This window comes from Halomonas sp. EF61 (assembly GCF_040147045.1).
Classification (GTDB): Bacteria; Pseudomonadota; Gammaproteobacteria; order Pseudomonadales; family Halomonadaceae; genus Halomonas; species Halomonas litopenaei.
Map to the genome: position 1 here is coordinate 683874 of NZ_JAMSHM010000003.1, position 57671 is coordinate 741544.

The window sequence follows — 57671 nt, forward strand, 5'->3', positions numbered from 1 at the left end:
CGCGGCAGTTGGCGAAGTCCTGTTCCAGCATGGTCTCCACCTCCAGGGCGAACGCCTGATGTGGCACCAGGGCGGTGATCTCGAAGTTCAATCGGAAGGAGCGGTTGTCCAGATTGACGGTACCGACACTGGCGGCGCTGTCATCGATCAGCATGACCTTCTGATGGAGAAACCCCGGCTGATAGCGATAGACCTTGACTCCGGCGCGGATCATGTCCGGCAGGAAGGCGAAGGCCGACAGGAACACCAGCAGATGGTCGGGACGTTCCGGCATCATGATGCGCACATCCACCCCGCGCATGGCGGCCAGGCGCAGTGCATCCTGGACGCCTTCATCGGGAACGAAGTACGGACTGGTCACCCACAGACGCTGATGGGCGCTGTGGATCAGGTGCTGGACCAGCAGGCTCGCGGTCTCCTGGGGATCCGCCGGGCCCGAGGGGACGATCACCACATGGCGCCCGTTGCCTTCATCGACCGTGGGCTGATCCACCTGGGGCGCCCAGGAAAGACTCAGCATAGTGCCGGTGGCCCAGTGCCAGTCCTCCCAGAAGGCCTCCTGCAGCCCCAGCACACTGGGCCCGACCAGCTTCAGATGGGTATCGCGCCAGGGTCCGTGGCGAGGATCCTGTCCCAGATACTCCACCCCCACGTTGAAACCACCGAGCCAGCCTTCGCGACCGTCCACTACCAGGATCTTGCGATGATTGCGGAAATTGAGCTGAAAACGGTGACGCCATCCGCGCGAGGAGTGAAAGGCGCTGACGTGGATGCCCGCCTCGCGCAGCTCGCCCAGATAGCCGTCGCCAAGCTGCCGGCTACCGATCTCGTCGTACAGGAAGTAGACCCGCACCTGACGCCGTGCCGCCCGCACCAGATGTTCCTGCAGCCGACGACCAAGTTCATCATTACGCACGATGAAGAACTGAATGAGGATATAAGAGCGAGCCGCATCGATACCGGCAAACAGGCTGTCGAAGGTCTGATCGCCATCGACCAGCAGCTCCGTCGAGTTGGCGCGGGTCAGCGGCATCATGGCAAGCTTTTCGACCGCCTTGACGTCAGCGTCGGTGGCCCCCACCAGATAGGAATCGAAGCGATCTCGATAGCGCAACAACACGCGCCGCAGCAGCGTATCGCGCTGGCCGCGCGCCGACACATAGCCGTAGAAGCGTGGTCGGCCGAAGACCCAGTAGGCCGGCAACGCCAGATACGGCATGGCGACCAGCGAAATGATCCAGGCGATCGCCCCCTGAGAGGTTCGACTCGACATCAGCGCGAGCACGGCGGAGATGGCCCCGCCCAGGTGAATCAGAAAGATGGCCAGGCCAAGCAGCCATGAGGTCATCGAAGGTCTCCATCCGTGTGACACCGCACCACATCGAGCGCTGAGCGTCGGGGCGCACTAGCTAGCGTTATTGCGGACTTCAGCATACCCGTAACGCAGGCGGCCCCGCCAGATGACGGGGCCGCCTATCGTGTCTCGCCGTGCACCGGGGCGAGACATGGCATGGGGAGATCAGACGCTCTCGGCGATGATTTCCTTCCACTTGGCCGGACCGGTCTGGTGCACCGATGAACCCTGGCTGTCCACCGCCACGGTCACCGGCATGTCCTCCACCTCGAACTCGTAGATGGCTTCCATGCCCAGGTCCTCGAAACCGACAACCCTGGAGGCCTTGATCGCCTGGGACACAAGGTAGGCCGCACCACCCACCGCCATCAGGTACACCGCCTGGTTGTCACGGATGGCCTCGATCGCGATCTGACCACGCTCGGCCTTGCCGACCATGCCCAACAGTCCGGTCTGCTCGAGCATGGTGCGGGTGAACTTGTCCATGCGCGTGGCGGTGGTCGGTCCAGCCGGCCCCACTACTTCGTCACCGACCGGATCGACCGGCCCCACGTAGTAGATGAAGCGCCCTTTCAGATCCACCGGCAGCGACTCGCCCTTGGCCAGCATGTCGACCATGCGCTTGTGCGCCGCGTCGCGCCCGGTCAACAGCTTGCCGTTGAGCAACAGGGTATCGCCCGGCTGCCAGGTCTTCACCTCTTCCGGGGTGATCTCATCGAGATTGACGCGCTTGACGTTGCCACCGGCTTCACGGGTGATCTCCGGCCAATCCTCGAGCTTGGGCGCCTTGAGCGCCGCCGGGCCACTGCCGTCCAGGGTAAAGTGGGCATGCCGGGTCGCCGCGCAGTTGGGGATGATCGCCACCGGCTTGTTGGCGGCGTGGGTCGGGTAATCCTTGACCTTGATGTCGAGCACCGTGGTCAGGCCACCCAGCCCCTGGGCACCGATGCCGCTGCGGTTGACCTTGTCGAACAGCTCCAGGCGCAGCTCCTCGGCGCGGTTGGCAGCGCCCCTGGCCTGGAGGTCCTGGATGTCGATCGGATCGAGCAGGGCTTCCTTGGCCAGTTCCATGGCCTTCTCGGCGGTTCCGCCGATGCCGATGCCGAGCATGCCGGGCGGACACCAGCCAGCGCCCATCTTCGGCAGCTGTTCCATGACCCAGTCGACCACCGAGTCGGAGGGATTGAGCATGGCGAACTTGGACTTGGCCTCGCTGCCGCCGCCCTTGGCCGCCACGTGAACCTCGACGGTGTCGCCAGGCACCAGCTTGTGGTGGATCACCGCCGGAGTGTTGTCCTTTGTGTTCTGACGCTTGCCGTCGGGGTCGGCCAGCACCGAGGCGCGCAGCACATTGTCCGGGAAGTTGTAGGCCCGGCGCACCCCTTCGTTGATCATGTCATCGAGGCTCATGTCGGCCTCGAAGCGCACGTTCATGCCCACATGGACGAAGACCGTGACGATGCCGGTATCCTGGCAGATGGGACGATGGCCGGTGGCACACATCCGCGAATTGATCAGGATCTGGGCGATGGCATCCTTCGCCGCCGGATTCTCCTCCCGCTCGTAGGCGGCCGCCATGGCGTCGATAAAGTCCTTGGGGTGGTAGTAGGAGATGTACTGCAGGGCATCGGCGACACTCGTGATGAGGTCGTCCTGGCGGATCACGGTCATGGCAGACTCCTTGGCTGGGTCGATACGCCCGCTCTCTTGGCGTCCCGTAGGCGACATGGCGGGCTTGCGAGGGCCCGTAGTGTAGCGCATTACGCCACGGCTCGGCAGCCGTCTGTGCCGGTTCGTTTAACGCGCTACTGACCCGGCGTTTGCTTGCCGGCTGGCGGAGATCCCACCTCACTCTGGAGAACGAGCCTGCGCTGCGCCCATTGAACAAGATTCGCCAGCCAGGGCAGCCAGGCGGAACATCAGGTCAATCGGGCAAGATAACGGTATAAAATTCTAATAAAGGCACCAGGAGCGTGGTCACGGCAGGACGGACTGCCAGGTTCGCCCGCCCCGCTTTCGCTGCCTCCTTTATACCGCCCCGAGCGCCAGCTGACGCTCTCTGAGCCCATGCAGGCGATCGCGCAGGCGCGCCGCTTCTTCGAACTCCAGATTGGCGGCAGCCTCGCTCATGGCGTCCTCGAGCCGTGTCATCTCCTTGCGCAGCTCTTCCGGCGACAGGCTGGCGGGATCGTAGACCGCTTCCGGTTCGGCCACCTTGCGCTCGCCCTTGCGTCCACGAGTCTTGCGGCTTCCCGGTGCCTGGGCAGCTTCGAGGATATCCGCCACCGAGCGGGTCACCGTCTGCGGCGTGATGCCGTGTTCCTCGTTGTGTGCCGTCTGCTTGGCGCGGCGCCGCTCGGTCTCGTCGATGGTCTTGCGCATCGAGTCGGTGATGCGGTCGCCGTAGAGGATCGCCTTGCCGTTGGCGTTACGCGCGGCCCGCCCCACCGTCTGAATCAGCGAACGTTCGGCGCGCAGGAAGCCTTCCTTGTCGGCGTCGAGGATCGCCACCAGCGACACCTCGGGGATATCCAGGCCCTCGCGCAGCAGGTTGATACCGACCAGCACGTCGAACTTGCCCAGGCGCAGGTCGCGGATGATCTCGACCCGCTCCACCGTGTCGATATCCGAGTGCAGGTAGCGCACCTTGACGTCGTGTTCGTCGAGATACTCGGTCAAGTCTTCCGCCATCCGCTTGGTCAGGGTGGTGACCAGCACCCGCTCGCCCACGGCGGTGCGCAAACGGATCTCCGACAGCAGGTCGTCCACCTGGGTCGAGGCCGGACGCACCTCGATCTCGGGATCCAGCAGGCCGGTGGGACGTACCACTTGCTCCACCACCTGGCCGGCGTGCTCGGCCTCGTAGGGACCCGGCGTGGCCGAGACGAAGATGGTCTGGGGTGAAATCCGCTCCCACTCCTCGAACTTCATCGGACGGTTGTCCAGGGCCGACGGCAGGCGGAAACCGTACTCGACCAGGGTCTCCTTGCGCGAGCGGTCGCCGCGGTACATGCCGCCCACCTGGGGCACACTGACGTGGGACTCGTCGATGAACAGCAGCGCATCGGCGGGCAGGTAGTCGAAGAAGGTGGGGGGCGGCTCGCCGGGGTTGCGTCCGGACAGGTAGCGCGAGTAGTTCTCGATGCCGTTGCAGTAGCCCAGCTCCATCATCATTTCGATGTCGTAGAGGGTACGCTGCTCCAGGCGCTGGGCCTCGACCAGGCGATCTTCCTTGCGCAGGAAGGTCAGTCGTTCGGCCAGCTCCTCCTTGATCCGATCCACCGCCGCCAGAATGGTCTCCCGCGGGGTCACGTAGTGGCTCTTGGGGTAGATGGTCATGCGCGGCACCTTGCCACGTACCTCGCCGGTCAGCGGATCGAACAGGCTGATGGTGTCGATCTCGTCGTCGAACAGCTCCACCCTGACCGCCTCGTCCTCGGCGTCGGCCGGAAAGATATCGATGACGTCGCCACGTACCCGATAGGTACCGCGCTTGAAGTCCATGTCGTTGCGGGTGTACTGCAGTTCCGCCAGACGACGCAGAAAGCCGCGCTGATCGATCAGCTCGCCGCGGGTGAAGTGCAGGCGCATCTTCAGATACTGGTCCGGATCACCCAGACCGTAGATCGCCGACACCGACACCACGATCAGCGCATCGCGACGCTCCAGCAGGGCCTTGGTCGCCGACAGTCGCATCTGCTCGATATGGTCATTGATCGAGGCGTCCTTCTCGATGAAGGTGTCCGACGAGGGCACATAGGCCTCGGGCTGGTAGTAGTCGTAGTAGGATACGAAGTACTCCACGGCGTTGTCCGGGAAGAACGCCTTGAACTCCCCGTACAACTGGGCCGCCAGGGTCTTGTTCGGCGCCATGACGATGGTCGGCCGCTGCAGCCGCTCGACGATGTTGGCCATGGTGAAGGTCTTGCCCGAACCGGTCACCCCGAGCAGGGTCTGGTGGGCCAGACCCGAATCGAGCCCCCCGACCAGGCTTTCGATAGCGCTCGGCTGGTCACCGGCAGGCTGGAACTTCGACGACAGACGAAAGGACTTGCTCATCATGACTCCTGCTGGGGGACACCACCCAGATCGGGGCGGCTGACGCCGACTTCAAGTCTCGCGCACGCTCGCCGACGTCAGGTTTGGGCCGTTGGCGCCAGCGTTCGCGTGGTGATTTCCACCGTGGAAGTGGTCATCAAGCGGTGGATCGGGCACTTGTGGCTGATCTCCTCCAGCCGTGCCAGCCGCTCGGGATCCTCGATGCCGTGGAAGGTCATCGCCACATCGAGCCGATAGACGCCCTTGCGCTCGTCGCGCTCGTCTCTGGTGACCGTGACGCTGACGCCTTCCAGCGGCCACTCCTTGCGCTGCGCGTACATGCGCGAGGTGATCGCCTTGCACGCCCCCAGCGACAGATCGAAGTAGTCGTGGGGGTCCGGCGCCAGGCCATCGCCACCGAAGGCGGTGGGCACATCGACCAGCAGGTCGTCGAAGCTTTCGATGCTGACCCGCTGGCGCAGCTTGCCATCCTTCTCGGTAGTAATCTCGATACTCATCATTTCACCTCGATGCCGAGCTTGAGTCGCTTGATCGCCTCGATCAGGGCCTCGCGACGCGCGCGCCCTTCCACCTCGGCGCCATGGCGGCCGACCTCCACGCTGTCGACGCCGTCAAGCATCATCAAGGCGGTGGTGATCTGATTGACCTGGTCGGCGTTGTCGACGCCCTGGAAGGTCAGGGATTGCTGGGACATGAGGCGCGCCTCCTTGGCGGGTAAAGCGGAAGGACCGAAGATCGTAACGCAAGCTTGAAACTGGTGGAAAAGCTTAGCACGACACCCCGTGCGGGTTCTTCTGCCCGTACCTTGCAAAAGGGGCGTCTCACCCTCACATTGCTGACAGGCGCAAACTTCACCTTTTTCGATACGCGCGACAGGATTGCTCATGACGGATTGGATCACCGCCCACGGCGGCCGCTTGACCGGCTCGGACCAGGTCGACTTCGACACCCCCGACGCGGCCCGCCTCGCCCTGGACAGCACCGTGGCCACCCCGCTGGTCCATCTCGGCGCGCTGGACGTGGTCGGCCCCGACGCTGAGCGCTTTCTGCAGGGCCAGACCAGTGCCCAGCTCGCCCACGCCAATGGCCACTTCGCCCCGCTGACCTGCTTCTGCACCCCCAAGGGCCGCATGCTGGCCAACGGCCAGCTGATGAAGGTCGACGACGAACGCTTCAGGATCGTGCTGCATCGCAGTCTGGTGGCTCCGCTGGCCCAGCACCTGGGCAAGTTCGCCGCCTTCTACAAGGCCGAGCTGACGGCTCGGGATGACCTGGCGCTGATCGGCCTGATCGGCCAGGAAGCACCCGCCCTGACCGAGGTCGACTGCGACCTGACACCGCCCGATCCCTGGCGCCAGGCGAGCCACGGCGACACCCTGGTGCTCGGCCAGCCTGGCCCTCGCCCCCGCTACCTGATCATGCTGCCAGAAGACCAGGCAGAGGCCTTGTTCTCGCGCCTGATCGAGCAGTGTCAGCCGGTGGGCAACCAGGTATGGCGGTTGGCGGATATCCAGGCGGGGCTGTGTTTCATCGATGCCGATCAGCAGGATGCCTACCTGCCCCAGATGCTCAACTGGGAGGCGCTGGCAGGCATCAGTTTCAAGAAAGGCTGCTACACCGGGCAGGAAGTGGTGGCCCGCGCCCACTTCCGCGGCCAGGTCAAGAAGCGCCTGTATCGCGCCCAGCTAGAGGGGACTCGACTGCCACCGCTGGGCAGCGAGGTGAATGACGAAAGCGGCAAGCGCCAGGGCGAGGTGGTGGCAAGCGCCCTCGATGCCTATGGGCAGGCCGAGGTACTGGCGGTGCTGAATACCCGCGCCGATGAGGCCGCCCTCAGCTGCGAGGATCAACGTCTGAAGCTGCTGCACCTGCCCTACGCCATCGATCGCCTCGACCCAGAGAGTCTGGTCTGACACCGATGACGCCTGGGTAATTCGATCCGGGCGATATTCCTGCCGGCGCCCTTGTCAGGACGGCGGCAGGCCGAACAGCCGGCGGGCGTTGTCACTGGAGTGCAGCGCCACGGTTTGCGGTGCCTGACCTCTGATCTCGGCCACGTGGCGACACACCTCGGCCACCAGGGCAGGTTCATTGCGCTCGCCCTGGTGGCCCGACAACGGCATGTCAGGGCTATCCGTCTCCAGCACGTAGGCGTCATCGGGCAGCGACGCCACCGCCCGGCGCACCCTCCTGGCCCGGGGATAGGTCACCGCCCCACCGAGCCCCAGCGTAAACCCCAGATCGACAAAGCGCCTCGCCTGCTCCGGAGAGCCGGCGAAGGCATGGATGAGGCCCCCTGCGGGAAGCCCGAACTGGGCCAGACGCTTGGCGACGTCGTCGTTGGCACGCACACAGTGAATGACCACCGGCAGGCGCAGATCCCGCGCCAGCCTGAGCTGGGCATCGAACAAGTGCCATTGGCGATCGAGGGTGTCGCCAAAACGCGCATCGATCCCGCACTCCCCCAGGGCGACGCAGCGAGGGTGGGCCTCCAGCGCCTGGCCCAGCGCGCTGACGTCGTCATCCTCGCCATCCAGCCGATGATGCTCCAGAAACACCGGATGCAGACCGAGACAGGCGTGCAACCCCGTCTGCTCGGCCAGCTCCAGGGTGCCCTGCCAGGCGTCACGGTGGGTACCCGCGACCACCAGCTGTTCGACGCCCGCCCGCCTGGCCCTGGACAGGACCGCGTCGCGATCGGCGTCGAAGTCGGCAAAGTCGAGGTGGCAGTGGGCGTCGATCAGCATCAGAGCTCCTCTTTCCACGGAGGCGCCGTAAAAACGTCGCGTGCGATTCGAGCGCAGCAGTTTTTCCGGTGTCTCCTCAGTGCTCGCGGGTCTCCCTGAACCGTATATCCGGCCAGCGCTCCTGGGTCATCTGCAGATTGACCCGGGTCGGGGCGATATAGGTCAGGTAGCCACCGCCGTCGATGGCCAGGTTGGTGCTGGCCTTGCGCTTGAACTCCTCGAGCATCTTCGGATCGTCGCAGTAGATCCAGCGGGCGGTATTGACGTTCACCCCTTCATACATGCAGTCGACCTTGTACTCTTCCTTGAGGCGATGGGCGACCACATCGAACTGCAGGGTACCGACGGCGCCAAGGATCAGGTCGTTGTTGTCCAACGGCATGAATACCTGGGTGGCGCCCTCCTCCGAAAGCTGCTGCAGGCCCTTCTGCAAGGCCTTCATCTTCAGCGGGTCCTTGAGCCTGACCCGCTTGAACAGCTCCGGGGCGAAGTGGGGAATGCCGGTGAATCGCATGTCCTCGCCCTGGGTGAAGGTGTCACCGATCTGGATGGTGCCATGGTTGTGCAGGCCGATGATGTCACCGGGCCAGGCTTCTTCCACGTGGGCACGATCGGAGGCCATGAAGGTCAGGGCGTCGGCGATCTTGACGTCCTTGTTGATGCGCACATGGCGCATCTTCATGTTCTTCTGGTACTTGCCCGAGCACACCCGCAGGAAGGCGATGCGGTCACGGTGATTGGGATCCATGTTGGCCTGGATCTTGAATACGAAGCCGGTGAAGCGCTCGTCCTCGGCCGGCACCTCGCGCACGTCGGTTTCCCGCGCCTGGGGCGGCGGCGCATACTCGACGAAGCCATCGAGCATCTCGCGCACGCCGAAGTTGCCCATGGCGGTACCGAAGTACACCGGCGTCAGCTCGCCACGGCGATAGGCCTCGAGGTCGAAGCTGTGGGAGGCACCGCGCACCAGCTCGACCTCCATGCGCAGCTCCTCGGCCAGATCCTCGCCGAGCACCTCGTCCACCTCGGGGCTATCGAGGCCTTCGATGCGCTTGTCTTCCGGAATCCGGTTGCCCTGCCCCTGGGTGTACAGGTGGATGACGTCATTGTAGAGGTGGTAGACGCCCTTGAACTGACGCCCCATGCCGATCGGCCAGGTCATCGGCGCACACTTGATATTGAGCACCGTCTCGACCTCATCCATCACCTCGATGGGGTCGCGGATGTCGCGGTCCATCTTGTTGACGAAGGTGAGGATCGGCGTGGTGCGCAGGCGGCAGACCTCCATCAGCTTGATGGTGCGGTCCTCGACGCCCTTGGCGCCGTCGATCACCATCAGCGCAGAGTCCACCGCGGTCAGGGTGCGGTAGGTATCCTCGGAGAAGTCCTCGTGGCCCGGCGTATCGAGCAGGTTGACCATGCGACCGCCGTAGGGGAACTGCATCACCGAGGTGGTCACGGAGATACCGCGCTCCTGCTCCATCTTCATCCAGTCCGAGGTGGCGTGGCGATCGTCACGCTTGCTCTTTACCGAACCGGCCAGCTGGATGGCGTTTCCGAACAACAGCATCTTTTCGGTGATGGTGGTCTTGCCCGCGTCCGGGTGGCTGATGATGGCAAAGGTGCGCCGAAGCCCGGTTTCCTGGGCCTGCTTGGGGTTGGACATGGAGACGGTTGCCTGCTTGCTCGTAAAAAAGTGGGGCACGGGGACAGGGCCCCCATGCGCAAGGGCGCCATGATACCGCGACAGGGGCCCTGGCTGCATCTGACTATACTGGCACCATCATCTTCTCTACCCAGGCCCCTCGCGTTTCGTTGCGGCTCTGCGGTTCATTGCGCTTCGCATTAATGCAATAGATCCGCGATCAAGCTGTCATCGACGGCCGCAATGCTAGGCGACTGGCCGCGCCCGCCCCCGTGAAGGGCGACGCGCCACCCCGCCAAGACCACCGGACGCAACGACAAGGAGAGCCCCATGCAACCCACCCGACGCCAGTTTCTTGGACTCGGTCTCAAGGCCGGTGCCGGCCTCGGCCTGATCACCGCCGCCCCCGGCATCGTGCTGGCCGAATCCCGTCGGCCCGTGATCACCTCCGGGGTAATGAGCGGCGACGTCGGCACCGACCGCGCCATCATCTGGTCGCGTGCCGACCGCCCCTCGCGGATGCTGCTGGACATCGCCGACAACGCTGCCTTCAACAACGCCCGTACCCTGCAGGGACCCACCGCCCTGCCGGCCAGCGGGCTGACCGCCAAGCTCGACGTCACCGGCCTGGCCGACCTGCCGGAGGTGTTCTACCGCGTGCGCTTCGCCGCCCTCGGCGACGATCGCGCCGTCAGTGAGCCGGTCATCGGCCGGCTGGTCATGCCGGGACGCTCACGCCGTTCGGTACGTTTCGTGTGGTCCGGCGATACCGTTGGCCAGGGCTGGGGCATCGACGAATCCCGCGGCGGCATGCGCATCTACGACACCATGCTCAAGCAGTCGCCCGACTTCTTCCTGCACTCCGGCGACACCATCTACGCCGATGGCCCGCTCGAAGAAAGCGTGAACCTGGAGGACGGCAGCGTCTGGCGCAACCGCATGACCGACGCCAAGAGCAAGGTGGCCGAGACCCTGGACGAGTATCGCGGCCAGTACCTCTACAACCTGCTGGACGACAACCTCAAGCGCTTCAACGCCGAGGTGCCGATGTACGCCCAGTGGGACGACCACGAGACCGTCAACAACTGGTACCCCGGCGAGATCCTCGATGATCCGCGCTACACCGAGAAGAACGTCTCGCTGCTGGCGGCGCGTGCCCGCCGCGCCTTCCTCGAGTCGATGCCGATCCGTCAGCGCCCCGAGGCCCCCGAGATGATTCGCCGTCGTTTCACCTACGGTCCCGAACTCGAGGTGTTCATGCTCGACATGCGCACCTATCGCGCGGCCAACAGCACCAATACCCAGGGCGCCGACGACCCGGCCTCAAGCCTGATGGGGGCTCGCCAGGTGGACGACTTGATCGCGGCGCTGAAGGCCTCGACGGCCACCTGGAAGATCATCGCCTCCGACATGCCGGTGGGCCTGGTGGTCGCCGACGGCGAGCACTTCGAAGCGGTGGCCAATGGCGAGGGTGGCGCCCCTTCCGGGCGCGAGCACGAGATCGCCCGACTGCTCAAGGCGATCCACGACAACGCCATCGCCAACGTGGTGTGGCTGACCGCCGATGTCCACTACACGGCCGCCCATCACTATGCGCCGGAACGTGCCAGTTTCAAGCAGTTCACGCCCTTCTGGGAATTCGTCAGCGGCCCGCTGCACGCCGGCACCTTCGGCCCCAATACCCTGGACGCCACCTTTGGCCCGGAGGTGGTGTTCCAGAAGGCCCCCGCCGATGGTCGAGCCAACCTGCCGCCCAGCGAAGGCTTTCAGTTCTTCGGCCAGGTGGACCTGGATGGCGACAGCCTGGCGCTCACCGTCACCCTCAAGGACATCGAGGGTAACAGCCTGCACCAGCAGATATTGACGCCTCAGCAGGCCAGCTAATACAGGTATAAGATAGACAGGACAATCCCACCGAATGACCGCCACGAGCGACAGCGCCGCCCACCGGGCGGCGCTGCCTTTTATGCATCGACCACAGCGGCCGGACACGATGGGCCGGCCCCTCTGCCCCACCATCACGGCCTAGCCCTCAGACGTGGTGTGACGTGATGTCCGTGAGGCCAGCGCGGCCTTGAGGTGTTCCAGGTAGCTCAGCAGCACCGGGATCACCGCCAGCACCAGCAGGGTCGAGACACCGAGGCCGAAGGCGATGGTCACCGCCATGGGGATCAGGAACTGGGCCTGCAGCGAGGTCTCGAACAGCAGTGGGGTCAGTCCACCGATGGTCGTCAGAGAGGTCAGGAACATGGCCCTGACCCGCTGCACCACCGCCTCGTTGAGAGCCGCGTCGATATCCCGCCCGGCGTCACGCTCGTGACGATAGAAGGTCACCAGGATGATCGCATTGTTGACCACGATCCCGGACAGCCCGAACAGCCCGAACATCGACAGGATGGTGAGATCCAGCCCCATCACCCAATGGCCCAGCAAAGCCCCCACCAGCGCCAGCGGAATGGTCGCCATCACGATCAGCGGCAGGCTCCAGGAGGCAAATACCCAGGCCAGCACCACATACATCAGGCCCAGCCCGATGATCAGGCCGGTACGCATGTCGGCGAAGGTATCACGCTGGTCCGCCGCCTGGCCCTCGAAGGTGTAGCTCAGGTGGTAGCGCTCGGTCAGCGCCGGCAGCACCTCGGCTTGCAGCGCCTCGACCACCGTGGCGGTGTTGGTCACTTCGGTGTCGAGGTCGGCGCTGACCTCGACGGCCAGACGGCCATCGGCGTGACGCAGCGCCTCGAAGCCCTGGCGGTGATCCAGCGCCATCACCTGGTCCAATGGCACCAGGCGGCCATCGTCCACTCGCACCATCAGCCGCGGCAGGGTCGCCAGGTGCTCACGCTGGTCCTTCGGTAACAGCACCCTCACCTCGATCTCGTCGGCACCGTCCTGATAGGTCTGCACCAGCACGCCATCGAAGGCCGCCCGCAGCTGGCGCCCGAGTTCCCGGGTGGTCAGGCCCAGCGCCTGACCATAGGCGTTGACCGAGTAGATCAGCTGTTCGCGCCCCCAGGGCATGTCGTCCTCGGGCTCCAGCACCCCGGGCAACTGTCCGAGGCTGCGGGTCAGTGATTCCGCCGCCCGCTTCAGCGACTCGGCGGACTCGCCGACCAGGCGCACGTTGACGTCACGCCCCGGTGGCCCGCCGCTGCGCTCGACGATGGACAGGGTGTCGAGTCCCGGGACCTCGGACAGACGCTCTCGCCAGGCACGGATAAACGGCAGGTTGCGCACCGAGCGCCGGTCTGACGGCACCAGCTCGACCATGATCGAGCCGACATTGTCACCGGTCCGTCCGCTGGCGTCGGCGGACAGGGTACCGCCCACGCGCACCACGGCGCTGCGCACCAGATCCCCGCCGAGGGCCTCTTCGGTGTCATCGAGGGCCTTTTGCATGGTGGCCAGATAGTCCTCGACCCTATCTCGAGAGGTGCCGGTGACGAAGCTCAGATTGGCGTAGAGGATATTCGGCTCCGGCGTGGGGAAGAAATTGAACGCCAGACGTCCGCCCGCCAGGAGCCCCACCGTCACCAGCACCAGCGCCAGCGCCGCGCTCAAGGTCAGCGCCCGATGGCGCAAGGTGCTGGCGGAGAAGCGTCGGAAGGGCCCCTGGCGAAAACGATCGAAGCCGCTGTCGAAGGCACCTCGCAGACGCCCCAGCGGCCCCGGGCGGCGCTCGCCGCCGGCGCGAGGTGAGAAGGCGTTGCGCAGGTGGGCCGGCAGCACCACGAAGCACTCCAGCAAGGAGGCTACCAGCACGCAGATCATCACCACCGGAATATCGCGCAGGATGTTGCCGATGATTCCCCCCACCATCAACAGCGGCATGAAGGCCGCCACGGTGGTCAAGGACGACGCCACCACCGGCCACAGCATCCTGCGGGCCGCACCCGCCGAGGCCAGGCGTGCCGCCTCGCCTGCTCGAAAGTGGGCATCGGCGTCCTCGCCGACGACGATGGCGTCATCGACGATCACCCCCAACGCCATGATCAAGGCAAACAGCGAGATCATGTTGACCGAGCCGCCGATGCCCCAAAACACCGCCAGTGCGCCGAGAAAGGCGGTGGGAATACCGATGGCCACCCACAGCGCCACCCGCGCCGGCAGGAACAGATACAACAGCGCCAGTACCAGCACCAGGCCGCCCAGGCCATTGTTGATCAGCAGACCGATGCGATCGGCGATCAGCTGCCAGGTCTCGTCGTGGACCTCCAGCGTGATGCTCTCCGGCAGCTCCGCGCGGGTTTGCTCCAGCCAGCCATTGAGCACCTCGGCGGCGGCCAGTGAGTTGCCGCTCTCCGAGCGCTGCAGCATCAGCTCCACCGCCGGCTGTCCATGGTGGAGCACCTCCACCTGTCGCGGACGGTTCTCCTGGCGGATCACCGCGATGTCACCGAGCGCCAGACGCACCCGCTGGCCCCCGCGCACCGCTATATCGGCGAACTCCTCGGCGCTGCGGCGCTGTTCCACCGCGCGCAGCTCGCGCTCGCCGTCCTGACTGCCAAGCAGCCCCGCGGGCAGGTCCAGCGACAGTCCCTCGATGCGCTCGGCGATCTCCGGCAGGCTCAGGTCCAGCTCGCCAAGCCGCTCCACCGGCACCTCCACGCTGATCTGCTGCTCCGGCAGCCCGACCAGCTCGACCCGATCGATCCCGGCCGACAACAGCTCGTCCTCGAAGCGACGGGCCAGCCGACGCAGCGCCTCGCGATCGACGTCACCGGACAGTATCAGGCGGGCCACCGGCTCGAAGTTCTGGGCCCGCGAAACGCGCGGCTCCTCGGCGTCCCCGGGCAGATTGGTGAAGCCATCGACCTGCTCGCGCACATCATCCAGCGCTAGCACCGGGTCGGTACCCTCGTAGAACTCCAGGGTAATGCTCGACACCCCCTGGGCCGAAGTCGAGGTCATCCGCGTCAGGCCATCGAGATTGCGCAGGCGCTGCTCCAGCGGGATGGTGATGCCCTGCTCCACGTCTTCCGCCGAGGCGCCGCTGTAGACGGTCTGCACCGAGACGATGTCCAGCGCAAAATCGGGGAAGAACTGAATGTTCATCCGCGACAGGCCCAGGGCGCCGCCGATCAGCATCACCAGCATTACCAGGTTGGCCGCGACCCGGTGGCGGACAAAGAAGCCGATCGGGCCTCTGGGGGCATTCGGTTGGGTATCTTCGCTCACGGGCCGGCCTCCGCCCGCACATCGTCGCCCGCGGACGGTGAGCTCACGGGCTCACCAGACCTCTGGCCAGCCGGCGCCTGGGTTGCGCTGATATCGGCGGGCCCGCTGCCCCGGGACAGGTCCACCACCCGCAGTCCTTCGATGGCGTTGGGCAGATGGGTGATGGCCAGGCGCTGGCCGTCGGCCAGACCCTCACCGCTGACGATCACCCAGGAGCCCCCGTCAGGCCCGCTGGTCTCGCCGTGACGCCTGACCTCAATCGGCCGCAGGCGCCCCTGTTCGATGACGTAGATCCGATCGGCACCGTACAGGGCGCTGAAGGGTATCGCCGCACTGTCGGCCACCTCGGGACGGGCCAGCGACAGCGATACCAGCGAACCAGGCCGCAGACGGGCCGGTGAGGACACCACCTCGAGGATGGCCTCGGTGCCGGCGGGGTCCCCCTGGCCCGACAGTGCCCTCAGCCGATAGCGCCCGCCCTCGTCGTCGACGGCCTCAGGGCGAGCGCCATCGGCCAGGCTCGACACCAGTTCGGACTGCACGCCCCTGGGCACCCGGGCACGTACCTCGAGACCATCGAGCGGGATCAGATCGAGCAGGGCGTCACCCTCGCGCACCCGGTCGCCCGGCGCGACTTCCACAGCGGTGACGATACCGGCAAAAGGCGCTTCGGCCCGGGCCCTTCGCGCATCGCGACGGGCTTCGGCCAGCGACGCCTCGGCCTGGCGCCGCTGGGCCTCGAGACTGGTCAGCCTGGCGGGGTGCCCGTCGAGTTCGCCCTGGCGACTGACCAGCGTCACCTGGGCTCGGGCGATTTCGTTCTCGTCGGCGTCAAGCTCGGCCCGGGAGGCCAGATTACGCCGCACCAGCGAGCGCATACGCTCGAGCTGACTGCGGGCGTTGTCGAGCAGCGACTGTTCCCGAGCCAGCGCCTGTCGATCGCTCTCGAAGCGAATCTTTTCCGCCTCGATCTCGGCCTCCAGCCGTGCCACCTCCGCCTCGGCCCGCGTCACCACCGGCACCACGTCTTCCTCGGCCAGGGCTACCAGCAGGTCGCCCTCTTCGACCCGGTCACCATCACGTACCGGGCGCTGCCCGACGTGGCCATCCAGCGACGCCACCAGCCTCAGGCGATCCGGCGCCAGCACCTCGCCGTAGAGCGCCAGGGTCGGTGCGTGGCGGCCCAGCGACAGCGTCATGGCGGCGACCGGCCACTCGCGCTCTTCCACCGTTACCGGAGGCGGCGCCGGCCGCGTCACCTTCAACAGCCAGAACCCACCCACGCCGATCGCCAGAACCAAGATCGGTAGCAGTCGCTTCAGCATTCCATCCATTCCCTTGTTCAGACCGCGCCCTTTGCCGATGAAGCGCTGTGTCAACGCATGCCGATAAAGCCACTTGGTAGTGTGCTCAAGCCGACAGTCACGTCGAAGACACCACCTGGCGTCTTCGCTGCACAGGCTCCTGCCACTGTTGCCCAGCCGAGGGCACGACGCAATCGCTCGCCGCCAACGACTTTATCCCTGGTGCGCATGCCCCTGGGAGCGGAGCCACCGATCCGGGCGCCGTGCCTGTAGCGCGCGCCCCACGACGGCCGGGCCTGCGATGCGCTATCATGCCGCCACTTATCGAGGGAGAGATCATGCCTGCCGCCCTTCCATTGCCACTGTCGACGCCCAACCGCAATCTGATCCGCCTGACCTTTGTACGCGGCATCACCTGGACCGGCTTCCTGGTCGCCATCATCGTCGGCATCGAGCTCCTGGACTTCGCCCTCGATGTTCCTGCGGTGATCGCGGTGATCGTCGCCATGGGCCTGATCAATATCGCCACCTGGTGGCGCCTGGGCCGGCCCAGGGATGTCAGCCATCACGAGTACCTGATCCACCTGCTGCTGGACGTGGCCGGGCTGACCCTGCTGTTCTACTTTACCGGCGGTGCTACCAACCCCTTCATCACCTACTATCTGGTGCCGGTGACCATCGCCGCCGCCACCCTGCCCTGGCGTCACGCCTGGATCCTGGCACTCACCGCCATGGCCGCCTACAGCGCCCTGATGGTGGTCTACCATCCGGTGCCACAGCTGGGCTCCCACTACGCCTCCAGCGTCAACCTTCACGTGCTGGGCATGTGGCTCAACTTCTTCCTGTCGGCAGGGCTGGTGACCTTCTTCATCTACAAGATGGCCCACGCCCTGCGCCATCGCGACCAGACCCTGGCTCGGACTCGCGAGGCGGCGCTACGCTCGGAGCAGGTCCTGGCGGTGGCGACCCAGGCCGCCGGCACCGCCCACGAACTCGGCACGCCGCTGTCGACCATGGCGGTAGTGCTGTCCGAACTCAAGAACGAACACCACGACGACCCCAGGCTGGTGGAAGATATCGACCTTTTGCGCCAGCAGGTTGACACCTGCAAGGCGCGCCTGCGCAACCTGGTCGAAAGCGCCGACCTCCGGCGCAAGGACGAGCCGGAGACCCGCGACGCCCAGAGCTGGCTCGATGGCGTGATCGACCGCTGGCTGGTGCTGCGCCCGGACGTTACCCATCGCCTTGAGGTCGCACGCCGACGCGGCCAGCCATCGATCGCAGTGGATACCACCCTGGACCAGGCGCTAACCAACCTGCTGAACAACGCCGCCGACGCCCAGCCAGACGATATCGAGATCCAGCTCGACTGGACCGCCGACAAGGTGATCATCGATATCCGCGATCATGGGCCAGGCATCCCCATGTCGATCGCCGACCAGCTCGGCGAGACCTTCGTGTCGACCAAGAGCAAGGGACTGGGAATCGGCCTGTTCCTGACCCATGCCACCATCAATCGCTTCGGCGGGGGCGTCAGTCTGTATAATCATCACGACGGCGGCACCCTGACCGAGGTCACCCTGCCCCGCGTCGGCTGAGTCTCCATTCACGAGGACATCATGCAAGACACCGCACACCGGCTACTGATCATCGATGACGATGAGGTCTTTTGCCACGTACTCGAACGCGCCATGCAGCGCCGCGGCCACGAGGTCGAGGTGGCCCATGACGCCACCCAGGCGCTGGAACTGGCGCGTCGCCACCAGCCTGAGGTCGCCACCCTGGACCTCAAGCTTGACCAGGACTCGGGGTTGAAGCTGTTGCCCGAACTGCTGGAGGTGGTTCCCGACTGCCGCATCGTGGTGCTGACCGGCTACTCCAGCATCGCCACGGCGGTGGAGGCGATCAAGCTCGGCGCGGTCAACTACCTGTGCAAGCCAGTGGACGCCGACGAGGTACTCAGCGCCCTGGAACAGCGTGAGGGAAATCCCGAAACCGAGGTGGCAGACAACCCGCCGTCCATCAACCGCCTGACCTGGGAGCATATCCAGAAGGTGCTGCAGGAACACGACGGCAACATCTCGGCCACCGCCAGGGCGCTCGGCATGCACCGTCGCACCCTGCAGCGCAAGCTGCAGAAGCGTCCTGTCCGGCGTTGATGACACCATCGTACGCTGCCGGTGACAGCCTCCCCCCGATACAGCGGACACTCGATACAAAAGAGACGCAGCCCAGGGGCTGCGTCTCTTGTTTGAGCTCAACACGCTAGGCGCTGTCCAACGTCGGGTGTCTCTCCGTCCTTCTCTACCGTCCTTCTCTGCGCCAGGCGCCTCTAGATCAGAGGTCTTTGCGCCCGTGCATTTTACCCCCAGACTCTCTACACGAAGGGCCAAGCGCCAGAGGGTCTGCAACGGAGGCTCTGCAACGGAGGGTCTGAAACAGAGGCTCTGCAACAAAGGGTCCGCAACAGAAGGCGCTGCAACAGCGTGCTTTACTGGGCGGTCCAGCCCAGATCGATATTCCAGCTGGCGCCGGTGACTGCACCGGCCGCATCCGAGGCAAGATACCCGACCAGGCTCGCCACCTCGGAGGGGTCGATCAAGCGCTTCACGGCGGCATTCTTGAGCATGATCTGCTCGATCACCTCCTGCTCCTCCATCCCATGGAGTCTGGCCTGGTCGGCGATCTGATTGTCCACCAGTGGCGTCTTGACGTAGGCCGGACACAGGGCGTTGGCGGTGATGCCCTGGGCGCCGCCTTCCAGCGCAGCCGTCTTGGTCAGCCCGATCATGCCATGCTTGGCGCTGATGTAGGCGGCCTTGCCGGGCGAGGCCACCTGGGCATGGACCGAGGCGATATTGACGATGCGCCCCCAACCATTCTCGCGCATCGACGGCCAGGCCGCCTGGGTCAGCAGGAAGGGCGCGGTCAGCATCAGATCGATGATCTGACGCCATTTTTCCTGGGGGAACTCCTCGATGGGAGCGACGTGCTGGATGCCGGCGTTGTTGACCAGAATATCCAGCCGCCCGAAACGCCTCAGGGCTTCATCGACGGCGCCGCGACAGGCCTCGGCCTGGGTCAGATCGGCCTCGTGGAAGACCGCACCCTCGGCCTCGGCCACCTCCCGTCCGGCCGGGTTGAAGTCGACCGCCAGGACTTGATGCCCCTGAGCACGCAGATGGGCGACGACCGCCGCACCGATGCCGCTGCTGGTGCCGGTCACCAGGGCAACTCTGGGAGTGGAATGATCGCTCACTATGGCTCTCCTCTGGGTCTGGAACACATCACCCGTCGAACGGGTGGCGTCTCTGATGACGATGCCTGCCAATGCCTACATCAGCATCCCAGCATATGCCAGTGCTGCATTGCAGCGCCAGCCGGACAAAGGTCTCGATCGCTCACTCGGGGGCCGTCATCACCTTGTCCATCAGCCGCTGTGCCAAGCGACAGGATTCCTGGCCACAGGCAGACGACAGTACATGGTCGGCAGACCTGCCTGAAACTCAATATGTATATTTAGCTGAGCACAACATATATGCAGCCGTGCGCTGCTATTGATCCACATCATATCAACGCATAAGTATTTGTTGACCTGACAACATCGGGACAACACGATCCCCCCACGACCCTTGTCGCATGCAGGAGATACCTCTTTTATTTCCACGGTGGGGAAGTTGTCTTTCAAGAGTATAAAATTTGCGCGTAAACCATAAACAGGGAGCGGGATATGGACAGAATGTATTTACGCCACACCCCTTCCATTAAATATTCTGACCCTACCGACAACACAAACCTTTTATCAAACAACACTTACCAACACTGTCCAAGGAAATCATCAATTCCATCCAACCAGACGAGAACACATTCGCCATGTTGATAGCGATGCAAAAAATAGATCAGGAAATCGATAGAATGACTGGATACCTGATTCTTATTGCAATGATCATCCTATTCCTGCTGATCACTTTTGGAGCAGTTTACCGACTTTTCTTCAATACAATCAACTATCCATTTGGACTCGTTGATTTGCTCACAATCTGTGTCGTGCTTCCAGGAGCAACAATGGCTCATCGACGGGGGTGCTATTTCGCCCTTACATACATCGCGAACACGCTCCCCGATAGTGCAAGGAACAAGATCATGATTCTCGCTCAATTAGCGACAATGAAGATCATGATCATACTAACCTACCTTTTCCATGAAAACCTTCAGCTTGCAAACATAGAACACATATTTCATGAGGGAAATCTCCGCACCTTGGGCCAGATAATGCTACCTATCATGTTTATGATGATGAGCTACACCTCCTTGATTGCATTTTCACGAGCATGGTTTACCACACCACCAACTGAGGCGATCACTCAATGACCCCCTTGAGTCTGGTGTTTGCTGTCCTGGCAGAACTTCTAGTGCTTGGAGTTCCCGTCATCTTCGTGATAGGAATAGTGGGCGTTGGTCTAATCGAGACGCAAGACCTCCCTTATAAACTAGTCACTTTTCAGTTCTTGCACAATATGCAGAGTCTGCAGTTGGAAGCCATCCCTTTACTCATCGTAACCGGAGATCTCATCACTCATGGAAGAGTCAGTGCCAGCTTGAAGAGTCTCACCTTTGGCGTCTTCGGCATCGTGAAAGACGCTACCCCTCTGTCGCAGACGGTTTCAGACACGACATCCGAACCAGACACTGCAAGTAGTCATGGGCCTGTCACGCAATTGTTATCAGGCACGTCAAACAACCTTGGCCACGCACCGCAATACCGAACCAATAGAGCTGTCCCGACAATTGTGAGTGCATTTACAGCGCTATCGGTTCTTGCTGCCGTTTTTATATCAGTCTCTTACATGCTAGCCAGTGACGTGTATCCAAAGCTGGTTCCAGCAATACTCGTGCTATCCGCTATTCTGACCATCATCTGTACATATCAGAACACTCATTCACGCTCATACCATGATGGAAACCTCCGTTCGCCCTCTTTTCTGTTTTCAGTATTTTCTGCCATATGGGATCTAGCGATACCCTTGATTGTGATTGGTGGGGTAAGCTCCTACATATTCCGTTTTTCGGAAGCAGCGATGCTGGCTGTCATCCATGCTTTACTCGGAGCATTATTTATCCATAGAACCTTAGCGCTACGCGACATACGCAGAATCTTGATTCAATCATCAATAACCTCATCTGTGATAATAGTAACAATTGGATTTTCCGGATTACTCAACGCGAGTCTTCAGCACTCTGGAATTTCGGACCGCATTATCGAAACAGCGCTTTCCCTTGACAGCACCACCTACTCCACACTACTTATCGTTGCTACTGCGGTGGTGGTGACAGCCTGTTTGACAAGAGCCGTCGCTGCACTGATCATCTTGACACCGCTAGTCTATCCCTTGACCGACCAGCTTGGTATAGACGAATTCCAGCTTGGTTTTTTCATGATTTCCCTGACCAGTATCGGGGCCCTCTTTGCACAGCTCTTGGTCGAACTCTACAAGCGTCCAACAAGCGAACAAGGCACACCATCGCGATGTCACAGCCTTGCATCAGGCTATCTCCTCATAGTCTCTATTTCAATATTTATTGTAGTAAGCTGTACATTGAGCCAATAAATAAAAATATATCAATCAACCATTACCAGGAATTCACTGATAAAAACGATATAAAGTCACGACCAAGACAGCACTTTTATCAATAATGTAACAAAGCCACCCACAGCCATGCCCCCGGACAGTGACTGCTATCATGTCGACTCACTCGGGGGCCGTCATCACCTTGTCCATCAGCCGCTGTGCCAGGCGACAGGCCTCGCCCATGTCGTCGACATCGCCAAGGTCGTTCAATAGCAGGCAGCGCCACAATATGTCCCCGGCCATGATTTCCGGCTCCAGCTCGAATTCCCCCCTTGGCAGCTCCAGCACCTGAGGCCCAGCCGTGTCCGTATCGCACGCCTCGGCGGATTCCCGCACCAGCGCCAGCGACAGGTCGCAGGGCGTCAGCCAGGCGCCAACCAGCCATCCAGGCCGGCCAGGACAGGGCGCAAAACACAAGGCATCCACCGCAAGCCGGGGGTGAAACTCCGGACGCGCCTTGAACGCTCGCAGGTGACGATCACTGAATTCCCTGGCAAGACGTTCCAGCCGCCGGTACTGCTCCATCGATAACGCAGACATCACACCTTCCTGTCACTGTTGAACCCTTGATACCCCGTTACTGTCCTCGACACCCACAGGCACGCGCCGAACGGGAATGTTAGACTTCAGCCAAAATCCCTCCCCCTGCAAGGAGTCGCCCATGACCCTCGAGGAACGTCTGGAAGCCACCATCGACATCGCCACGGCGGCTGGCAAGATGATCCGCGATGCCCGCGAAGGTGACGACCTCAAGCATCACTTCAAGGAAGGCCAGGAGCTGGTCACCGATACCGACGTGGCGGTGGACACCATGATCACCGAACGCCTGGAATCGGCCTTCCCCGGCGAGGACCGCCTCAGCGAGGAGCTGGCCCCCGACAAGGATGCCGTGGAAGAAGATGGCGCCCTGTGGGTGGTCGATCCCATCGATGGTACCGTCAATTTTGCCCACGGACTTTTCCATGTGGCGGTGTCCATCGCCTACGTCAAGGATGGCGTCACCCAATTGGGCGTGGTCCATGCCCCCTTCCTCGGCGAGACCTTCACCGCGATACGCGACAAGGGTGCCTGGCGCAATGGACAGTCGATCAGCGCAAGCCAGAGCGAGTCCCTCGAGCAGAGCCTGGTCGGTACCGGCTTTCCGTACCGGCGTGATAGCCGACTGCCTCTGATGCGACGCCTTGGCGCGGTGCTTCACCACTGTCGCGATGTGCGTCGCAACGGCGCCGCCGCCCTGGATCTGTGCGATGTCGCCTGTGGCCGCCTGGACGCCTACTACGAAACCGTCTCTCCCTGGGATTTCGCCGCAGGCTGGCTGATCGCCCGAGAGGCCGGCGCCCGCACCGGGCACCTGTATCCCTGCCCGGAGGGCCTGCCCGAGGACCTTTACGGCGAGAACCTGCTGGTCAGCGCCCCGGCGATCTTCGACGAACTCGGAGAGCTGCTGCGCCAGGCCGACGCAGGGGAATTGCGCGATATCGGTATCGGTTGAGCGCCGACTTTTCGCCATGTCGATAGCCGTGTTCGATCGAACGGCATTCAGCAACGCTATTGGCCTTCCGCGACGCAATCCGTCACAATGCGCGCCATCCACTTACTCATTGACCGTCCCGCTGCATGGCATCGGACAGGTCGCTGATTCAACACTACCCACTGCATCAACGATGCGAGGAGCTTTCATGATTGTTGTCATCTTCGGTCGCCCCGGCTGCCCCTTCTGCGTACGCGCCAAGGAGCTCGCCAACTCTCTGAGCGACGCCGGTCGCATCGAGGGCTACCGCTACGTGGACATTCACGAAGAAGGCATCACCAAGGCCGATATGGAAAAGACCATCGGCAAGCCGGTCACCACCGTGCCGCAGATCTTCGTCGACCAGACCCACGTGGGCGGCTTCACCGAGTTCGACCAGTACGTTCGCGACAATGAGCTGATGCCTGCCTGAACCGACGGCACAGCCGGTAACAAGACGGGAAGCCCACACGGGCTTCCCGTTTTCTTGCTGAAGACCCCACGAGACGTGCGCCTGGTCATGCCACCTGCCCTGCCCATCCTGGCCAACAGACCTTGCCCTCATCCGTCTGGCCGCCGAAACCGTTGAACGTTCGCCCGTCGTTGAAAGATCGTCCCTCCTTCCTGCCTATACTCACAGAACAGGCTTCCTGGCAGGCAAGGATCGGCAATGACAGAGCAGCAGCGCTTCGTTCAGCAATTGTGGCTGGACTACGTCCATCAGCACCCTGACATCGGTGCGCTGCGCCTGTGGCCGGTGGATGCGCCGGTCGAGTGCTTCACGCTGGTCACCGTGAGCCAGTCCCCCTGGAGCCTGGCCTCCCTGTTGCCGGATCTTGAACGGCACGGCTACCGCCCTCTATATCGCTACGCCCTGCCCGACCGTGGCCTGCTCGCCTGCCTGTTCGCCGGCCGTGAAGAAGGGCCGAGACTGAACATCGTCGAGCTGCAGACCACCCGTCTGTCGCGACAGCCTCGCGATACTCTGCTGAAGCTGGTCGCCACCGGCAACGCAGAACGAACCCCATTGCTTGGCGCCAACCGCCCCTGGTCGATGCCTGACTGGGACAGCTACCAGCAGCTTCATCGCGCCCATCCACTGGCCGGCTGGCTGGCGGTCATGGGCCCCCGGGTGCATCACGTCGCCTTCGATTGCCACAGACTCGACCGAAGCCTGGTCGAGCTGGACCAGGCACTCCAGCAACATGGCCTGCACGCCGGACAGAACGAGGATCTGGCGCTCCCCCTGTCGGCGATGGTCGAACACCGCTTCTACCCGACCTGTTCTCGGCGTCTGGCGTTCGCCCTGGGAGATGAACATCGGGTGCAGCTCGGCGGCCTGCTGCTCTTGGAAAAACAGGCCAGTGCGGGCCAGCAGCGCACCGCCGACGTGATGCTGCCACCCCACAGCCGCTGCGAAATCACCTGACGCCGGGCGTCAGCCGGCGGCGTCGGCTGTGTGCTCTTCTTCACCCTCCAGGTCCAGCTCAAGCTGCTGGGGCTCGTAGCGGGGGTCGATCTCGGCGAAGTGCGGAGTCTCCATCACCGGCTGAGCGACAAAGGGCTCCTGCTCGACCGACTTGCCCCGCTCACCGTGGAGCCTGACCATCACGAACATGGCCAGGGCAAACGCCGCCATGCCAAGAAACAGCCATAGTCCGTCGGGACCCGCCGCCTGCATCACCAGCGAGGCACTGAAAGGCCCGATGACCGAGCCGATGCCGTACCAGATCATCAGCTTGGCATTGGCAGCGACCACCTCCTCGGGTTCGAGCCAGTCATTGGTATGGGCCAGACTGAGCGAGTACAGGGTGTGTAGCATGGCAGTGTGGCCGCAGGCGATCGCCAGCAGCAGCCAGAAGCTGGCACCGGCCGCCGCCGAGATCAGAGCACCGGTGACGGTCATCACGATCGCCATCCACAGAATGACGCGACGCCGGTCGAGACGATCCGAAACCCGTCCCAGCCCCCACTGGGCGACCAGCGCCACCAGAGTCGTAACCGCCATGAACTTGGCGGTCTGGGCGGTGGTCAGGCCGATTTCCTGACCGTAGTACGGAGTCATGGCGAAGAACGCCTGCACCATCAGGCCGCCGGTAAAGGCACCGACCAGGCCCACCGGCGCCCGCCGATACAGGGTCGACAGACGAATCTTGCGCGGCGTCACGTCGTGGTGACGACTGGGCCCCTGTATGCGATGAATCGACAACGGGACCAGCGACAGCGCAAACAGCATCCCCACCACCGAGAACAGTACCGGGCCGCCCGGGTCGGCCAGGTTGAGCATCCACTGGCCGCCGGCCAGCGAGGTGGTCGAAATCACCATGTACCAGCCCAGCACGCGACCGCGATTATCGTTGCTGGACTCCCCCGACACCCAGGACTCCATGACCATCAACAGGCCCGCCGTGGCACCACCCCCGATCAGCCGCCAGACCAGCCAGGCCCAGGGATTGATCCACAGTCCATGAAGCATGGCGGTGACCGCCAGCGACGCCGCACAGGCGGCGAACACGCGAATATGGCCGACACTGCGAATGCGCTTCTCAAGCCAGTAGCTTCCGGCCACGAACCCCAGCGAGAAGCTCGACATCAGAAGCCCCGCCATCTGGGAGGGGAAGCCCTCCAGCGACATGCGGACCCCGAGCAGGGTCATGATCAGACCGTGACCCAGCAGGAAGCTGATCTCACACAGGAACAGAACCGGGAGAGTGGCAGGGAGTGCGCGCAACACAGACCTCCGTGGCGATGGCGAATGGCCGGCCGAGAGCCCGTCTCGACCAGTGACCTGGGCGCCGCATTGTACCTGCCAGGGCTCGAGTCTCCATCCCTCCCACGAGGTTCATCCACAGATTCTGTGGATAAAGCTGTGCATCAAGGCGTTTGAACCGTCCAAAAGCCCGATCACTGCGGCACCGGACTCAAGATGGTCATAAATTCGGCAACCACGACAGGGTCTCGCAAACGCCAGCGGGCCGGCGTAAGCCGGGCCGCTGCGAGGGTGCCAAAACCTTGTTCTCGCTCAAGGTATCAGCCAGCAGAACATGCTGGCTCGGCAAGGGTGACGCTCGTCAAAGGGCGTTTTGGTCAGTCGAAGACCATTTCCGGAACGTCATCCGGCACGATCAGCTTGCCGGCGGTCTTTTCCTTGATCTCCTCGACACTGACGCCCGGTGCCCGCTCCTTGAGGATAAAGGCGCCGTTGTCGATCTCCAGATAGGCCAGATCGGTCAGCACACGATTGATGCAGCCGGCACCGGTCAGCGGCAGGCTGCAGGACTCCAGCAGCTTGGAGGTGCCGTCCTTGGAGGCGTGGGTCATGGTGCAGATGATGTTTTCGGCACCCGCCACCAGATCCATGGCTCCGCCCATGCCCTTGATCAGCTTGCCCGGGATCATCCAGGAAGCGATGTTGCCGTTCTGGTCAACCTCGAAGGCGCCCAGCACCGTCAGGTCGACGTGACCGCCGCGAATCATCGCGAAGGACTCCGCCGAGGAAAAGATCGCCGACCCCGGACGCGCGGTGACGGTCTGCTTGCCTGCGTTGATCATGTCCGGATCGACCTCTTCCTCGGTGGGGTAACGCCCCATGCCGAGCAGACCGTTCTCGGACTGCAGCATCACGTCCATGCCTTCCGGAATATAGTTTGCCACCAGGGTCGGAATGCCGATGCCCAGGTTCACGTAGAAGCCGTCTTCGAGTTCGCGCGCGACACGCTGCGCCATCTGTTCACGAGTGAGTGCCATCTTGATGCCTCTTTGCTGTTCTTTGGAGAAGTCGTTGCGTCAGGGCGATGCGCCTGATCAGCCCTGGTGTACGGTGCGCTTCTCGATACGCTTCTCGAAGGTGCCCTGGATCAGGCGGTCGACGTAGATACCGGGCGTGTGGATCTCGGCCGGATCCAGCTCGCCCGGCTCGACGATCTCTTCGACCTCGACCACCGTGATCTTGCCGGCGGTGGCGACCATGGGATTGAAGTTCTGGGCGGTCTTGCGATAGACCACATTGCCGTAGCGATCGGCCTTCCAGCCCTTGACGATGGCGAAGTCACCGACGATGGCCTCTTCGAGGATATAGTGGCGACCGTTGAACTCGCGCACTTCCTTGCCCTCACCGATGGGGGTGCCATAGCCGGTCGCCGTGTAGAAGGCGGGAATACCGGCACCGCCGGCGCGCATCTTCTCGGCCAGGGTCCCCTGCGGGGTCAGCTGCACATTGATCTCGCCGTCGAGCATCTGACGCTCGAACAGGGCGTTCTCGCCCACGTAGGAGGCCAGGATCTTGCTGATCTGACGATCCTCCAGCAGCACCCCGAGGCCAAAGCCATCGACGCCACAGTTGTTGGAGACCACCGTGAGGTCCTTGACCCCGCGACGCTTGATCTCGGCGATCAGGTTCTCCGGAATGCCGCAGAGACCGAAGCCTCCGGCCAGCACCGTCATACCGCTCTCGATGCCGTCCATCGCCTCTTCATAGGAATACACGCGCTTGTCGAATCCGGCCATGTGGGGCGCCTCGTCTGTCGATGAAAGTGAAAGGAGAGGTGGCGAACCGGCACCGTTCCGGTGCCCCGCCCTGCCTCAAGGTAGCACTGAAGGCAGTGTTGCTCGCCCCCATATATTTGTTAAGTTTGTTTTCTTTATTGATTATTTATATCTTTAAATAAATTTGACCTTGGTAGCATGTCGTGACCGTCAAGCAACTGCGTGCCTTTCTGGCGGTGGCCAGAACCCTGAGCTTCACCCAGGCCTGTGAACAGCTCCACCTCTCCCAGCCGGCGCTGAGCCTGGCGATCAAGGGTCTCGAGGACAGCCTAGGCGGTAGACTGCTGATCCGCACGACCCGAAGCGTCCGCCTGACCCCCGAAGGTGAGTCCCTGGTGCCGCTGGCCAAACGCTTGCTGGTGGAATGGGACAACACCGAGGACGCCCTGCGCCAACGCTTCACCCTGCAACTTGGACGGCTCTCCCTGGCCGCCATGCCGGCCTTTGCCGGCAATCTGCTGGCCCCGGCGCTGGGGGTGTTTCACCGCCAGCACCCGCGTATCAACGTCACCGTACATGACGTGGTCAACGAGCAGGTGATCGACATGGTGCGCCAGCGCCAGGTGGAGATGGGCATCGCCTTCGAGCCGGAGGCTACCGGCAGCCTGCACTTCACTCCGCTGTTTCACGACCGCTTCGTGGCCGTGCTGCCCCCACGCTCGCCTCTGGTACAGCATTCAAGCCTCGACTGGGAAAGCCTGATGAGCTGGGACTTCGTGGCGCTGCAGCGGCCTTCCATGGTACGCCGCCTGCTGGAGCAGCAGCTCGGTGCCCGACACGGGGCCCTCAAGGTAGCCTTCGAGACCCATCAGCTCGCCAGCGTCGGACGCATGGTGGCCAATGGCCTGGGCGTCAGCGCCGTGCCCTCGCTGTGCCTGCGTCAGATGCAGGAGGCCGGCGCGGTCTGCCGCCCACTCAAGGATCCCGTCATCGAGCGCGCCGTGGGGGTGGTCACCTGGAACCCCCACGAGCTGTCGGTGGCCGCCCGCGCCATGCTCCAGGTACTGGTCGACAATATCGAGACACCGACCCTCTCAGAAGCATGACGCTGACATGGCCGTGGACCCTCGCACTGGGCAGCCGGCACCGGATCCATTAGGATTGGCGGGCCTGCCTCGCCCACTGTCACGGCCAGGCGACACCCGCTCTATCTGCTGTTGCGAGGTTATCCAAGGAATGTCGACCCTCAAGGGCCTGATCAGCGTTCTGCTGCTGGTTGGCAACACGCTATTCTGGACCATCCCGTTGGTGATCCTGACCCTGCTCAAGGTGGTCACCCCCGGGCGACGCTGGCAGCGGCGCGTGCTGGCCGGGCTCAACGCCATCGCCCTCAACTGGATCGGTTTCAACCTGTGGTGGATGCGTCACTGGATCAAGCCCGACCTTCGCATGTCGGTGCCCGAGGGGCTGAGCCCGGACGCCTGGTACCTGGTGCTGTCCAACCATCGGAGCTGGACCGACATCTTCCTGCTGATGATGGCGTTTCATCGCAAGATCCCGATGCCACGCTTCTTTCTCAAGCAGCAGCTTATCTGGATCCCGGTAGTAGGCATGGCCTGGTGGGCACTGGAGTTTCCCTTCATGCGCCGCTACAGCAAGGAGCGCCTGGCCGCCAACCCACGCTTGGCCGAACGCGATCGCAAGGCCACCGAGCGCATGTGCAAGCGTGCCCGCGACGTTCCCATTGCCATCATCAACTTTGTCGAAGGGACCCGTTTCACCCCGGCCAAGCGCGAGGCCAGGCAAAGCCCCTTTCGCCATCTGTTGCGCCCCAAGGCCGGCGGCATCGCCCAGGTACTGAACCTGCTCGGCGATCGTCTCGACGCCATCATCGACCTCACCATCGACTACCAGTCGAGCCAACCCAGCTTCTGGCGCTTCCTGTGCGGCCAGGAGAAGGCCATTCGCCTTGATGCACGCCGCCTCGACGTGGCGCCGTGGATGCTGGAGGGGCGCTATCACGACGACCCGCACTACAAGGAACGCTTCCACTCATGGCTCAACGCCCTGTGGCAGAACAAGGACGCCTCACTCGACTCGCACCGCTGGTGATCGCCCTGCTGCTGGCCGGCTGCGCCGGTCAGGGGGCATCCCCGACGTCATCGCAACGCAGCGCCAGCGTCGCCGGCAGCAGCATTGCCGGCGACTGGATCAGCGTGCAGCGCGGCGACACCCTCGGCTCCATCGCCCGCCGCGCCGGCGTACCGCTATTGCGGCTGCAGCGCTTCAATCCGGGTGTCGACGCCCGCCACCTGGCCGTGGGTCAGCGCCTGCTGGTGCCCTCTCATCAGGAGCGGGCGCCGTCCGGCGGCCCCTATCGCTATCAGATCCGCCCCGGCGACACCTATAGCGCCGTTGCCAGGCGCTTCGGCACCACCGCTCAGCGCATCCAGAGTGCCAATCCTGGCGTCCGCGCCACCGACCTCAAGGTCGGCCAGGTGATCCAGGTGCCGCTGGCCAGCCGATCGGTCGCCAGCAGCTCAGGCACGTCCAGCAGCTCAGGCACGTCCAGCCCCTCTCGCTCCGCTTCGTTGCCGGATCCCGGTCCGGTCGCCTCAAACGCTCGTGGCTGGCCCTGGCCGCTGGACGACTATCGGGTGGTTCGCCGTTACGGCAAGGACAGCCGCGGCAGCCTGCAGCCGATGCTGCTGGCCACCGACGAGGGCGCCCGGGCCAAGGCCGTTGCCGATGGCCAGGTGCGGTTCGCCGACGGCATGCGGCAACTGGGCCAGGTGGTGATCGTGCACCACGCCGATAACCTGCAGAGTGTCTACGCGCTATGTGACGACCTGCTGGTCAAGCAGGGAGAACAGGTCAGCCGCGGCACCCCACTATGCGTGGTCGGCAAGCATGCCTCGACCGGCCGCCACGATCTGCTGTTCGACATGCGCCATGGCGGCAAGCCCATCGACCCGGACACCATCCTTCGCTGAGCGCTGCGGGCCGAGTCGACGCAAGCGCAATGCGCTTGTCCGTCGCCCGGCCCCATCGACACCGTAACAGCCTGTTCATATCGCTGACCTAGAGATGTCATGCTGGAGCATCACTCTGTCTCGGGAGCGGGCCATACGGGGCCCGACCGGTACGAGGAATTCCATGCGCATCTGTCTGGTCAGCGAAACCTGGTCTCCTGATATCAATGGGGTCGCCCATACGCTGGGGCGCATCAGCCAGGAACTGCGTGCTCTTGGCGTGACGCTGCAGCTGGTCCGGCCGGCCCCCGTCGACGGCTCCACCGAACCCGCCACCGGGATGGCCCACGAACTTCGCGTACGCGGCATGTCGATGCCGCGCTACAAGGAAGTGCGTATCGGCTGGGCCTCCGCCAGTCGTTTGCGCAGGCTATGGCGCGACAATCGTCCCGACGTCATCTATGTAGCGACCGAAGGCCCCTTGGGCTGGTCAGCCCTGCGCGCGGCAGAAAAGCTGGACATTCCCGTGGTCAGCGGCTGGCACACCAACTTCGATCACTACTGCCAGGACTATGGTCTGCCGTGGCTGGCGCCACTGGTACGCAATCGCCTGCGTCATTTTCACAATCGCTGTGCGGCGACCCTGGTACCGACCCATCAGCAAGCCCGGGAGCTGACGCAAAGAGGCTTCGAGCGCGTCAGCGTCATGGCACGTGGCATCGAAGGCGATCGTTTCACCCCCGCCAAGCGTAGTCAGCAACTGCGCGACAGCTGGGGTGTCGGCCAGCACCAGCCGGTGGCGCTTTACGTGGGCCGACTGGCGCCGGAGAAGAACCTGGAGCTGTTGCGCGACACCTTTCTCGACATGCTCGAGGCGCGCCCCGACATGCGCCTGGTGGTGGTGGGCGACGGCCCCGGCCGGGCATCGCTGGAAAAGGCCCTGCCGGACGCCATCTTTACCGGCTTCATCGATTCCGCCGAGATGCAGATCCACTACGCCAGCGCCGACATCTTCGTCTTTCCCTCGCTGTCAGAGACCTGGGGCAACGTCATTCTCGAAGCCATGGCCAGCGGCCTGGCGGTCGTAGCCTTCCGCCACGCGGCCGGCGCCGAGTTGATCACCACCGACAAGGATGGTGTCAGTGTCGCCGCCGGTGACAACGCCGAATTCCGCCAACAGGCGACAGCGCTATGCCAGCAGCAGGCACGCTACGCCCGCCTGGGCCGCGCCGCCCGGGAACGCGCCCTGGCCTACCGCTGGCCGTCCATCGCCCAGACCTTCCTCGACGCCCATCACCAAGCCCTGACGTCGGGGACCGGCCTGTCGGACCCCGCCAAGGCCTAGATCAGGCTGTGGCTCGTTGAACACCCCCGCCGCCAGAGCGAGTGGCGGCGTGGAGGTCACAGGCAGCGGGCCCAAGCACGACACATGACGATACATGACGACAAAAGACGATAGAAGACGACTTACCGCCAGGGAGATGTGACATGCCCACTAAAATCCCGCAGATGTTCGACCGCCTGGATATGCTCGAGTGGCAACTGTGCCAGCGCACCGCCGGCCTCAGCATTCACCGCCCCTGGCTATCCACCTTGAAGATCTCCAGCAAGCTGGGCGACTGGCCGATCTGGGTGGCGCTGATCGTGGCGTTGCCGGCGATCCACGGCCGCGATATCGGTCTGCGCCTGATGCTCGAATACACCGTCACCGCCGTGGTGGCGATCGCGGTGTACAAGCTGCTGAAGACCCGTCTGTGTCGAGAGCGGCCCTTCATCACCTTTGGCGGCAGCATCCAGTGCAACGAACCGGCCAGGGACCGCTACAGCTTCCCCAGCGGCCACACCATGCACGCGGTGATGTTCTGCACCCTGGTCGCGGTACACAGCCCCGCCCTGCTGCCCTGGCTGCTGCCGCTGGCGGGCTTGATCGCCATCTCGCGGGTGGGCCTGGGACTGCACTACTACAGTGACGTCCTTGCCGGCGCGGCGCTCGGCTATGGCATGGCCCTGGCTAGCCTTGGGCTTTCCTCGACCACTCTGCTGATCGCGGCGTCCCACTGACGCCGCCTCGGGGGGCATCACTGCCGCTCGCCCGCCGCTCGCCCGCATCTCCAGAACAAGCGCCACCGCTCCTGATCGGTGGCGCCAGCCAGCCTTCACTGGCATCCTGCTTGAATGCCTCCACATGACCCCAAAGCGCTGCTCGAATTGCTACACGAAGCACCACTCGAAGCGCCACCCCAAACCCTGGTCGAGACCCTGCCGCTTTACTACCTGCCCGGGCTCATAAGCGAGTCCGACGCCAGCGACCTGCAGGATAGGCTGCGCCAGGAACTCGACTGGCAGCAGCCGGAACTGACCCTTTACGGGCGCAGTCATCCCATTCCCCGCCAGCAGGTATGGATGGGCGATCACGCCTATCGTTACTCCGGCAGGGACTTCGCGCCCTGCCCCTGGCATCCGTCGGTGGCGGCCCTGCGTGATCGTCTCAATGACCTCCTCGAACGGTTTTCAGCCGTCGACAAGAGCACGCCGACCTGCGCCTTCAATAGCGTACTGATCAACCGCTATCGCAACGGCGAGGACCGCATGGGCTGGCACTGCGATAACGAAGCGGAACTTGGCGACTGCCCTACCATCGCCTCCATCAGCCTGGGAGCGACCCGTCCCATGCGCTTTCGCTGGAAGGACCGCTCGTCCGCGGCCTTCAACGTCTGGCTCGAAAGCGGCAGCCTGCTATGGATGGGACCAGGCTGCCAGGAACAGCTCGAACACGCCCTGCTGCCGCGCAAGATCCCGGGTGAGCGAATCAACCTGACCTTTCGTCGGCTTATCGTCTGACCTGCAATGCCGGCGCCAGACCCGAGCCGTCTCTTTCTCCAGGGCATAAAAACGGCGCCCTGTGGGCGCCGTTGATCGTTCATCCGATGGCAACTTTAGGTTACCGAAGATAACGGTATAAGGCGTTATCTATCGAGTTGTCAGCCGCGATAGTAACCCGGTGTGATGACCGGCATGCGAGTCACCGTCATCGGCAGACGCTTGCCACGCACCTCGGCGTACACGGTGGTGCCGATCTCGGCGTGATCGAGGCTGACGTAGCCCATGGCCACCGGCTTGCCGACGCTGGGGCCAAAGCCACCGGAGGTCACCTGCCCGAGCAGACGATCGTCCTCGCTGTAGAGCTCGGCACCTTCGCGCACCGGAGCACGCCCCTCGCCCAGCAGGCCGACGCGCTTGCGCTGGTGGTCCTTGACTTCGACCTGGTGCAACACCAGATCAGCCCCCGGGAAGCCACCGGCGCGCTCGCCGCCACGACGACGTGGCTTGCCAATGGCCCAGATCAGCCCCGCCTCCACCGGCGTGGTGGTGGTGTCGATATCGTGGCCGTAGAGACAGAGCCCGGCCTCCAGGCGCAGGGAATCACGCGCCCCCAGGCCGATGGCCTCGACCTCTTCCTCAGCCAGCAGCTTGCGCGCCAGGGCGTCGGTCTGATCCGCCGGCACCGAGATCTCGAAGCCATCCTCGCCGGTATAGCCGCTGCGGCTGATCCACACCGGGATACCGTCGATGTCGAAGCGACCATGCTGCATGAACACCATCTCGCAGGCTGCCGGACACAGGCGCGCCATGACATCGGCGGTCTTCGGCCCCTGCAGCGCCAGCAGGCCGCGATCGACCACCTCGACTTCGTGGTCGGGCAGCCCGCGACGCAGATGGGCGATGTCCTGATCACGACAGGCCGCGTTGACCACCAGGTAAAGGTGGTCACCGGCGTTGACCGTCATCAGGTCATCGAGGATACCGCCGTCTTCGCTGGTAAACAGGCCATAACGCTGCATGCCTTCGGGCAGGCCGACCAGATCCGCCGGCACCAGGGTCTCCAGCGCGGCCAGCGCGTTCTCGCCACGAATCAGGATCTGCGCCATGTGCGAGACGTCGAACAGGCCGCAGGCCGCGCGGGTATGCTCGTGCTCTTTCTTGACCCCCAGCGGATACTGAACGGGCATGTCATAGCCCGCGAACGGGACCATCTTGGCCCCCAGCTCTCGATGCAGGGCATTCAGCGGTGTCGTCTTGAGTTCACTCATGGCGTTTCGTCTCGTGGTTCGTGAAAGAACCCTTGCAACGACAGGAGGTGCCCCTGAGGGCACCTCCCGTGGTCGGCTCAGGCTCAGGACTTGTCGTGATCAAGGGCCTCGCCCGGCAGGATGTCCTTGCCGTCGAAGTAGTCCTTGGTCAGCTTGAACACCACCGGCGACAGCAGCGCCAGGGCGATCAGGTTGGGAATCGCCATCATGGCGTTGAAGGTGTCGGCCATCAGCCAGATGAAGCCAAGCTGGGCCAGCGCACCCACCGGAATGGCCAGCACGAACAGTACCCGGTAGATCATGATGGAGCGGGTACCGAACAGGAACTGGAAGCACTTCTCGCCATAGAAGGACCAGCCGAGGATGGTGGTGAAGGCGAAGATCGCCAGGGCGATCGACACGATGGCCTCACCCCAGCCATTGGGCAGGGCATTGTCGAACGACAGCGCGGTCAGCGAGGCGCCGGCCTCACCGGTCTCCCAGATCGGCGCGGTCAGGATCACCAGGGCGGTGATGGTGCACACCATGATGGTATCGATGAAGGTACCGAGCATGGCGATCAGCCCCTGGCGAACCGGGTTCTTGGTCTGGGCCGCGGCGTGGGCGATCGGCGCGCTGCCAAGACCGGCCTCGTTGGAGAAGATACCCCGAGCGACACCGAACCGGATGGCCGCCATCACGGCTGCGCCGGCGAAACCTCCCATGGCGGCGTGGGGATTGAAGGCGTAGTAGAAGATGTTGCTCAGGGCGCCGCCGATCTGGTCGGCATTGACCGCCAGGGCACTGACACCGGCGATGATGTAGGCGATACCCATGATCGGCACCAGCTTGCCGGCCACCTTGGCGATACGCTTGATACCGCCGAGGATCACCGCACCGGCCAGCACCATGATCACCACACCGGTAATCCAGGGCTCGATGCCGAAGCTCGACTCGAGGGCGTCGGCCACCGAGTTGGACTGCACGGTGTTGCCGATACCGAAGGCGGCCACGGCGCCGAAGAAGGCGAAGGCGCCACCCAGCCACAGCCATTTGCGGCCGAGTCCGTTCTTGATGTAGTACATCGGTCCGCCGATATGGAAACCGGTGTCATCGGTCTCGCGATAGCGCACCGCCAGCACCGCCTCGGCAAACTTGGTCGCCATGCCCACCAGGGCGGTGATCCACATCCAGAACACCGCACCGGGGCCACCCAGGGCGATCGCCGTGGCCACACCGGCGATGTTACCGGTACCGATGGTCGCCGACAGCGCCGTCATCAAGGCGTTGAACGGCGAGATCTCACCTTCATCCTTGCTTTCGGACTTGCTGTCACGCCCGCCCCACATCAGCTTGAACCCCATCCCCAGCTTGCGGATGGGCATGAGCTTGAGACCCAACTGGAGGTAGATACCCACCCCCAGCAACAGGATCAGCATGATCGGTCCCCACACCACCCCATTGATGGCGGAGAAGATATTGTTGAGTGCTTCCACGGAAGTCTCCCTTTTGACTCGGCACTTGTTGTTATGCGCTGTCGACCAGCAGAAAGCCTGTTTACCGTGAATTGTTATCGGAATAACAGGCATATCAGACGAATCGACAGCACGGACCCGCCTACGATAGCGGATATTGTCGCAAGGGCACCAGCAACGCTTGTCCACGCTAACGCCGCATCGCCAGCCGTCGCATGCGTGAACGTCAACCGTGTTTCCTATTGGAAACTTTTGCCACCTTAGCCAAGGCGTTTGGTCTTGGCAAATCCCCCTTTGGTCGCTGAAGGCCCCCGCGCCTCTTCGACGTCTGTAGCATAGTCGCCAACGTCGAATCATGCCGGGTCTCGCCACCAACGCGTCCATCACGTGCCATCCGCCCATCCCCTTCACCTCACCGTGGCTTCAGCCACGGGCGTGGACTGGACGCCAACCGCGAGTCGTTCCACCCTATGTCTTGAGAGTGCGGCGACCACCCCGTTTTTCTCTCATCATGGACTCGCCAAACGCCGAGAATGGCGTTAGCATGCGCGAAACCGGAAAACCTTTTTCGTATAGGAAATCGAGATGAGCTCAATCCCCGCCAACCTGCGCTATGTCGACAGCCACGAATGGATTCAGGACAACGGCGACGGAACCGTCACCATCGGCATCACCGATCACGCTCAGGAAGCCCTAGGTGACGTGGTCTTCGTCGACCTGCCCGAGGTCGGCACCAGCCTCGCCAAGGGCGACGAATTCGGCGTCATCGAGTCGGTCAAGGCCGCCTCTGACCTCTATGCGCCGGTGGACGGCGAGATCGTCGAGGTCAACGAGTCCCTCGAGGACGCTCCGGAGACCGTCAACGAAGCGCCTTACGAGGATGGCTGGATCATGAAGGTGCGCCTCGACGACCAGAGCGCCCTCGACGACCTGCTCGACGCCGACGCCTATCAGGCAGTGGTCGACGCCGAAGGCTGAGCCGGGCCTCTGTGACCCGCGCCACCAGGGGGAGCCACTCTCTCCCCTCGCCGGGGCCATGTGGCCCCGGCCAACGCGCCCGCCACCACGCGAGGCAACCCGTTATTCATCCGGATCTTCGGGGTCCGTCACACTCAAGGTGTTCCATGGCTTTCGATACACGTCGCCTGGCCGAACTGGCCGATCACGATGCCTTTCTCCGTCGTCACAATGGTCCCGATGGGGACGACAGGGCCAAGATGCTGTCGGCCCTGGGTGTCGAAGGCGTGGAGTCCTTGATCGACAAGACGGTGCCCGCCAACATCCGCCTGGGCCGTGAGCTCGATCTGGATCCCCCCAAGGCCGAAGCCGAGGCGCTGGACTACCTGTATCGTCTGGCCCGCCAGAACAAGGTCGCCCGCAGCTACATTGGCCAGGGCTACTACGACACCCACCTGCCGGCGGTCATTCAGCGCAACGTGCTGGAAAACCCGGGCTGGTACACCGCCTACACCCCCTATCAGCCCGAGATCTCCCAGGGCCGTCTGGAAGGCCTGCTGAACTTCCAGCAGATGGTGATGGACCTGACCGGGATGGAATTGGCCAACGCCTCGCTGCTGGATGAAGCCACCGCCGCCGCCGAGGCCATGGCGCTGTGCCGGCGCTCCAACAAGAAGGCCAAGACCAATGCCTTCTTCGTTGCCGACGATGTCTTCCCCCAGACCCTGGACGTGCTCAAGACCCGCGCCTCCTGGTTCGGCTACGAGATCGTCATCGCCCCGGCGGAAGAACTCGCAAGCCATGACGTCTTCGGCGCACTGCTGCAGTACCCCGGCAATGACGGCCGCGTCCACGACCTGGCGCCGCTGATCGCCGAGGCCAAGAAACGCGGCGTGATGACCTGCGTTGCCACCGACCTGATGGCCCTGGTCCTGCTCAAGGAGCCCGGCGCCATGGGCGCCGATATCGTGGTCGGCTCGAGCCAGCGTTTCGGCGTGCCGATGGGCTTCGGTGGCCCCCACGCTGCCTTCTTCGCCACCACCGACAAGCTCAAGCGCTCGATCCCCGGCCGTATCATCGGGGTGTCGAAGGATGCCCGCGGCAACACCGCCCTGCGCATGGCTATGCAGACCCGCGAGCAGCATATCCGTCGCGAGAAGGCCACCTCCAACATCTGCACCGCCCAGGCGCTGCTGGCCAACATCGCCGGCTTCTACGCGGTGTATCACGGCGCCGAGGGCCTGCGCACCATCGCCGGGCGCATCCATCGGCTGACCACCATCCTGGCCACCGGCCTGGCCCAGAAAGGCGTCAGCCTGGCCAACGACAGCTACTTCGACACCCTGCGTCTGACCGGGGTCGATCGCGGCAAGATCCACGGTCGTGCCATGACCCACGAGATCAACCTGCGCTACTTCGACAATGGCGACGTAGGTGTCAGTCTCGACGAGACCACCACCGCCCACGATCTGGACGCACTGTTCGACGTGTTGCTTGGCGAGGAGCACGGCCTTGGCGTGCGCGAACTCGATGACGGCATCCTCGAGTCCCAGGCCAGCGGCATTCCCGCCGCCTGCCGACGCGAGAGCGACTTCCTTGAGCACCCGACCTTCCAGCGCTATCGCAGCGAAACCGAGATGCTGCGCTACCTCAAGCGCCTGGAGAACAAGGACCTGTCGCTGGCCCACGCGATGATTCCGCTGGGCTCCTGCACCATGAAGCTCAACGCCACCACCGAGATGATGCCGATCACCTGGCCGGAGTTCGCCCGCATCCATCCCTTCGCACCGAAGGATCAGGTCGCCGGCTATCGCCAGATGATCGACGAACTGGCGGCCTTCCTGGTGGAGATCACCGGCTACGACCATATCTCGATGCAGCCCAACTCCGGCGCCCAGGGCGAATACGCAGGTCTGCTGGCGATCCGTCGCTACCAGGCGGCCCAGGGCGAGGGCCACCGTGACGTCTGCCTGATCCCCAGCTCGGCCCACGGCACCAACCCGGCCTCCGCTGCCATGTGCAGCATGCGCGTGGTGGTGGTGGAGTGCGACGAGGACGGCAACATCGACCTGGCCGACCTCAAGGCCAAGGCCGAGCAGCACTCACAGGCGCTGTCCGCGATCATGCTCACCTACCCGTCCACCCACGGGGTGTTCGAGGAAGGAGTGCGCGAGGCCTGCGACATCGTCCACGCCAACGGTGGTCAGGTGTACATCGACGGCGCCAACATGAATGCTCAGGTCGGCGTGGCACGTCCGGGTGACTTCGGCGGCGACGTCAGCCACCTCAACCTGCACAAGACCTTCTGTATCCCCCACGGCGGTGGTGGCCCCGGCATGGGCCCGATCGGTGTCAAGGCGCACCTGGCGCCCCATGTGGCCAACCACAGCGTGACCCCGATCGACGGCGTCGAAGAGGACTCCGGCGCGGTGTCCGCGGCGGCCTTCGGCTCGGCCTCGATCCTGCCGATCTCCTGGGCCTACATCAAGATGATGGGCGCACGCGGCCTGCGCGAAGCCACCGAGCTTGCCATCCTCGGCGCCAACTACATTGCCACTCGCCTCGAAGCGCACTATCCAGTGCTCTACAAGGGCCAGAACGGCACCGTGGCCCACGAGTGCATCATCGACATCCGTCCGCTCAAGGCGGCCTCCGGCATCAGCGAGGAAGACATCGCCAAGCGCCTGATGGACTACGGCTTCCACGCCCCCACCATGTCCTTCCCGGTGGCCGGCACCCTGATGATCGAGCCCACCGAGTCGGAGTCGCTCTATGAGCTGGACCGCTTCTGTGACGCCATGATCGGCATCCGCGAGGAGATCGCCCGGGTCGAGAGCGGCGAGTGGAGCCTGGAGGACAACCCTCTGGTGAAGGCCCCGCACACCATGGCCGACCTGATGGACGCGGACTGGAACCGGGGCTACTCCCGCGAGATCGGCGCCTTCCCCTCCGAGGCGGTCAAGGGCGCCAAGTACTGGCCGGCGGTCAACCGGGTCGACAACGTGCTGGGCGATCGTCAGCTGATCTGCTCCTGCCCGAGCATCGACGAATACCGCGACTGAGCGCCCACAACGCTCCTGCGGTGACAGACAACGACGCGGCCCAAGGGCCGCGTCGTTGCGTCTGCTGTCTATCCTTGTTTCGGAGCTTGTCGAAGGCGGGCTTCAGCCGTCCCCCTGGCCATTTCGATGACGATGACGTATCTCGCTGGCCGAGCAATCGAAACGGCGTCGAAAGGCACGGCAGAACTGCGCCTGGTCGCTGAACCCCCAGCGGTAGGCGATCTCACCGATGCTCACCCCTTCCGCCAGATCGCACAGGTCCCGACGTGCGGCCTCGAGCCGCTGCATGCGAATCCAGTCGTTGACCGAGTGGCCGGTCTCGGACAGCAACTTGTGCAGATAGCGCAGCGAAATGCCGCATCCCTCCGCCACCATTGACGGCCCCAGTTCCGGGTCGCCAAGGCGGGCCGAGATAAATCGCTCGATCCGCATCAGGTGGGCGCTTTTCAACTGGGACTGGTCGCTGACCAACACCCGGTCATCCTTCTCCAGCACCAGCGATAGCATCGACAGCGCCTGCTCGAACAGGCGCTGACGCTCATCGCGGGAGCACTCATCGAAGCGACTGGCACAGATCGCCAGAAACTCGACGAAGGCCCGTCCCATGCCAGTGTTCGCCTCGAAGCAGTGCTGAGCGTAGCGCTCGACACCGCGCACCCGATGCTTCATCGAGGCATCCGGCACCTTGAACACCCACATGGCATTGGCCTGCTCGTAGCCGAAGCGATAGGGCAGATCCCCTCGCTCGACCAGAAACTGCCCCGGCTCGCAACGCAGCGAACGTCCACCCTGCTCGAAGAACACCTCGGCACGTTGGGGGATGGTCACCAGGAAAGAACTCTCGGGATCGGCGGCGATCTGCGCCTGGTCGCGGGAATACACTAGACCGTCGGAACTCAGGCGTGACAGCGAGAAATCCCGGTCGTCGGTCTTCCACACCTTGAGATCGCCACGAAACGGCGCGTTTTCGTCGCGATAGCTCAGGCTCAGGGGAAAGTAGGTGTCGGAGATCCAGCGCGACCAGCGCGCCCTGGTATCCTGTGTCGTGACCATGTCACTCATGCCAACCTCCTCGGCACTCGTGCCTCTCGTTATTGTTGTTGCGGTCTGGTGTGGCTGTCTTGTGGCGCAGAACCCGAGATCGATCCTGCCGACCCCGGGAAACCGTCGCCTCAGCCGTCGATCGGGCTGAGCACATAGCTTGCAGTGCTCGACAGGGTCGCCTTCCAACCGGGTGGCAGCACGATATTGGTGGTGGCCTCCTGGATGACCGCTGGCCCTGTCACCTCATGCCGGGGGTCCAGTGCCTCGCCGTCGTAGACCGGCGTGGGCACGGGTTCGCCTTCACCGTCGAACAGCATATCACGGCGACCCAGCAGCGCCGCCTCAAGCTCGCCCCCTCGGGCCTCCAGGGTCGGCATGGTCGGCGGTTCCACCTCACCGATCACCGAGCACTCCAGGTTGACCAGCTCCACCTCGCTGTCCGGCTCGCAGTAGGAATAGAGCGCCTCATGGCGAGCGTGGAAGGCGTCGCGCAGCGCGCGCCAGCCGGCCTCATCGAATTCTCCGCGCTCGCTCTCGACCGTACACTCGTGGATCTGGCCCCGATAGCGGATCTCGAAGCGATAACGGCAGACAATGGCGTTATCCTCGAAGCCATCACGCCTGAGCTCAGCGACGCCTTCATCGCGCAACTCGGCAAGGCGCCGGTTGACCCGCGCGCGGTGCTCCGGGTCGTCATCCAGTGGCAGCACCAGCGAGGTCAGCCGCTCATGCTGGACATTGGAGATGATCTGGCCGAAGGCGCAGAGTCCTGAGGCCACCTTGGGCACCAGCACCTGGCGCACGCCGATCTCCTCGGCCAGGCGCACCAGATGCATGCCGGCCGCGCCACCGGCGCCGATCAGGGTGAAGTCGCGGGGATCGTAACCCTGCTCCACCGATACCCGGCGAATGCCATTGACCATGTTCAGGTTGACCAGGGTGCAGATGCCGAAGGCCGCACGCTCGACGCTGATGCCCAGTGGCTCGGCGATCCTTTCGCGGATCGCCGCCACCGCCGCTTCGCGGTCGAGACGCACGGTACCGCCGAGCACCGCTTCGGGATCGAGGTACCCAAGCACCAGGTTGGCGTCGGTGACGGTGGGTTCGCGCCCGCCCTTGCCGTAGCACACCGGCCCCGGCGAGGCGCCGGCGCTGCGCGGCCCCACCTGCAGCATGCCCTGTTCGTTGAGGTGGGCGATGGAGCCACCGCCGGCCCCCAGGGTCTCGACCTGGATCATCGGCACCCCGATGCGCTGGCGCAGGAAGTCCACATCCTTGCTGTAGTTGGTCTGGCCACCCCGAGTCAGGGTGATGTCGAAGGAGGTGCCGCCCATGTCCACGGTGATGACGTTGTCGACACCGAGCGGCCCGGCCATGTAAAGCCCGGCCTGGGGCGCCGAGGCCGGGCCCGAGTTGATCGCCGCCACGGCCTTCTCGCGCATCACCTTACCCAGCGCCAGCCCGCCGTTGGACTGGAAGTACTGTACCGGCTGGCGAGCGCCCAGTTCCTCGAACAGGGCGTCGATGCGCGAGACATAGCGCTGCATCACCGGGCTCAGATAGGCGTTGACCACGGTGGTCGAGGTGCGGGTGTATTCGCGCACCTGGGGATAGACCTCACTGCCGCAGCAGACGAAGGTGTCAGGCATCAGCTCTCGCACGATGGCCAGGGCGCGCTGCTCGTGGTCGGTGTTGGCCACCGACCACAGAAACGAGATCGCCACCGCGTCCACCCCTTCACGCTTGAACAGCGCCACGGCGTCACGAATCGCCTCCTCGTCCAGCGGCTGACGCTCGCTGCCGTCGGCCAGCATGCGACCGCCGATCGGCCGGCGAAGATAGCGCGGCACCAGCATATGCGCCGGGGGATACTCAGGATCATAGCGATAGCCGTCTTCCTTGTGACCGAGGCGGATCTCCAGGCTGTCTTCATGGCCCTCGGTGCACAGCAGGCCAACCTTGGCGCCCTGACGCTCGATCAGGGCGTTGAGCGCCACCGTGGTGCCGTTGATGCAGAGATCGGCATTGGCCACCACCTCACTGGCGGGACGCCCCAGCGCATCGGCGATCTGGGCAAGGCCTGCGCGGATCGCCTGGGTGCCATCCTCAGGGGTGGAGGGGCTCTTGAACAGGCTGACGCCCTTGCCCCGCTCTGCCAGGATGAAGTCGGTAAAGGTGCCGCCGGCGTCGATACCGAGTCGATAGATTGCGGTCATGGGAATCTCCTAGCGTGTCTGGCGCAGTTGACGGGTGGCGGACTCATCCAGGCGCAGCTGGTCATCGACCACTACCCCGTAGTCCTGACGGGCGCCCTCACGGGACACCAGACCATCGCGGACGTCGCCGGCAACCTCCTGCGGCGGTCGTGTCCAGGGATCACCGAAGCCACCGCCACCAGGATTGACGTTGATGACCCGCTCGCCGGGTTCGATGGTCAACAGCGCATTGCGGTCATAGACCGTCTCGCTGCCGTCTCCGTGCCGATGCACCAGCCGCCCGAGCTTGGGCTCGACCAGGGCATTGCGCGCACCGCCTGCGCCAGCAGTGGCGTACTGTCGTCCCTCGCCGAAGGCCACCGCCGTCATGGCGTGGTCCAGCGGCTCGATTTCCAGCCAGGTCCCGGAACCGCCGCGCCGCTCTCCCGCGCCGCAACTGTCGGTCACCAGACCATAGCGATGAATCAGGATCGGATAGGAGGTCTCGAGCAGCTCGATGTCACCGGACATCAGCGCACCGAAGCAACACAGCGGGCCCCGTGAGTGCCAGCCGTCCATGGTCCGGGTGGCACCGGCGCCGGAGATGATCGACGCCAGCACCATGGTCACGTACTGCTCGTTGCCATGACGTGGGTCGAAACCGGCGATATTGATGCCGCTGGCGTGCCCCCAGGACGCGCTGACCCGCTCGGGCGCCGCCTGCTCGAAGGCCAGGCGTACCGCATCGGTCAAGGTCTCCATGGGCGTGGTGGTGCAGTTGGCGTGGGGTGCCGGCTCGCTGGCGTTGCACAGGGTGCCGGGCGGGCCCATATCGACGCTCAGGCAACGATAGAGCCCCTCGTTGTAGGGTGGCGGCAGCTGGGCAAACATCATCAGCCCCAGCAGCACGCCGGACATCGAGTTGCCCTCGTAGGAATTGATGAAGTAAGGCACCTGAGGGGGGCTGTCGATACGAATGGCCACTTCGTCACCCTCAATCTTCACATGGGCGGTGATCTCGAGATCGCCAAGCCCATGGCCGGAATCCTCCAGCACGGCGGTGCCGCTGTACTCGCCGTCGGCCACCTCGGCGATCAAACTGCGCATCTGGCGGTCCGCCATCGCCTTGAGCTCTGCTATCGCCGCCTTGACGGTGTCCACACCGTAGCGCTCGAGCAGTCGCAGCAGGTGACGCTCGCCGACGCCGCAGGCACCGTATTGGGCATTGAGATCTCCTTCCTGATGCTCACGGGCACGCATGTTGGTCAACAGCAGGTTGATCACGTCTTCGCGACGGCGCCCCTTCTCCCACAGCTTGACCGGGGGAATCCTCAGACCCTCGGCGTAGATCTCCTTGGCGTCGGGGTTGTAGCCCGCCGGGACCGGGCCGCCGATATCCGTCAGGTGGCCCTTGCACACCGTCCAGAACACCAGCTCACCCTCGAAGAACACCGGCTTGTACATGCAGCAGTCGATGATATGACTGCCCTTGTAGGCCGGGTCGTTGTGGTAGACGACGTCTCCGGGCGCGATGTCCTCGCCGTAGAAGCCGGCCACCGCCTTCATGGCGGGAATCAACGAACCCAGATGTATCGGGATGTCCTGGCCCTGCAGGATCATTTCGGGTACGGCATCGAACAGGGCGTTGGAATAGTCATGGGCCAGATTGAAGACGCTGGATCGTCCGGTCTTTTCCAGCGTCAGGGTCATCTCGCGCTGCGCCGTCTCCAGCGCTCCCCGGACGACCGCCAGGGTAATGGGATCCACAGTTGTCATGGTCACTCCGCGCTCTTGTGGTTGTTGGAGTCGAAGCGGTGTGCCGCTCCTCATCGTCATCTTCTCGCCGACGGCCATGCAGGGATTGGCGTTGAAGGAGACAGGAGTTGACGCTGAGTGCACTGGAGGGTGGGCTGGCGGCAAATGCACAGGGTCCGCGCCTGCGGAGGGAAACTCCGAGCGCGGACCTTCGTCGCCTGGGCACCGGGGGCCCTTGTGCAGGTCAATCCCGGGACGGCGACAATCCAGCGACGTCGATGGAACCGCCTGGCAGCAAGCGTGACAGGGTGAAGGCCAGCAGGAAGGTGGCCGGAGCCGAGAAGCTGGCGAGGGTCGGCTGGTGCATCAGCACCACCCCGGCCAGGCAGGCGCCAGCCCAGGCGCCGAGCCCCGCCAACCGGTAGACCGGCTCGTCTTCCTCGACACTGGCAGGTGCAGTGTCACGAGCGGCGCGGGACAGGATATGACTCAGCGCAACTCCGACCCAGGCGACCACAAAGATGCCTTGATAGGCCAAGGCGGTCAGCAGATAGCCGAACACATCGGCCGACATCAGCGCCCAGGCCAGGGCCGCCACCAGTGCCATGGCCAGTCCATAGCACGCCTTGCCCGCGCGCCATTGTCCCAGCAGGCTGGCGAGGTTGGAGGTAGCGAGGAAGTAGTTGGCGGTATTGATGCGGCTCTGGGTCACCCACACCAGCACAAGACCCGCCAGCCCCATCAGCTCCAGCAGGCCCATGACGATGGCCGCCTCGGAGAGCCCTGCCGTGGGCAGGGTGGCGTCCAGCAGGATGCCCACCACGGCGCTGAAGCCGAAGGCCAGCGCGTAGAACGGCAGGCCGAAGGTGATGCGAGCGTGGAAGCGACGATCGCGGTCCTTGCCGAAACGGGCGTAGTCGAAGGTGAACATCATCAGCACCCAGATACCCATGTAGTAGGTGAAGGTGTGCCACCAGCCGAAGGCCGGGGCGCCACCTTCAGGCACCCGGGTCAGCCAGCCCTCGGGATAGCCGTATCCATCAATGGCCAGCCACACTGCCGCCAGCATGCCCAGCAGATAGACCGGCAACAGCCAGGCGTTGAAACGGTCCAGGAAGCGCTGGACGCCGGCGCCGATCAGGGCGATGCCGACGATCACCACGACCAGGGTGGTCAGCGCCATCGGCCAGCCACTCTGGTGGCTCAGCGCCAGGGCCATCACGTAGCCTTCGAAGACGGCGTAGTACAGCGCCGTGGCAAAGAAGATCAGGGTCGCCACCAGGGCTCCCAGGCGACCGAAAAGGGTACGGGAAAACTCGGCAACGGTGAGACCGGTACGCTGGGCGAAACGGCTCAGTACCGCGTTGATGGCGCTGTACACCAGGATGCTCATGACGATCCCGATCAGCGCATTGGCGGTGCCATAGCTTCTGGCCATGGCCGCCGCCACGACCAGATAGAAGATGGCGCTGAGCACAGCCCACCAGGCCATCATCAGGCTTGAGCGGGACATCCGGTCAGCGTCTTCCTGCGCCTCGCTTGGGCGGTGTTCAGTGATGGGGGGACTAGCCATGGTGATTTCCTCTTGTTGTTGTCGGCATCCGGATCGGAACGCGGCGAGCTAGTGCACGTCAGACGCCTGTCGGGCGTCGGCGGGCAACTTGCCCGGCGCGGATCACGGCACTGCCAGACTGAAAGGTCACAAGAGAAAAGGCTTGGCGCTCAGCGCCCCGGCGCTTGCGTCACAGGGCACTGACGGAAAACTGGCGGTTGATACAAGGAGGAAGGACTGACACCTCAGCCCTCGGCCTGGCGCCCCTCGGGGTGGCCGAAGCGCTCCAGATGGCGCTGCTCGCGAAAGGCCTCGAGCAGGTGGTGGTAGCGACTGGGGACCCGCGCCCCGCGTCGGCTGACGAGGTAGAGCGTCTCGTCTATGGGGTGGGTCAGGGTCATCTCGCGCACCTGACGTTGCCAGGGCGAGGTCTCGAGCACCAGGCGCGAGACCACGCTGAAGCCAAGGCCACGGGCCACTGCGTCGAGCACCATGCCCACCTCGTTGGTGAAGCCCTGTCGCGGGAAGTGGCTCATGGAGCTGAAGTCGTCGGGAAAATTGGCTCGCAGCAGGCTACCGGCCTTGTCCAGACCATCGGTATAGCTGATGAAGCCGAGCCCCAGCAGGTCATTGAGGCTGGTGCCGGTAAAGTCCGCCGGCACTACCAGGCTCAAGGGTTCGTCGTGCCACGCCTCACACTCGAGATCCGGGTGACGGGTGACCTCGGTGACGATGCCGAGATCGTGCCGACCGGCCAGCACATCGGCCAGGATCTCCTGATGAAAGGCGAAGCAATAGGATACGGTCAGTCCTGGATGCCGCTGCTGCTGGCCCAGGATAAACGGATAGAGCATCAGCCCGATGCTGCCGGGTGACGCCAGCCGACACTCGCCGCTGTCGAGACTCTCGTCGTCGAGAGAATGACGAAATTGTTCATGCTCGGAAAACAGCTTTACCGCGTAGTCGTAAGCGCGGCGGCCGGCCTCGGTCAGGCGGAAGCGGCGCCCCTGGCGCTCCAGCAGCGTCTTGTCCAGATAACGCTCTAGCTTGCGCACGTGCTGGCTCACCCCCGGCTGGGTCATCTCGAGACGCTGAGCGGTACGGGTGAAGCTGCCGGTCTCTACCAGGGTGATGAAGGTGCGGAAGTACAGGGCATTGAACATGGAGTGACGCCAGGGTGATCCGTCCGGATTGCAGGCCAGCGACAAGCCAGGTCATGGCTGCTGCAAACCAAGGCCAATTGAGGAAATGCCCACGCGGTGAACGAGGCCCTTTCCTTGGGTCGGCATAGTCTACCACTTCAGCACGAAGCCCGCAGCGGTGCGCCCTGACGCCCGGCCGTGGTAGCATCGAGCCATGATCGAGCGTTCATTTCACACCACCTTCGACCAAGAGTTCACCACCATGCATGACCCCATCGCCGCCCGTGCCGACGCCATCCATGATGCCCTGATCGACATGGAGCGTGACGCCAGCGCCGAGGAGCTGTTTCCGCTGGGCTATCTGATTCCCCAGATCCCCCTGGTGGTGGACCAGCTGGACTACGACCCGAGCGAAGTCACCAGTGACGATTTCGACGCCGTCTTCCATGAATGGCTGGACGGCGCCTTTGCCCAGGACGGCATGAGCGACGCGGATCAGAGCGCCGTGCGCGCCCTCTTCAATCAGGCGTGTGCCAAGGCCCCTGCGCCCTGACACCCGCCCAGACAAGGAAGCCTTTTATGCCCGAGACCATTTCCACCACGATCTCCCCCGAGGGCAGCCTCGAGATTCTGTCCCAGCACGAGGTCAATCGTCTGCGCGACAGCTCCCAGACCGGCCTGCACGAGATGCTGCGCCGCTGTACGCTGGCGGTGCTCAATTCCGGCAACCCCATGGATGACGGCCTGGCCCTGCTGGAGACCTACCCCAACTTCGATATCGAGCTATTGCAGCAGGACCGCGGGGTACGTCTGAAGCTGACCGATGCCCCCGCCGAGGCCTTCGTCGACGGCCGCATGATTCGCGGCATCCGCGAACATATCTCCAGCGTGCTGCGCGACATCGTCTACGTCTACAACGAGATCCAGAACCAGTCGCGCTTCGACCTGGCCACCGGCGAGGGCACCACCAACGCGGTGTTCCACATCCTGCGCAAGGCCGGCACGCTCAAGCCTAGCCGGGATCCCAGCCTCGTGGTGTGCTGGGGTGGCCACTCGATCTCCCGTGAGGAGTACGAGTACACCAAGGACGTGGGCTACCACCTGGGGCTTCGCGACCTCGACATCTGCACCGGCTGCGGCCCCGGCGCCATGAAGGGACCGATGAAAGGCGCCAACGTCGCCCACGCCAAGCAGCGCCGCTACCCCGGCCGTTACCTGGGGGTGTCGGAGCCCGGCATCATCGCCGCCGAGGCACCGAATCCCATCGTCAACGAACTGGTGGTAATGCCGGATATCGAGAAGCGCCTGGAAGCCTTCGTGCGCCTGGGCCACGGTATCATCGTCTTCCCCGGCGGGGTCGGCACCGCCGAGGAAATCCTCTACCTGCTCGGCATCCTGCTGCACCCGGACAACGCCGACATGGAGTTTCCGGTGGTGTTCACCGGCCCCGCCAGCGCCGCCGAGTACTTCCAGCGAATCGACGAATTCCTGGTCTACACCCTCGGCGAGTCGGTGCGCGAGCTCTATCAGATCATCATCGATGACCCGACCGAGGTGGCCCGCACCATGCGCGCCAACATCGACAAGGTCACCGAGTATCGTCGCGCCCGCCAGGACGCCTTCTACTACAACTGGCGCCTGACCATCGCGCGTAACTTCCAGGAGCCCTTCGTGCCGACCCACGAAGCCATGGCGTCGCTGGCGCTGAACCGTGAACTGCCCAAGCACGAACTGGCCGCCAATCTGCGCCGCGCCTTCTCCGGCATCGTCGCCGGCAATGTCAAGGAACAGGGCATTCGCGCCATCGAGGCCCACGGCCCCTTCCGCCTGCACGCCGAGGCCGACCTGATGGAGAAGCTCGACGCCCTGCTGACGTCCTTCGTCGCCCAGGGTCGCATGAAACTCGCGGGTGACTATGTCCCCTGCTATACCCTGGGCGGCGCTGTCGCCTGATCGCCCTCATCCGTATCCGCAGCACCATAAAAACACATCGCCCCGAGCCGCAAGGCTCGGGGCGATGTGTTTTCTTACTGAACGTGCAGAGCGCATCGGCGCCAACAAGACCGCCGTCACCAGAGCTCCGCCGTAAGGCTCAATCCCGCTTCGAGAACACCAGCACCACGGCGTGCAGCAACAGTCCTGCGGTCGCACCCTGCGAAAGCACCGCCAGACCAAGCGCCATACCATCGACCAGGGTGCTGTAGATCGCCATTACCACCAGGCCCACGACCATGCAGCCCAACAGGGTGAACAGCATGCGTAGAAAGCGCGAGCGTCCTGCGCCATCGAGCAACCGCCACTGAAACAGGCTGGCCAGGGCCAGTACACCGAGCACGATATAGCCCAGCGTCTCGCGAGTATCGAGACCGGCCATCTGGTAGCGCGGCAGGGTCAGCGCCAGCACCAGCATCAGGCCGACCATCAGGCTCAGGCGAGCTGGGCTCGCGATCGCCCTGGCCATCAGGCCACCTTCAGGTTCTGACGGGCAATCCAGCCCTCGACCCAGGGCAGCGCCTCGTCATCGGCCATGAAGGTCTCCATGGCGTCGATCTCGAGTCGGTCGTCGAGGCGTGTTGCGCCCTGTTCCTCTAGCAGCTGGTCCAGGCGGCGCCCGGCGCCGCAGAAGGTTTCTCCGTAGGAGCTGTCGCCCAGGGCGATCAGGCCATAGCGAAGCTGCCTAAGGCCGGGGCTCTTGTCCTGCAACTCACGCACGAAGCTGACGAAATTACCCGGGAAGTCACCGCTGCCGGTGGTGGACACGCAGAACAGCGCCAGATCGGGTGCGTCGTCGGTGACGTCGGCCAGGGTCGGGTTTTCGAGCACCGAAACCTCGTAGCCCGCGTCCTCGAATAACGGCTTGACCTGTTCGGCTACGTCGAGAGCACCACCGTACATGGTGCCAACCAGTATCTTGAGAGTAGGCATGTGATGGAATTACCTGAAAATTTTGGTCGGATTCTAGCACGTAGGCTGGCGCCTGCGCATCCCTCGGGCGCTGCAAGCCGTGTCTGGACCGGATACCATGGCAGGCCAGTTCACACTCCCCCGCCCACCGCCACCACACAAGCGAGAGCCCCATGCGCGAGACCTTCGAGGCTTGGATCACCCCCATCATGATCGGCGGCCTGATCCTGTTCATGTGCTTTATCATCTGGGACCTGGCGAAGCAGTCCAAGGCTGGCCGCTTCGGCACCCTGATGCTGTTCATCGTGCTTGGCGCCGGCATGCTGGGCTACGTGGCAAAGGTCGTCATTACCTGGTATCTGGAAGGCAAGGGGGTCTAGCACCGCTCCTGGAGACACTTGCACTCGTCGACTCTTCCACCAGAGCCTCGGCCTCCAGGTCGACATCGCCAATGTCCATGGCGTCGTTGTCTTACCGATTCTGCCGTTCTGTTCGTACCGCCGATATCAGGTATCGAACCATTGTTGTATACAGTTTGTCGTCCTACATTGGATACACTAGCGCTGCATAGTGTATTCAGTGACTACAGACGCCCTGACAACAACCACAATGGCTAGGATCATGCAGACACCCCCCACGACACTGTTCGACTTCCACGGCCGGCCCGGCATAGCCCGGGCGCTGCCCATCTCGCTTCAACACGTGCTGGCGATGATCGCCGGTGTCATCACGCCGCCGCTTATCGTCGCCGGCGTGGTCGGCGCCACCCCGGAGGAAAAGCTCCAGCTGATTCAGGTAGCGGTGCTTGCCTCCGGCGTCTGCACCCTCTTCCACCTCTACGGCGTCTGGAAGTTCGGCGCCCGCCTGCCGGCCATCTTCGGTGTCGGCTTCGCCTATGTGCCAACGCTGATCGCCGTCGGCGCCCAGTACGGCATCGAGGGCATCCTGGGCGCCCAATTGATCGGTGGCATCACCATGATGGTGGTGGGCTACTTCATCCAGTTCATCCGCCACCTCTTTCCCCCGGTGGTGGCGGGCACCGTGGTGCTGGTGATCGGACTGTCGCTCTATGACATCGCCATCCGCTACATGGCTGGCAGTGGCAACGTCAACGCCGAAGGCTTCGGTGACCTCGTCAACTGGGGCCTGGGCGTTCTGACGCTGGTCACCGTCCTGGTGGCGTCCCAGTTCGGGCGCGGCGTGGTCAAGCTGTCGGCCATCATCATCGGCATGCTGGTGGGCTATCTGGTCGCCATACCGCTGGGCATGATCGACTTTTCCCCGGTGAACAACGCCCCATGGCTGGCGGTGCCGGAGCTGATGCCGTTCGAGATGGAGTTTCACTCCGCGGCCATCATTTCCATGGTGGTGATCTGCGTGATCAATTCGGTCCAGACGATTGGCGATCTCTCCGCGACCAGCGTGGCGGGGATGAACCGGGAACTGGCGACAAAGGAACTCACCGGCGGCCTGCTCGGCAATGGCCTGACGACCACCTTGAGCACCTTCTTCGGTGCCCTGCCGACCTCCACCTACAGCCAGAACGTCGGTATCGTGGCGATCACCAAGGTCATCAGTCGAAGCGTCTTCATGCTGGCGGGTGTCATCGTGCTGCTGGCCGGGCTCAGCCCCAAGTTTGGCGCGCTGATGACGACCATCCCCTATCCGGTCATCGGTGGCGCCACCATCACCGTGTTCGGGATGATCACGGTGACCGGCATCCAGCTGTTGATCAAGGACGAGATGACCGCCCGCAACATGACCATCGTCGGGCTGTCGCTGGCCCTGAGCCTGGGCATCACCTCGGTGCCGTCGGCGATCGAACAGTTCCCGGAAACGGTCAAGGACGTGGTCACAGGCGCACCCATCGTGATCGCCGCGATCAGCGCCTTCCTGTTGAACCTGCTGTTGCCGCGCAAGACACTGGCCCAGGAGGCTCAGGAAAGGGAGGAAGAAGCCCGACAGACGAATCTCGATCGCCAGAGTACCGAGGAAGGCTGACGCCCGGTACGCCGGTGACCTTGATATCAGCAACGGCCGCAAAGGCTCTGTTGCAAGGCTCCACTACAGCCCCGCCACAAAAAAAAGCGCCGCCCTCTTGGGGCGGCGCTTTTTACGATGACACTTTCCGTCACGACCTTCGGTTACGACACTTCTTCAGGGCGACGCCTTTACGGGCCTGGACCTTTCAAGACGATGCAAGACGACACCATCGTGGAGCGACGCCTGGCGATCGGGCGAGGCCAGCAAAGCCAAGGCTTCACAACCTCTAGGCTTCCTCGGGATGCCCCACCTGGCTTTTCAATTTCTGCCCGGGCCGGAAGGTCACCACACGCCGAGCCGAGATCGGAATCTCTTCTCCCGTCTTGGGGTTTCGCCCAGGCCTTTCACGCTTGTCGCGCAGGTCGAAATTGCCGAATCCCGACAGCTTGACCTGCTCGTTTTCCCGCAGACAGGCGCGAATTTCCTCGAAGAAGGCTTCCACCATGGTCTTCGCCTCCCGCTTTGACAGGCCGAGCTCGGTATGCAGATGCTCGGCCAGTTCTGCCTTGGTCAACGCTCCCATGTTCTTATCCTCATGGTGATGGTCACGCCAACCGTCCGCGCCCGTCAGGGGAAAGCGTCAGGCACGCAGCTCAGCATCGAGTCCCTGCCGAGCCGTTGCCACGATGGCATCGACCAACTGATTGATTTCTTCGTCATTTAGCGTGCGCGAAGGATGCTGCCAGGTCAAGCCCAAGGCCACACTCTTACGACCTTCGGCTACGCCTTTACCCTGATAGACGTCGAAAAGCCCCAGTTCGGTGAGCCATTCACCGGCTTCGGCACGCACGCGGTCGAGCAGCGCCTGCACCGGCTGGTCCTCATCCACCACAAAGGCCAGGTCGCGACGCACCTCGGGATACCGTGACAGCGGCGCAAAGGCAGGGATGCTGCCCTGGCTGAGCGCGTCGAGGCGCACCTCGAACAGCACGGCGTCGGTCTTGAGACCAAGCTTGGCCTTGACCGCCGGGTGCAGGGTGCCGATCCAGCCGGCTTCCTCGCCGCGATGGAGGATGCGCGCGCACTGCCCGGGATGCAGTGACGGGTGCTCGCCCGGCTCGAAACGCCAGGCGTCGGCGCTGCCGGTCACTTCGAACAGACTCTCGAGGTCACCCTTGAGATCGAAGAAGTCGACCTTGTCGCGACCGCCGGCCCAGCCTTCGGGAAGGCGCGAGCCGCAGACGATGGCGCCGAGCATTGGCACCTGCTCCAGTTCATCGAGCTCACCGCGGAAAACGAGGCCGCTCTCGAACAGGCGCACGCGGGTCTGCTGGCGATTGAGATTGTGCTCAAGCGCCCTGACCAGGCCCGGGAACAGGCTCGCCCGCATCACCGACAGATCCGCAGAAATCGGGTTGGCCAACACCGGCGACACCGCTTCAGGCAGCAGCACACGCTGCAGCTCCGGGGCGACGAAACTGTAGGTGATCGCTTCCTGGTAGCCTCGTGCGGTCATTTGACGACGCAACCGCGACAACGGGCTTCTGGCCTCATGGTCTGCCTTGAGAGCCAGACGCACGGCTGGGCGACGCACCGGCAGACGGTTATAGCCGTGAATCCGCGCCACTTCCTCGATCAGGTCTTCCTCGATGGTGACGTCGAAACGCCAGCCCGGCACCTTGACCCGGAAGCCAGCGTCGATGCTTTCCACTGCCATGCCCAGGCGCTCGAGGATCTCGCCGACCTCGGCGTCGTCCAGGCGCTTGGACAGCGCCTTGGCCAGCCGCTCGGTGCGCAGGGTCACCTCACGCTGAGCCGGCAGGTGAGCGTCGGATGCCTGCTCATTGAGCGGCCCGGCTTCGCCGCCGCAGATGGCGATCAGAAGCTCGGTGGCGCGCTCGATGGCACGGCGCGTCAGCTCGGGATCGACGCCGCGCTCGAAACGATGCGAGGCATCGGTGTGAAGCCCGTAGGAGCGCGCTTGCCCAGCCACCGCCAAGGGGGTGAAGAAGGCGCCTTCCAGGAAAATATCGCGGGTGGCCTCGCTGACACCGGAGTGTTCGCCGCCCATCACGCCGGCCAGGGCCAGCGGCCCCTTCTCGTCGGCGATGATCAGGGTGCTCGGGTCGAGACTGACGGTCTGGCCATCGAGCAGCACAAGTTCCTCGCCCTGGCGCGCCAGACGCACGATCACGGCACCCTCGAGGTTGGCACGATCGAAGGCGTGCAGCGGCTGACCCAGTTCCAGCATCACGTAGTTGGTCACGTCCACCGCCGGATCGATGGCGCGCACACCGCTACGGCGCAGACGCTCCACCATCCACATCGGCGTGGGGCGACGGATATCGACGCCCTTGATCAGACGGCCGATATAGCGCGGGCAGCGCTCTGCGTCCTCGACCCGGACCGGAAAGGTTTCGTCGTGACTGGCCGCAACCTCGGAGATCTGCGGCTCGTTCAGGCCAAGACGGTTGAGCACGCCAACCTCGCGGGCCAGACCCTGGACGCTCAGACAGTCGCCGCGGTTCGGCGTCAGATCAACCTCGATGGTGTGGTCATCCAGGCCCAGATAATCGCGCAGGGCGGTGCCCACCGGAGCGTCCTCGGGCAACACCAGGATACCCTCGGAGGTGCCCTCCTCCAGGCCCAGCTCCGAGGCGGAGCAGATCATGCCGCGGGACTCGACGCCCCTGAGCTTGGCCTTCTTGATCTTGAAGTCACCCGGCAACACCGCGCCAACGCGGGCGAAGGGGATGTGCTGACCGGCGGCCACATTGGGCGCGCCACACACCACCTGCACGGTCTCGCCGCTACCGTCGTCGACCTGACAGACGTTGAGCTTGTCGGCATCAGGGTGCGGGGCCTTGTCGACCACCTTGGCCACCACGACGTCGCTGAAGGCCGCCGCCACGGGTTCGACGGCGTCCACCTCGAGCCCCGCCATGGTGATCTGGTCGGCAAGCCCCTGGGTGGAAAGCTGCGGAGATACCCACTCACGCAGCCACTGTTCGGATACTTTCATGAGGACTCCTTGACGTCCTGTTCCTGCATTCGATGTTCTTTATCGAGCCCTCTGGCCCGCAGCGCTCAGTGAAACTGACGAAGAAAGCGCAGATCGTTTTCAAAGAACAGGCGCAGATCGTTGACGCCATAGCGCAGCATGGCCAGGCGCTCGGCACCCATACCGAAGGCGAAACCGGTATAGCGCTCGGGATCGATGCCGCCGTGACGGAAGACTTCCGGGTGGACCATGCCGCAGCCCATCACCTCGAGCCAGCCGGTGTGGGAGCACACACGGCAACCTTCACCGGCGCACATCACGCAGGCGATATCGACCTCGGCGGAGGGCTCGGTGAAGGGGAAGTAGGACGGACGGAAACGTACCGACAGGTCATCGCGCTCGAAGAAGGCATGCAGAAAGTCTTCGATGGTGCCCTTGAGGTCGGCAAAACTGACGTCTTCCTCGATCAGCAGGCCCTCGACCTGATGGAACATCGGGGTATGGGTCAGATCCGAGTCACTGCGGTACACACGACCCGGGCAGACGATGCGGATCGGCGGCTCCTCGGCCTTCATGGTGCGCACCTGGACCGGCGAGGTGTGGGTGCGCAGCAGCCGGGTGGCGTCGAAATAGAAGGTGTCGGCCATGCCTCGCGCCGGATGGTGGGCCGGGATGTTCAGGGCTTCAAAGTTGTGGTGGTCGTCTTCGAGCTCTGGCCCCACCGCCACCTCGTAGCCGATGCGCCGGAACAGGCCTTCGATACGCTCCAGGGTGCGTGTCACCGGATGCAGGCCACCGGTGGGCTGTCCACGTCCCGGCAGGGTCACGTCCAGGCGCTCTGCGGCAAGCTTGGCGTCGAGTTCGGCCTTGGCCAGGGCCTCGCGCCGGGTATCGAGTTCCTTGGCCAGCTCCTGCTTGGCCTGGTTGATGCGCTCACCGGCCGCCGGGCGCTCCTCGGCGGGCAGCTTGCCGAGCCCCTTGAGCAGCGCGGTCAGTTCGCCCTTCTTGCCCAGGTACTTGACGCGAATCTCGTCGAGTGCGGCCATGGAGTCGGCTGACTGGATGGCGTCGCGAGCTTGTTGAACCAGGTCGGGAAGGTGGTCCATACGTTGAGCTCCGATATCGTTGATCGTTCAGTGGTGGAGTGGTCGCGCAATAGTAGAGAGATCGCGATGAAAAAGGGGTCGCCAAAAAAACAGGGGAAGAGCGGCTGCTCTTCCCCTGGGGCGATCATGAACGCTCGTCTCCCCATGGGGAGAGCTCGCTCATCATTCGAACGCGCTTACTGGGCAGCCTTGGCCTTCTCGACGATGGCAGCAAAGGCTGCCTTCTCGTGAACGGCCAGGTCAGCCAGGACCTTGCGGTCGATTTCGATACCGGCCTTCTTCAGACCACCGACGAAGCGGCTGTAGGACAGACCGTGCTGACGGGCACCGGCGTTGATACGCTGGATCCACAGGGCACGGAACTGACGCTTGCGCTGGCGACGGTCGCGGTACGCGTACTGGCCGGCCTTGATGACGGCCTGCTTGGCAACGCGAAAGACGCGCGAACGGGCACCGTAGTAGCCCTTGGCCTGCTTCATGATCTTCTTGTGACGACGACGGGCGACGACACCACGCTTGACACGAGTCATAGCACTCTCCT

General features: G+C 63.8%; 48 protein-coding genes (1 of these 48 only partly in view). 21 read left to right on the plus strand and 27 right to left on the minus strand.

All coding sequences use genetic code 11. The features are described from left to right. The 5 genes from cls to NFI08_RS17885 form a co-directional block, all read right to left on the minus strand. Window positions 1-1348, minus strand: partial view of a cardiolipin synthase gene (cls, locus tag NFI08_RS17865; protein WP_349591135.1) — the 5' portion only. 86 nt of this gene lie to the left of the window's left edge; the window shows 1348 of its 1434 coding nt (coding positions 1-1348); it begins with the start codon at window positions 1346-1348; the stop codon falls past the left edge of the window. 171 nt (window positions 1349-1519) lie between these two features. Then, complete coding sequence (locus NFI08_RS17870; protein ID WP_349591137.1) at window positions 1520-3025, minus strand: fumarate hydratase; 1506 nt, start codon at window positions 3023-3025, stop codon at window positions 1520-1522. 357 nt (window positions 3026-3382) lie between these two features. Further along, window positions 3383-5413, minus strand: a complete 2031-nt coding sequence (gene uvrB / locus NFI08_RS17875; protein WP_045991457.1) for an excinuclease ABC subunit UvrB — start codon at window positions 5411-5413, stop codon at window positions 3383-3385. A gap of 77 nt (window positions 5414-5490) precedes the next feature. After that, window positions 5491-5910 (minus strand): OsmC family protein, encoded by a 420-nt coding sequence (locus NFI08_RS17880; RefSeq protein ID WP_045991618.1) that lies wholly within the window; start codon window positions 5908-5910, stop codon window positions 5491-5493. Next, window positions 5910-6107 carry a hypothetical protein gene (locus NFI08_RS17885; protein ID WP_045991458.1) on the minus strand — a complete coding sequence of 66 codons (198 nt, stop codon included), beginning with the start codon at window positions 6105-6107 and terminating at the stop codon, window positions 5910-5912. The genes NFI08_RS17880 and NFI08_RS17885 overlap by 1 nt, the downstream gene beginning before the upstream one ends. A 190-nt stretch (window positions 6108-6297) precedes the next feature. Between NFI08_RS17885 and ygfZ the strand changes: the two genes are divergently transcribed. After that, window positions 6298-7326: a CAF17-like 4Fe-4S cluster assembly/insertion protein YgfZ gene (ygfZ, locus tag NFI08_RS17890; RefSeq protein ID WP_083970211.1), complete on the plus strand. Its 1029-nt coding sequence runs from the start codon at window positions 6298-6300 to the stop codon at window positions 7324-7326. A 54-nt stretch (window positions 7327-7380) separates the two neighbouring features. Here the strand turns inward: ygfZ and NFI08_RS17895 are convergent, their stop codons facing one another. Then, a complete protein-coding gene (locus NFI08_RS17895) occupies window positions 7381-8160 on the minus strand; it encodes a TatD family hydrolase (protein ID WP_124804725.1) in 780 nt (259 codons plus the stop codon). Between the two features lie 76 nt (window positions 8161-8236). Beyond that, the gene (locus NFI08_RS17900; RefSeq protein WP_045991460.1) at window positions 8237-9826 is read right to left on the minus strand and encodes a peptide chain release factor 3; all 1590 of its coding nucleotides are present in this window, start codon (window positions 9824-9826) and stop codon (window positions 8237-8239) included. A gap of 309 nt (window positions 9827-10135) precedes the next feature. On the opposite strand from NFI08_RS17900, the gene NFI08_RS17905 reads away from it, so the two are divergent. Next, the gene (locus NFI08_RS17905; protein ID WP_349591140.1) at window positions 10136-11689 is read left to right on the plus strand and encodes an alkaline phosphatase D family protein; all 1554 of its coding nucleotides are present in this window, start codon (window positions 10136-10138) and stop codon (window positions 11687-11689) included. A 141-nt stretch (window positions 11690-11830) separates the two neighbouring features. Here the strand turns inward: NFI08_RS17905 and NFI08_RS17910 are convergent, their stop codons facing one another. After that, window positions 11831-14983, minus strand: coding sequence for an efflux RND transporter permease subunit (locus tag NFI08_RS17910; RefSeq protein WP_349591142.1), 3153 nt, complete (start codon window positions 14981-14983; stop codon window positions 11831-11833). Next, the gene (locus tag NFI08_RS17915; protein ID WP_349591144.1) at window positions 14980-16308 is read right to left on the minus strand and encodes an efflux RND transporter periplasmic adaptor subunit; all 1329 of its coding nucleotides are present in this window, start codon (window positions 16306-16308) and stop codon (window positions 14980-14982) included. Before NFI08_RS17915 ends, NFI08_RS17910 begins: the two co-directional genes overlap by 4 nt. 317 nt (window positions 16309-16625) lie before the next feature. Here NFI08_RS17915 and NFI08_RS17920 point away from each other — a divergent pair, with 317 nt between their 5' ends. Continuing rightward, window positions 16626-17885, plus strand: a complete 1260-nt coding sequence (locus tag NFI08_RS17920; protein ID WP_045991463.1) for an ATP-binding protein — start codon at window positions 16626-16628, stop codon at window positions 17883-17885. Between the two features lie 21 nt (window positions 17886-17906). Continuing rightward, complete coding sequence (locus NFI08_RS17925; RefSeq protein WP_045991464.1) at window positions 17907-18446, plus strand: response regulator transcription factor; 540 nt, start codon at window positions 17907-17909, stop codon at window positions 18444-18446. A 332-nt stretch (window positions 18447-18778) separates the two neighbouring features. On the opposite strand, the gene NFI08_RS17930 is transcribed toward NFI08_RS17925, so the two are convergent. After that, window positions 18779-19546, minus strand: coding sequence for a 3-hydroxybutyrate dehydrogenase (locus NFI08_RS17930; RefSeq protein WP_375038409.1), 768 nt, complete (start codon window positions 19544-19546; stop codon window positions 18779-18781). 656 nt (window positions 19547-20202) lie between these two features. On the opposite strand from NFI08_RS17930, the gene NFI08_RS17935 reads away from it, so the two are divergent. Together NFI08_RS17935 and NFI08_RS17940 are read left to right on the plus strand one after the other, a co-directional pair. Beyond that, on the plus strand, window positions 20203-20658 hold the full coding sequence (locus NFI08_RS17935) for a hypothetical protein (RefSeq protein ID WP_349591147.1): 456 nt from the start codon (window positions 20203-20205) through the stop codon (window positions 20656-20658). Beyond that, window positions 20655-21896, plus strand: coding sequence for a TRAP transporter large permease subunit (locus NFI08_RS17940; RefSeq protein ID WP_108447908.1), 1242 nt, complete (start codon window positions 20655-20657; stop codon window positions 21894-21896). The genes NFI08_RS17935 and NFI08_RS17940 overlap by 4 nt, the downstream gene beginning before the upstream one ends. A gap of 141 nt (window positions 21897-22037) precedes the next feature. Here NFI08_RS17940 and hybE read toward each other — a convergent pair whose 3' ends face one another. After that, window positions 22038-22457, minus strand: coding sequence for a [NiFe]-hydrogenase assembly chaperone HybE (gene hybE, locus NFI08_RS17945; RefSeq protein ID WP_108447907.1), 420 nt, complete (start codon window positions 22455-22457; stop codon window positions 22038-22040). 121 nt (window positions 22458-22578) lie between these two features. On the opposite strand from hybE, the gene NFI08_RS17950 reads away from it, so the two are divergent. From NFI08_RS17950 to NFI08_RS17960, 3 genes are all read left to right on the plus strand, one after another. Continuing rightward, window positions 22579-23409 (plus strand): inositol monophosphatase family protein, encoded by an 831-nt coding sequence (locus tag NFI08_RS17950; protein WP_045991467.1) that lies wholly within the window; start codon window positions 22579-22581, stop codon window positions 23407-23409. 187 nt (window positions 23410-23596) lie between these two features. After that, window positions 23597-23860 (plus strand): GrxA family glutaredoxin, encoded by a 264-nt coding sequence (locus tag NFI08_RS17955; RefSeq protein WP_045991468.1) that lies wholly within the window; start codon window positions 23597-23599, stop codon window positions 23858-23860. 237 nt (window positions 23861-24097) lie between these two features. Then, window positions 24098-24856, plus strand: a complete 759-nt coding sequence (locus NFI08_RS17960) for a VOC family protein (RefSeq protein WP_108447906.1) — start codon at window positions 24098-24100, stop codon at window positions 24854-24856. Between the two features lie 9 nt (window positions 24857-24865). Here the strand turns inward: NFI08_RS17960 and NFI08_RS17965 are convergent, their stop codons facing one another. The 3 genes from NFI08_RS17965 to NFI08_RS17975 all read right to left on the minus strand — a co-directional run bounded on the left by NFI08_RS17965 (window position 24866) and on the right by NFI08_RS17975 (window position 27933). Beyond that, complete coding sequence (locus tag NFI08_RS17965; RefSeq protein ID WP_108447905.1) at window positions 24866-26158, minus strand: MFS transporter; 1293 nt, start codon at window positions 26156-26158, stop codon at window positions 24866-24868. A 356-nt stretch (window positions 26159-26514) separates the two neighbouring features. Further along, a complete protein-coding gene (locus NFI08_RS17970) occupies window positions 26515-27174 on the minus strand; it encodes a CoA transferase subunit B (RefSeq protein ID WP_045991471.1) in 660 nt (219 codons plus the stop codon). 57 nt (window positions 27175-27231) lie between these two features. Then, window positions 27232-27933, minus strand: a complete 702-nt coding sequence (locus NFI08_RS17975) for a CoA transferase subunit A (protein ID WP_108447904.1) — start codon at window positions 27931-27933, stop codon at window positions 27232-27234. Between the two features lie 182 nt (window positions 27934-28115). Here NFI08_RS17975 and NFI08_RS17980 point away from each other — a divergent pair, with 182 nt between their 5' ends. The 6 genes from NFI08_RS17980 to NFI08_RS18005 all read left to right on the plus strand — a co-directional run bounded on the left by NFI08_RS17980 (window position 28116) and on the right by NFI08_RS18005 (window position 33725). Next, window positions 28116-29018 carry a LysR family transcriptional regulator gene (locus NFI08_RS17980; protein ID WP_045991473.1) on the plus strand — a complete coding sequence of 301 codons (903 nt, stop codon included), beginning with the start codon at window positions 28116-28118 and terminating at the stop codon, window positions 29016-29018. A 130-nt stretch (window positions 29019-29148) separates the two neighbouring features. Next, window positions 29149-30024, plus strand: a complete 876-nt coding sequence (yihG, locus tag NFI08_RS17985) for a 1-acylglycerol-3-phosphate O-acyltransferase, YihG family (RefSeq protein WP_045991474.1) — start codon at window positions 29149-29151, stop codon at window positions 30022-30024. Beyond that, window positions 29967-30905 (plus strand): LysM peptidoglycan-binding domain-containing protein, encoded by a 939-nt coding sequence (locus NFI08_RS17990; protein ID WP_083970213.1) that lies wholly within the window; start codon window positions 29967-29969, stop codon window positions 30903-30905. The genes yihG and NFI08_RS17990 overlap by 58 nt, the downstream gene beginning before the upstream one ends. 163 nt (window positions 30906-31068) lie before the next feature. Further along, on the plus strand, window positions 31069-32229 hold the full coding sequence (locus NFI08_RS17995; RefSeq protein ID WP_108447903.1) for a glycosyltransferase family 4 protein: 1161 nt from the start codon (window positions 31069-31071) through the stop codon (window positions 32227-32229). 143 nt (window positions 32230-32372) lie between these two features. Continuing rightward, on the plus strand, window positions 32373-32945 hold the full coding sequence (locus NFI08_RS18000; protein WP_045991476.1) for a phosphatase PAP2 family protein: 573 nt from the start codon (window positions 32373-32375) through the stop codon (window positions 32943-32945). 114 nt (window positions 32946-33059) lie between these two features. Next, window positions 33060-33725: an alpha-ketoglutarate-dependent dioxygenase AlkB family protein gene (locus NFI08_RS18005; protein WP_349591155.1), complete on the plus strand. Its 666-nt coding sequence runs from the start codon at window positions 33060-33062 to the stop codon at window positions 33723-33725. A gap of 140 nt (window positions 33726-33865) precedes the next feature. Here NFI08_RS18005 and gcvT read toward each other — a convergent pair whose 3' ends face one another. Both gcvT and NFI08_RS18015 read right to left on the minus strand, forming a co-directional pair. Further along, window positions 33866-34975: a glycine cleavage system aminomethyltransferase GcvT gene (gene gcvT, locus NFI08_RS18010; protein WP_045991477.1), complete on the minus strand. Its 1110-nt coding sequence runs from the start codon at window positions 34973-34975 to the stop codon at window positions 33866-33868. An 83-nt stretch (window positions 34976-35058) separates the two neighbouring features. Continuing rightward, complete coding sequence (locus NFI08_RS18015) at window positions 35059-36450, minus strand: alanine/glycine:cation symporter family protein (RefSeq protein WP_045991478.1); 1392 nt, start codon at window positions 36448-36450, stop codon at window positions 35059-35061. Window positions 36451-37014: 564 nt separating this feature from the next. Between NFI08_RS18015 and gcvH the strand changes: the two genes are divergently transcribed. Further along, window positions 37015-37407 (plus strand): glycine cleavage system protein GcvH, encoded by a 393-nt coding sequence (gcvH, locus tag NFI08_RS18020; protein ID WP_045991479.1) that lies wholly within the window; start codon window positions 37015-37017, stop codon window positions 37405-37407. Window positions 37408-37553: 146 nt separating this feature from the next. Then, window positions 37554-40448 carry an aminomethyl-transferring glycine dehydrogenase gene (gcvP, locus tag NFI08_RS18025; protein WP_045991480.1) on the plus strand — a complete coding sequence of 965 codons (2895 nt, stop codon included), beginning with the start codon at window positions 37554-37556 and terminating at the stop codon, window positions 40446-40448. A gap of 102 nt (window positions 40449-40550) precedes the next feature. Here gcvP and NFI08_RS18030 read toward each other — a convergent pair whose 3' ends face one another. The 5 genes from NFI08_RS18030 to NFI08_RS18050 form a co-directional block, all read right to left on the minus strand. Beyond that, a complete protein-coding gene (locus NFI08_RS18030; RefSeq protein WP_349591159.1) occupies window positions 40551-41510 on the minus strand; it encodes an AraC-like ligand-binding domain-containing protein in 960 nt (319 codons plus the stop codon). Window positions 41511-41620: 110 nt separating this feature from the next. Then, complete coding sequence (gene capA / locus NFI08_RS18035) at window positions 41621-43708, minus strand: caprolactamase subunit alpha (RefSeq protein WP_349591161.1); 2088 nt, start codon at window positions 43706-43708, stop codon at window positions 41621-41623. Window positions 43709-43717: 9 nt separating this feature from the next. After that, a complete protein-coding gene (gene capB / locus NFI08_RS18040; protein ID WP_349591163.1) occupies window positions 43718-45463 on the minus strand; it encodes a caprolactamase subunit beta in 1746 nt (581 codons plus the stop codon). Between the two features lie 223 nt (window positions 45464-45686). Next, on the minus strand, window positions 45687-47015 hold the full coding sequence (locus NFI08_RS18045) for a purine-cytosine permease family protein (RefSeq protein WP_349591164.1): 1329 nt from the start codon (window positions 47013-47015) through the stop codon (window positions 45687-45689). 224 nt (window positions 47016-47239) lie between these two features. Then, window positions 47240-48157: a LysR family transcriptional regulator gene (locus NFI08_RS18050; RefSeq protein ID WP_108447994.1), complete on the minus strand. Its 918-nt coding sequence runs from the start codon at window positions 48155-48157 to the stop codon at window positions 47240-47242. A 193-nt stretch (window positions 48158-48350) separates the two neighbouring features. On the opposite strand from NFI08_RS18050, the gene NFI08_RS18055 reads away from it, so the two are divergent. After that, window positions 48351-48689 carry a YfcL family protein gene (locus NFI08_RS18055; RefSeq protein ID WP_108447898.1) on the plus strand — a complete coding sequence of 113 codons (339 nt, stop codon included), beginning with the start codon at window positions 48351-48353 and terminating at the stop codon, window positions 48687-48689. Between the two features lie 26 nt (window positions 48690-48715). Beyond that, window positions 48716-50089: a nucleotide 5'-monophosphate nucleosidase PpnN gene (ppnN, locus tag NFI08_RS18060; protein WP_108447897.1), complete on the plus strand. Its 1374-nt coding sequence runs from the start codon at window positions 48716-48718 to the stop codon at window positions 50087-50089. Between the two features lie 139 nt (window positions 50090-50228). Here the strand turns inward: ppnN and NFI08_RS18065 are convergent, their stop codons facing one another. Both NFI08_RS18065 and NFI08_RS18070 read right to left on the minus strand, forming a co-directional pair. After that, window positions 50229-50597: a hypothetical protein gene (locus NFI08_RS18065; protein ID WP_045991487.1), complete on the minus strand. Its 369-nt coding sequence runs from the start codon at window positions 50595-50597 to the stop codon at window positions 50229-50231. Then, complete coding sequence (locus NFI08_RS18070; protein WP_108447896.1) at window positions 50597-51061, minus strand: flavodoxin domain-containing protein; 465 nt, start codon at window positions 51059-51061, stop codon at window positions 50597-50599. The genes NFI08_RS18065 and NFI08_RS18070 overlap by 1 nt, the downstream gene beginning before the upstream one ends. A gap of 152 nt (window positions 51062-51213) precedes the next feature. Here NFI08_RS18070 and NFI08_RS18075 point away from each other — a divergent pair, with 152 nt between their 5' ends. Further along, on the plus strand, window positions 51214-51420 hold the full coding sequence (locus NFI08_RS18075) for a DUF2788 domain-containing protein (protein ID WP_045991489.1): 207 nt from the start codon (window positions 51214-51216) through the stop codon (window positions 51418-51420). Window positions 51421-51661: 241 nt separating this feature from the next. Beyond that, window positions 51662-53041, plus strand: coding sequence for a uracil-xanthine permease family protein (locus NFI08_RS18080; RefSeq protein WP_349591165.1), 1380 nt, complete (start codon window positions 51662-51664; stop codon window positions 53039-53041). A 268-nt stretch (window positions 53042-53309) separates the two neighbouring features. Here NFI08_RS18080 and ihfA read toward each other — a convergent pair whose 3' ends face one another. The 4 genes from ihfA to rplT all read right to left on the minus strand — a co-directional run bounded on the left by ihfA (window position 53310) and on the right by rplT (window position 57660). Next, window positions 53310-53606, minus strand: coding sequence for an integration host factor subunit alpha (gene ihfA / locus NFI08_RS18085; RefSeq protein WP_045991491.1), 297 nt, complete (start codon window positions 53604-53606; stop codon window positions 53310-53312). A 57-nt stretch (window positions 53607-53663) separates the two neighbouring features. Then, on the minus strand, window positions 53664-56045 hold the full coding sequence (gene pheT, locus NFI08_RS18090) for a phenylalanine--tRNA ligase subunit beta (protein WP_349591166.1): 2382 nt from the start codon (window positions 56043-56045) through the stop codon (window positions 53664-53666). Window positions 56046-56110: 65 nt separating this feature from the next. After that, window positions 56111-57130, minus strand: coding sequence for a phenylalanine--tRNA ligase subunit alpha (gene pheS / locus NFI08_RS18095; protein ID WP_045991493.1), 1020 nt, complete (start codon window positions 57128-57130; stop codon window positions 56111-56113). Between the two features lie 176 nt (window positions 57131-57306). Then, complete coding sequence (gene rplT, locus NFI08_RS18100; protein WP_045991494.1) at window positions 57307-57660, minus strand: 50S ribosomal protein L20; 354 nt, start codon at window positions 57658-57660, stop codon at window positions 57307-57309. Window positions 57661-57671 lie beyond the last annotated feature (11 nt).

Bases quoted from the DNA above. Each gene is read 5' to 3' on its own strand.
- NFI08_RS17870 (WP_349591137.1), bottom strand. From the start codon at position 3,025: ATGACCGTGATCCGCCAGGACGACCTCATCACGAGTGTCGCCGATGCC.
- uvrB (WP_045991457.1), bottom strand. From the start codon at position 5,413: ATGAGCAAGTCCTTTCGTCTGTCGTCGAAGTTCCAGCCTGCCGGTGAC.
- NFI08_RS17880 (WP_045991618.1), bottom strand. From the start codon at position 5,910: ATGAGTATCGAGATTACTACCGAGAAGGATGGCAAGCTGCGCCAGCGG.
- NFI08_RS17885 (WP_045991458.1), bottom strand. From the start codon at position 6,107: ATGTCCCAGCAATCCCTGACCTTCCAGGGCGTCGACAACGCCGACCAG.
- ygfZ (WP_083970211.1), top strand. From the start codon at position 6,298: ATGACGGATTGGATCACCGCCCACGGCGGCCGCTTGACCGGCTCGGAC.
- NFI08_RS17895 (WP_124804725.1), bottom strand. From the start codon at position 8,160: ATGCTGATCGACGCCCACTGCCACCTCGACTTTGCCGACTTCGACGCC.
- NFI08_RS17900 (WP_045991460.1), bottom strand. From the start codon at position 9,826: ATGTCCAACCCCAAGCAGGCCCAGGAAACCGGGCTTCGGCGCACCTTT.
- NFI08_RS17905 (WP_349591140.1), top strand. From the start codon at position 10,136: ATGCAACCCACCCGACGCCAGTTTCTTGGACTCGGTCTCAAGGCCGGT.
- NFI08_RS17915 (WP_349591144.1), bottom strand. From the start codon at position 16,308: ATGCTGAAGCGACTGCTACCGATCTTGGTTCTGGCGATCGGCGTGGGT.
- NFI08_RS17920 (WP_045991463.1), top strand. From the start codon at position 16,626: ATGCCTGCCGCCCTTCCATTGCCACTGTCGACGCCCAACCGCAATCTG.
- NFI08_RS17925 (WP_045991464.1), top strand. From the start codon at position 17,907: ATGCAAGACACCGCACACCGGCTACTGATCATCGATGACGATGAGGTC.
- NFI08_RS17935 (WP_349591147.1), top strand. From the start codon at position 20,203: ATGACTGGATACCTGATTCTTATTGCAATGATCATCCTATTCCTGCTG.
- NFI08_RS17940 (WP_108447908.1), top strand. From the start codon at position 20,655: ATGACCCCCTTGAGTCTGGTGTTTGCTGTCCTGGCAGAACTTCTAGTG.
- hybE (WP_108447907.1), bottom strand. From the start codon at position 22,457: ATGTCTGCGTTATCGATGGAGCAGTACCGGCGGCTGGAACGTCTTGCC.
- NFI08_RS17950 (WP_045991467.1), top strand. From the start codon at position 22,579: ATGACCCTCGAGGAACGTCTGGAAGCCACCATCGACATCGCCACGGCG.
- NFI08_RS17955 (WP_045991468.1), top strand. From the start codon at position 23,597: ATGATTGTTGTCATCTTCGGTCGCCCCGGCTGCCCCTTCTGCGTACGC.
- NFI08_RS17960 (WP_108447906.1), top strand. From the start codon at position 24,098: ATGACAGAGCAGCAGCGCTTCGTTCAGCAATTGTGGCTGGACTACGTC.
- NFI08_RS17970 (WP_045991471.1), bottom strand. From the start codon at position 27,174: ATGGCACTCACTCGTGAACAGATGGCGCAGCGTGTCGCGCGCGAACTC.
- NFI08_RS17975 (WP_108447904.1), bottom strand. From the start codon at position 27,933: ATGGCCGGATTCGACAAGCGCGTGTATTCCTATGAAGAGGCGATGGAC.
- yihG (WP_045991474.1), top strand. From the start codon at position 29,149: ATGTCGACCCTCAAGGGCCTGATCAGCGTTCTGCTGCTGGTTGGCAAC.
- NFI08_RS17990 (WP_083970213.1), top strand. From the start codon at position 29,967: ATGGCTCAACGCCCTGTGGCAGAACAAGGACGCCTCACTCGACTCGCA.
- NFI08_RS17995 (WP_108447903.1), top strand. From the start codon at position 31,069: ATGCGCATCTGTCTGGTCAGCGAAACCTGGTCTCCTGATATCAATGGG.
- NFI08_RS18000 (WP_045991476.1), top strand. From the start codon at position 32,373: ATGCCCACTAAAATCCCGCAGATGTTCGACCGCCTGGATATGCTCGAG.
- NFI08_RS18005 (WP_349591155.1), top strand. From the start codon at position 33,060: ATGCCTCCACATGACCCCAAAGCGCTGCTCGAATTGCTACACGAAGCA.
- gcvT (WP_045991477.1), bottom strand. From the start codon at position 34,975: ATGAGTGAACTCAAGACGACACCGCTGAATGCCCTGCATCGAGAGCTG.
- gcvH (WP_045991479.1), top strand. From the start codon at position 37,015: ATGAGCTCAATCCCCGCCAACCTGCGCTATGTCGACAGCCACGAATGG.
- gcvP (WP_045991480.1), top strand. From the start codon at position 37,554: ATGGCTTTCGATACACGTCGCCTGGCCGAACTGGCCGATCACGATGCC.
- NFI08_RS18030 (WP_349591159.1), bottom strand. From the start codon at position 41,510: ATGAGTGACATGGTCACGACACAGGATACCAGGGCGCGCTGGTCGCGC.
- capA (WP_349591161.1), bottom strand. From the start codon at position 43,708: ATGACCGCAATCTATCGACTCGGTATCGACGCCGGCGGCACCTTTACC.
- capB (WP_349591163.1), bottom strand. From the start codon at position 45,463: ATGACAACTGTGGATCCCATTACCCTGGCGGTCGTCCGGGGAGCGCTG.
- NFI08_RS18045 (WP_349591164.1), bottom strand. From the start codon at position 47,015: ATGGCTAGTCCCCCCATCACTGAACACCGCCCAAGCGAGGCGCAGGAA.
- NFI08_RS18050 (WP_108447994.1), bottom strand. From the start codon at position 48,157: ATGTTCAATGCCCTGTACTTCCGCACCTTCATCACCCTGGTAGAGACC.
- NFI08_RS18055 (WP_108447898.1), top strand. From the start codon at position 48,351: ATGATCGAGCGTTCATTTCACACCACCTTCGACCAAGAGTTCACCACC.
- ppnN (WP_108447897.1), top strand. From the start codon at position 48,716: ATGCCCGAGACCATTTCCACCACGATCTCCCCCGAGGGCAGCCTCGAG.
- NFI08_RS18065 (WP_045991487.1), bottom strand. From the start codon at position 50,597: ATGGCCAGGGCGATCGCGAGCCCAGCTCGCCTGAGCCTGATGGTCGGC.
- NFI08_RS18070 (WP_108447896.1), bottom strand. From the start codon at position 51,061: ATGCCTACTCTCAAGATACTGGTTGGCACCATGTACGGTGGTGCTCTC.
- NFI08_RS18075 (WP_045991489.1), top strand. From the start codon at position 51,214: ATGCGCGAGACCTTCGAGGCTTGGATCACCCCCATCATGATCGGCGGC.
- NFI08_RS18080 (WP_349591165.1), top strand. From the start codon at position 51,662: ATGCAGACACCCCCCACGACACTGTTCGACTTCCACGGCCGGCCCGGC.
- ihfA (WP_045991491.1), bottom strand. From the start codon at position 53,606: ATGGGAGCGTTGACCAAGGCAGAACTGGCCGAGCATCTGCATACCGAG.
- pheT (WP_349591166.1), bottom strand. From the start codon at position 56,045: ATGAAAGTATCCGAACAGTGGCTGCGTGAGTGGGTATCTCCGCAGCTT.
- pheS (WP_045991493.1), bottom strand. From the start codon at position 57,130: ATGGACCACCTTCCCGACCTGGTTCAACAAGCTCGCGACGCCATCCAG.
- rplT (WP_045991494.1), bottom strand. From the start codon at position 57,660: ATGACTCGTGTCAAGCGTGGTGTCGTCGCCCGTCGTCGTCACAAGAAG.